We start from the raw sequence: 57,671 nt of genomic DNA on the forward strand, positions 1-57,671 counted from the left end.
GAAGCTATTTCTTTCCGGATTTCTACGGAATTACTGGCGTATGAGCTTAGAAATGCCCTGGAACATCTTGGTGAAATCTCCGGAGAGGTGACCAATGATGAGGTGCTTGGGAATATTTTTTCTAAGTTTTGTATTGGCAAATAATCGATAAAAACAAAGCAAACCAAAATAAATTAAACGACTAAAATTCAACCATTTACAAGGTTTTTATTTTGTGATAATTTAGCAGAATTTGGTTTGTTTTGGTCTCTTTTGTCCCCCATTTGTCCCCCAAAACCGAGCTCAAAACATTTTTTTTAACAAGGAGAAATAACTTCGCTTAAGGTATCTTAATGCATCTTATTGCATCTAAATGAACCTTATTGTACCTTAAGTTTGGTTAATCTTCATAAATGAAAATATTATGAGTTCAAATCTTAAAATTCGGCGGATTTGCGAGCATTGCGGGCATGAATTTATCGCCAAAACTACAGTAACCCGATATTGTGGCGACAATTGCGCGAAAAAAGCGTATAAATTACGGGGGAGAAAACTACAGATGACTGATTCCAATTCTGAATCCCTAAGTTTTATTCCCTCACGCGTTAAAACTTCAGACAACTATTTCGAACTGAAAACCTTTGATTACCTAACTGTCAAAGAGTCTGCTAAAATGCTTAAGTGTGACCCACGGACGATCTATAACATGATTTCCGTCGGTAAACTCAAAGCAATCAATCTGGCAGAAAGAAAAATCAGAATCTTGAAAAAATCTATCGATGATCTATTCGATGACCCTGTAAATATTGAGGAGGTACGAAACCGAAATTCACTGATCACTAAATGTCCACCTCTTAAAGATTGTTATAGCATTGGTGAATTGCTAAATGATTTTAAGCTTTCAAATTATACCATCAAAAACTTAATAGAAACCTTCAATATCCCGAAATACTCGAAAGGTAAGTTTGTTTTTATACCTAAGAAAGCCATAGACCCTATTTTAATGAATTTAATTGAACAGTCGCAAGAATTTTAAATCCTAGTAACGCCTGTTACATTTTCCGCGCACTGGGAAAATTTAAGACAAAATAGGCAGACTATTTCCATAATCTCCTATTTCTCTATTGAAGTCAATTAATTATATTAAATATCTCATTATGTCTACTGTCACATTAAGAATGAAAAAGATCAGCAAGGGACACCGATTCTCTCTTTTTCTTGATATATATCCCCCAATTTATGATAAAGCAACACGTAAGTATAAACGAAAGTTTTACCTTGAGCTCTATCTTACGGTTGATCCCAAAACTGTACTTGAAAAGAAAATAAACAAAGAAACCCTTATCCTGGCCGAACATATCCGGGCAAAGAGGCTGCTCGATCTTCAGAATCTGCGTTATAGCTATATTTCAGAAGATAGAATGAAGGAAAACTTTATTGATTTTTTTCAGGAAGAGGCGAACAAGCGGGCTGGTAATTACAACTGGAAGATGTCACTCGCTTACTTTAGAACCTTTATAGGTGATACGCTACCTTTTATTGACCTCAACGAGACCTTATGTGAAGAATTCGCTGATTACCTACTCTCAGGTCCAGGCATTGGTCGCGCTAAGCGCTCCATTAAAAAAAATACAGCGTCAGCCTATTTTCATAGATTCAAAAGGGTACTTAAGGAAGCATTTAAAAAAAAGCTGATCTGTACGGACCTTTGTGCTATCGTAGAAAATATATCTCCGAATATTCCACACCGTGAATTTCTTCTATTGAATGAGTTACAAGACATGGCAAATGCGCACTGCAATTCCGAACTCATAAAAAGGGCCGGACTTTTTTCAGCAATGACAGGATTTAGATATTCCGATGTAGAAGCTTTAAAATGGAGCCAGATCAGGGGAATACCCGGTGACTACTACATTTTATATAATCAGCAAAAAACCGAAAGTGCAGAATACTACCCTATCTCAGACCAAACCGTTACCTTGTTAGGACAACGTAAAGATCTCGATGAGAACGTTTTTGCAGGATTAAAATATGATCACGTAACCAAAGAACTACCCAAGTGGTTAAAAATTGCAGGAATAAACCGCCGATTTACATTTCATGGTTTCCGCCATACTTTTGCCACTTTACAAATTGCGGCAGGTACAGGAATTTACACTGTTTCGAAGCTTCTAGGACATAAAAACATAACTACAACCGAGATCTATGCAAGGATTGTTGATTCGCTCAAAAAAGAAGCATCTGGGAAAATTAAACTCGATACTTACAACATAGGTCTAACCATGGACACCGTTGGAAATTGGGACAATTCCGGAAAAAATCAGAATTTCGCTTCCGAAATTTCCGAAATCAACATTGTCATGAGCTAATTTCACAAAAAAATGGCAAAATATACGTTCGAAATGTTGCCCTTACTCCTTGAAAAGATAGAGGTAAGGCTTGAGAGGATTGAAAGTTTGATCCAAACAGCAAGGTCGAAGGATCTTAATGATGATTATCTTTCCGCAAAGCAAGCAGCGGATATGTTAAATTTTACGCTTGCAACACTCTACACAAAAGTTTGTAAAGGAGAAATCCCTTCTTATAAAAAAGGCAATCGCTTATATTTTTCATTTGTTGAACTAATAGAATGGATTGAGAAGGGTAAAAAATGTACCGTCGATCAAATCGAACAAAAAGCATATATAATAGCGAGGAATTTAGAAAAAAGTAGAAGATAGTGGAACGAAATTTAGTCTTCTGTAAAAGTTTTAATGTTTTTGACAAAAAAAATCATGTATCCTATTCATATAGGGCTTCTTTTTTATCGGAAAGTGAGGGATTACCATCTATCCTCATATTAATCTATAAAACAATTAGTTACCAATTTAAAATAGAAGATGCCATATATGGACCACACAATCATGTATCTTGTTAATTCTCTAAAAATCTTAATTATAATAAACTAATCGAACTCGAAGGGTAAAATCTAATCTCTTTCGACTATCACTACATTTTAGCATAGTTAACCCAAAACTTAATTTTACAATTTCCACATTCTGCTAAAAACTGACTTTTATTAAACTTTCAAATAATCTTTTTTATAATGGGTAGAAACGTACTAAGAATTGCATTTTCCGGCATTTAATGATAAGTTAAAGTATTTCATAAAGTTCCGCATATCCGGTGAGCGATTAGTTAGGAAATAAATTTGAATTGAAACGTGAAATTCTTTAGAGAGAACTACTCAACACAATTTTCTTTATGAATAAAAAAACAACAGATGACAGATTCATTTTAACCATTATCATTATTTTTAGAAGTTCAGAATAACTTTTTCCAGAACCCTTTCATAAAGTCTTTTGTTATCAGTCAAAATTTCTCCTTCTCCAACTACTCCGTCCGAAAGGATCGTACCGCCTGCAGCTGTGATCGCCAAGTCTACCATATACTTCTTTTCATCACCGTTTACAGTTTTAACAGTATTTCCCAAAAACGAAACTTTTATCACCTTTGCTTTTATGACTCCGTATTCTTCATGAGGAAAATTATTGAGTCTTATCAGTACATCCTGGCTTTGTTTAATTTTACCCAATCCGAAATCTGAGATAAGCATCTGACCATTAACTTTATTGGATGCAGGAACAATCGCAAAGATGGGATCCTGATGATTTATATATTGATTATTTTTCAGGAAGCTTAAAAATTGCACCTTTCCACCAACAGGAGCAATAATCAAAAAAGCTCTTTTCCAAGCCCTGATTTTATTAACAAGGTCATTATAGCTATTGTATAAGTCGGAGATAAGTTTTTCCTCTTTTTCCGTTTTCAGGATCCGTGCTTCTGTGCTTTTATTTTTTGTACTCAGAATTTCCTGGTCGAGCTTATGAATCTCCTGTTTAGTCGTATTATTATATTGTAGCGCGCTGAGATAGTTTTGCTCTGTATCTTCAAATTGCTGCTGACTAATTATCTGGGAATCTCTAAGCAGGGAATCTCTTGTAAGCTTATTGTACCCCAATTTGTCATTCTTATTGATCAGTTTAACCCTGTCCTTCTGTAAGTGCAGCTGTTTTTCCTGTTTACTTGCAAGATTGTCTAAAAGCTTTTGCTGTTTGTCATAAAGGTCGTTCTTGGAAAAAAGGACATATTGCTGTAAGGCATTAAGGAAAGTAAAATAGTTGTTGTTGATCTCTCCAACATGAACAATTTTAGGAAGTGAGTGGTAAAATGAGGCAAAATCTGTATCCGCATTAAAATTTAGCATTGTTTTTTCCAGCGCTAACATTTCCTGAAAAGATGCTTCATTTTCTATATAAGCTACAATATCTCCTTTTTTAACATCATCATGATCTTTTTTCAAAATAACTACCGGTCCTTGATGATTGGCCACAAGAGATATGGATGGATTATCTGCCACGATCGTGACAGATCCTTTATAAGAATCTGGATATTTTATCGCAAATAAGGTGATGATAAATACTAATAGAAGTAAACTGATCAGAACAAAAATCCGTATACTGATATTACTCGGTATTCGTGAAACTAGAAAAGTAATTTCTTCCGAATTAGGCTGTGGCTGTCTCTGTATGTAATTTCTCGGCTCCATTTAAAACGTTTATTTGACTTTCAAAAAGCTTATAATAATGTCCCTTTTGATTCATAAGGGTCATGTGATTTCCTCTTTCTATAATCCTACCGTCTTTCATTACGATAATCTGATCTGCGTTCATAATGGTACTTAAACGATGAGCAACAATTACAACCGTTTTATTAACGAATACTCCGGAAAGGGAATGAACAATATTTTTTTCATTGATTGAATCAAGTGCATTGGTCGCCTCGTCCAGAAAGATATATTTCGGATTTCGGTATAAAGCTCTTGCTATAAGGATCCTCTGCTTTTGTCCACCACTTATTCCCCTTCCGTTTTCACCAATTTTAGTTTTGTATCCCAAAGGCATGTTCTCAATCTCTTGCGTCATGTTGGCAATAGCAACGACATCTTTTAGCAGTTTGTAATCAATATTATTTGTGTTGAGGACAATATTATTTAATACCGTATCATTAAATATCTTACCGTTCTGGAAAACACTTCCACACTGATCTCTCCAGTTAGAAATACTTATATTCTTATAATTCATCTCTCCCACTGTGATATCACCGGCAGAAGGTTCATACAATCGCAGTAAAAGCTTTAGTATTGTAGATTTGCCACTACCGCTATCCCCCACAAAAGCAGTAGTCTTTCCTTCGGGGACAACGAAGTTCAGATTCTGTAATACGTACGGCTGGCGGGAAGAGTACTGAAAGTATACGTTTGAAAACTTTAAGGTTCCCGAGGAAGGCAGTGTAAAGCTGTTATTTTCACAATTATCTTCTTCGGGCAAACTTTTGATCTCGCGAATTCGGCTAAAGCTCAATTTCGCCATCTGAAAACCCAGAAAAAACTGAACCAGTTGCTGAATCGGGCCATTCAACATTCCCAGTATCATTTGAATGGATAAAAGCTCTCCAAGGGTCATTTTAGCATTAATCACAAGCACTGCACAATAGAAGGTAATTGATACATTCTTAAGATTATCAATAACCTGTGCTCCCACATTCTGCCTGTTTGTAATGGATTGCATCTGCAGATTCTGTTTAAAGATTTTGGCCTGTATTTCGTCCCATTTCAGTTTTCTGGAAACTTCATAGTTATTGATCTTAATTTCCTGAATATTATTAATTGTTTCAATCCAGAATCCCTGGTCCTTACCCATTAAAGCAAAATAATTCATATCAACCTGTTTCCGGGCTTTAAAAAAAAGAAATATATAGGTAAGATAAATTGCAGTACCTGCTATAAAAATGAGGAAAACGGGAATGCTGTAAATCACAAGAACAAAAATGAAAGCAGAAAATGATAAAAGGGAAAAAATAATATTTAGAGAATTTCCCATGATAAAACTTCTTATTCTTTCATGGTCATGGGCCCGCTGCAGGATGTCTCCAGGATGTTTGTTCTCAAAAAAACTGAAAGGTAGCTTTAAAAGCTTCGATAGATAATCTGATATAATATTAACACTTACTCTGTTTGAAACCTGCAGGATGATCCAGTCCCGTATAATTGTTGAAAAAAAAGAACAGATAATAAGCGCCAGATTAGCGATCAGGATCATCTTAATAAACTGTAAATCCCTTTTGTTCACTCCGATGTCAATTACAGACCTGGAGATAAACGGCAGAAATAAATTCAATCCCGTAATTATAGTCATCACTACAAGTAATAAAAACAGTATTTTTTTGTAGTTTGAAAAATACCTGAGGAAATCGAACAGCGTATTCTTCTGCTCAATGACTTCTTCAATATGGACAGTTTTAAAGTTATGGGCAGGTTCAATCAAAAGGGCAATCCCCTTTTCGTTGTCTTTTTTCCATTTCCTTTGAAATTCATCCAGCCTGTACACAACCTTCCCCCTTGCCGGATCCGATATATAAATCTTATCTCCCTTAATTCGATAGATAACAACAAAATGACTTTCACCCCAGTGAAGAATCGCGGGTAGATGAACCTGTGATTTCAATTCCTGAAAAGTACAACGTACTGCGTGGGACTTGATTGCGATTTTTTCGCAGGCATATATCAGGTCAGCCAGAGAGACTCCCTCCTTTGTTATGCTGCATAAATCCCTCAGAAATTGTAACGAATAATATCTTCCGTAATGTTTGGCTATTATCCTCAGACATGTTGGACCACAATCCATTTTATCATACTGCCTTTCGTGCGGAAAGCTTTTGATCATTAGTTTTTTTTGCAAAATAATAACCTCTAAGAATATAAAAAAAACCGTAACTCAACAATTAATAGAATGTTCACAATCCATTCACACCCGTGCAATTTTTATGTTCTAGTTTTGACATCAGTTAAATGAAACGATTGATGAGAACGAAGAAATACATTATAATTGTGGCAGCTGGTGAGGGTAACAGAATGGGCGCTGAAAACGCAAAACAGTTCCTTCCCCTTGATGGTAAGCCAATTCTAATCCATACCATCGATACTTTCTTAAACCACCCCACTCTTATTTTTGACATAATCCTGGTTCTTAATAACTCTCATTTGGACATGTGGGACAAATTATGCCAGCAATACTATTATCTCAAGCCCATTAAGATTGTCACCGGAGGTAGGGAAAGGTTTCACTCCGTGAAGAATGCAATTGACACCATTACCGATCATGAATGCTATATCGGAATTCACGATGGTGTCAGACCATTCGTAAGCGAAACGGTAATTGAGCGCGCTTTCTCAGAAGTAATTGAACATGATGCTGTTGTTCCCGTTGTGGCTATGATTCCTACTATAAGAATGACAGATGGTGAAAATAACCGGAGCATGAACCGCAGCGATTTTAAAGTTGTTCAAACACCCCAGGTCTTCAACTCTGAAATTGTAAAAAGAGCTTATCAGACACCCTATCAACCAACTTTTTTTGATGATGCCACAGTGGTTGAGTTTAACGGATATACCATAAAACTTATTGAGGGCAATGAGGAAAACATAAAAATAACACTTCCCATCGATTACCTTACTGCAAAAGCCTTACAAAAAACAAAACTAATACATGATATTTCAAATTAAAGAAGGAGCCGTGTACTCCACTTCCGGCAATGATACAGTTGAAATCAGTTCCAATATAACGGAATCACCTTATGATCAAAATTTCCACAAAGATAAATATGGGTTTGAAATGTCTCCGACAGACATTAAGAATTACGCCGCCCACATTTTTATTTGGGACTATATTTTAAAAAATGACATAACAACACCCTGCATTATTCTGGAGAATGATGTTAAACTTAAGCATACATACGAAGAACTCTGTACAGACATCGATTCCCTTGAAAATGAGTGGGATCTAATCATTCCATACAATAAATTGCAAGAGGATACCATCACCAGAAACGAGATATTCCCAAGCAGACTGGGCTATTATTGGGGCAGTTATATCTACGTCATCAATGGAAAAAAAATCACATCGATGGACTGCTTAAAAAGTATTAAACAGCCAATCGATGAAGAAATACTGGAGTGTTCCTTTAACAACTCTTTAAAAACACTTGTGATTGACACCGGCTGGTTTGAATATGATGAGGTGAACTGCCCTATCTATAAAAGCAGAGGATCGTTTTTTATTGAGAAAATAAAGAAGATTAATCTATGGGAAGAAAGACATAAAGAACAGGCAGTAGAAATACTCAAATACCTGGGTGAAAAAGCAAAGGAACTTGATTTGAGCCTTTTTGCTCATGCAGGAACGCTTCTGGGGATCATAAGACATAATGATATTATGCCATGGGATGATGATATAGACTTATGCATGGATGAGAATGAAATTGAGCTTCTACTGCGTGCAGTGGAAAATGACAATATGATCAAATTTACAAAGCGTATCTGGCATAAAACAGGATCTGAGTATTACAAATTTTTCTATAAAGATGGCGAATACAAGGAAGGTTATGATTACACATTTCCATTTGTGGACATCTGGCTGCTTTTTCACAAAGAAGAAAATTTATATATTACTTCAGACGGGTATGAGGTACCAACTACCGATTACTTTCCGGGAAAGGCTTATGAACTTTATAAAGCTCCTATTCTTGTTCCCCATAATCATGAATCAATTCTACAAAAAATGTATAAAAATTGGGACAAATACATTAAAGTTTTCTCATGGTCTCACCGCAAAAAAGAAAACTGCATTGATAGTATTATTGCCCCTATCCAGACTGACGGCAATGGCCGGCTTATTAACCAAAACTAATAACCTTTTTAAAATTTAAATACATGAGAAACTCGAAGGTACTCGAGCTCAACAGTACATTGGAACTGTTGACAGAAAATGAATTGTATGCATTCAAGGGAGGTCTTGAAGGCGGACAGAGCGAACATGAAATTCCGGAAGTTATTATTACTGTTCCCGGAGGAGATGATGGCGGCGGTAATGATCCCGGCGGGAACGATGATGGCAACCCTCCAACCTGGGATGATGATGATCCTCCTTATGGGGGTGATGGTGATGACCCGTTTCCTCCCGATGGAGGCGGTGATCCAGATGGTAGTAACCCAAGTGAGGCTGATGGAATTCTAGAAACTCCTACAGCCAGAGAAGTCCTGTGGCTACTTTTAAACACATCAGGAGCAGATCGTGATAAAATGCGACATAACGCAGCCTTAGCAGCTCAATATGGAAAAGGACAGGTTGACAACGTCTATGATGCTTTAAGACATGCCATGTGGTCAGCAATGGATGCCGCAGATATAGGGCTGGATAAGGCTAAAGAATTTCACACTCTTCATGAAACCGTAAATCCAGGAAACGATAATACAATGGACCTGCATAATAATGATTGGGGGTTCAATTGGTTTTCCCAGCACGGAAATCCTGATAACAACATGCAGCAGTTCATCAATGACTTTAATGCAGCAGTAGCAAGCGGACAAATACAAACCCATCCATAAAATGAGAATAAAAAGGCTAAATTTTTTGATTCTAATACTATTAGCATCTCTTACATTTTCCTGCCATGCACAGACCAACACGGAATGCTTAACAAAGCTTGAACAAAAACTTTCTCCTAAAATTAATACAAATAACAAAGTAGGTGAAATAATAAACGTTCGAGATGAAGTAAACTGTTTCGACTGGGATACATTAGTCGTACAAATGGCAATAAACCCTAAAGAAATGACTGAGCAAGCGCTTAGCATTAAAATTCCACAAAACTACGACTACAGTTGGGAGAGTGATAATACAGCAATGCTGTTATTTTTAAAAGGCAACACTGTTGTCCACTATATTCTTCAGAAGCCTACTGTTGATAAGCAGACTTTTGACGCTGCCCAATCGATCAAAGCATATGATTTTCTGAAGCTGGTGAACAACTCCGGAGATAATGCATACGCAAAAATTCCAAAGGAGAAAGCTGTTTTTGAAACCTATCAAATTTATTATCATGATGCAAAAGGTCAAAAGACGAGCAATCCAAAATTTGGTCTTGGAATAAGGGTGAAAAGTTAGAACCACAACAAATTACTCGCATTCTTTTTGTTTTATTAGGCTGTCTCCAGACAGCCTTTTTTAATGATTCATTCCGCCTGAAACATTAATCTATTAGTGTTGATCTTTCGTTAATTCTGGTGAAAGGATAAGCCTTTTTTTAACAACTCAAATTGGAGGAGATTCTCATACATTGATTTCCCTTCTACATAAAAGACTTCTTGATTTCCAAACGTTTATAAATTGCAGTGAGAGTGTATCATAATATTTGAACAAAAACCAACCTTAGTTACTCGAATCTGTATTTTTTAAAATGATTAACTTTTTGATGTTATTAATGCTCCCAAGTTCTATGCAACATTAAATGGAACCAGCTCCCATCAACATACAGAACCGGATTTTATTCTGTATCTAAATAATTTATATCTTCATAAGTGAGACATTCTTTTAAAATCTCTACAACAAAATGCACCTGTAAAAACCATCGAAGCAACATTGTGAAAAACAAGACAGTAAGCGAATACCCAAATGAAGAACTCATCAGTTATGAGAAGAAAATTAAAATTAATACTATCATGCTGGGTGTTGCAATCCTCTTATTATTCCTGAGTAATATATTCTTAACATTCAAACGGGGATTTAGTGTTATGAGTGCCATTCCTATCGATTTGGTTCAATCCTCATTCTGATTATCAATAACTGGAACCAGTTAAAAAAAGAGAAGGCAAATAGAAATTTATAAAGATAAAAGTTCAGGTTCAGTGCATTTATCCCCGAAGCCTGATGGCTAGTGGTCAATGAAGTGCCCAGATTGGCCATTCATCATTAAGACTTCTAAAATGCTAGTACTAACAGCTTGAACCAGCTCATCCTGATCGTCAACCGGAACAAAATGATGATTTTTAACATGTCCAAGCTGCCCATCTCTCCCTCCAAAACCAACTATATATACTAAGGGACAATCCAGATTAAAAATTTTAGAATTGATCGCTGGCTCAACTAGTAATGAAACATCGAAAATCGCATCCCTGTAATTATCTGTATCAACATTATCAAGACTGATATCATCACTGCACGTAAAAGATGTAATGATACCTTTTACGGTAATAATTTCATCTCCTATCTCATAATGAAATTCAAAAGTTTTATTAATTTCTTTCATAACAACTTTTTAATAAAACCGATTTATATAAGTCGGGCTAAAGCACAATTTTTAAAAAAACATAAGGAAAGAAAATTGCACAAAGAACTTACTTTTTGTTCTCCTTTTCCAAGCGCGGTTTCGTGAAACCTTGATGCGCGCCTTCCAATATTCCATGCCCGTACTTATTTATCTGAATACTTAGAGATGACCTTTTTCAGATCTATTCCTTTCCCTAGGACAGATTTAAATATATCTCCTTCACTCGACAATCTTTCCAATGCATTGAAAATATGGAAATCACTCATTTTAAGGCCTTTTTTAATTTCATCCCAATGCAGTGGCATCGAAACCGTTGCTCCAGGTTTTGGACGGACGGAATAAGCCGATGCAATAGTTGCGTGTGGCCTGTTCTGCAAGAAATCAAGATACATTTTGCCTTTACGGTCCTTGATGGTCCTTTCTAAGCTCGTAAACTCCGGAATCTCTTTATGTACCAATGTGACTATAACGCGGGCAAATTCCTTCGACTGTTCATAAGTATATTTATTTCCCAAAGGAATATAGATATGAAGTCCTGTCGATCCGCTTGTTTTGCAATAAGATTCTATTCCCATGTCATCTAAGATCTGCTTAGTGATCTGCGCAGCTTCAATGACCTGGTCAAAAGAGTTTTTGTCAGGATCAAGGTCGATAATGCAGTATGTTGGATGGTCAGGCTTCTTAACCGTACTGTTCCATGGATTCATTTCAATACAGCCAAGGTTTGCCATATATAGCAAAGTAGCCTCATCTTTTCCGACAAGATAATGTTTGTCTTCCTGATCGATCTCACTTTTATACAGGTAGGTCTCTGCCCAATCTGGTGCGCTATCGGTCACATTTTTATAATAAAAGCTCTTTCCTTCGATACCATTGGGAAAGCGGTTCATACTTTGAGGGCGGTCTTTTAGATAAGGCAGAATAAAGGGCGCTACCTGGTAATAGTAATTGATCAGATCGCGTTTAGTAATTTTTTCTTTCGGCCAAAAGATCTTATCCAGATTGGTAAATTTCAGTTCACGTTTATTGACGGTCTTCACCTGCGTTTTATCTTTTGGATTCAATAAAGTTTTACGTTTCATCTTTCCTTGTGGTTTAACGATATTGTCAGTTTTCTCATCAATAATCTGCTCCGTTTCAACTTCTTTTTCCAGTACTATTTTCTTTGGATTTTTGTCCTCCCGCATGCCTTCAAAAGATGGATGTCGCATTACGCCGTCACTTGTTATTTCCGTAAAGTTAACTTCACAGATAAGTGTAGGTTTAAGCCAGGTAACCGACGCATGAGGCGGGTTAGGACGAAACCGTGATGGCTTGTTGACATCCGGCTCTTCCGAAAAAGGTGCCTTATCGGTAATCAGAGGTCTAAACTGATCCATCATTTCCTCCTGCATTTTTGCATTAAAGCCTGTGCCCACTTTTCCTGTATAGATTAGTTTCTTGCCTTCATAAACACCGACAAGGATACTACTGAAAGATTTGCTGGAATCGTCGTTCAGGGTGAAACCTCCAATCACCACTTCCTGTCTCTTATTAGCCTTGATCTTAAGCCAGTCTTTTGTCCTGACATGGGTATGGTAAAGACTATCCTTCTTCTTGGCCATGATACCTTCCAGCCCCATCTTCTTTGCAGCTTCCAGAAATTCGATTCCTGAGGCATAGAATGGTGTGCTTATTTTGATGAGATCATTCTCAGGTAGGATTTCTTTCAGTACAGCTTTGCGCTCACACAAGGTCAGATCCGTTAGGTCTTTTCCGTCATACCAGATAATATCAAAAACATAGTATAGTAATATCCCGTCTGACTCACTTCGCCAGTTTTGCAATGCTCCGAAGTCGGCCTGACCATTCTCACCGACAACCACGATCTCACCGTCTATAACGGCATTTAGCTTAAGCTCTTTGAGCACATCATAAACGGGATAAAATTTCTCGTTAAAGCTTTTGTCATTGCGCGACTTTATCTCAACTTTTCCACCTTTTACAAAGGAAACTGCACGGTAGCCGTCCCATTTGACTTCATACAGCCATTCTTTATCATCAAACGGCTTGTCCACTAGTGTGGCCAGCATCGGCTCAACATGATCATAAAAGGCTTTTTTAGGTGCACTCTTTAAAACCTTTGATACATCAATATCAACATTTTCCTGCTTTCCAGGGTTTAGCTGCTCCTCAATGAGCTTTGCAGCGTGTTTTTCACCCGCAGGCTTATCTTTGATTGTGCTTTCCTTTTTCACAATCTTTTTCCCATATACTTTATCCGGAGATTTTTCCATCTGGGCTATGGTCTTTTTGGAAAGAACAGATTTGTCTTTTAAAGTAATATCTTTCGTAGTTGCATATTTATCATCAAGCTTCATCAGCAGCCAGCCATTCTCTCCTCTACCATATGCTTTTACCAAGGCGAACTCTCCCTTGAGTTTTTCACCGTTAAGTTTAATTTTCAGCTTGCCCGAATATAACTGGTGCAATAGATTTTTTTCCTGTTTCTTCAGATCACCTTCCACAGGCTCCGCCGGCTCATAGGTTCCTTCGTCCCAGACAATCACAGTTCCACCTCCGTACTGTCCCTTTGGAATAATCCCTTCAAAGTCCCTATAATCATAAGGATGGTCTTCAACCATCATAGCCAGTCTCTTGACATCCGGATCAAGGGAAGGCCCCTTGGGAACCGCCCAGCTTTTAAGCACACCTTCCATTTCCAAGCGAAAATCGTAATGAAGATGGGAAGCATCATGCTTTTGAACAACAAACCTTAATTCCTTGCCAGAAGGTTTACCACCGAATGGTTCGGGTGTTTTTTCCGCTGATCGTTTTTCACGATATTTTTCTAAAGCCATAATACGTCTTTTAATTGATTGGATTTTAGCGCATACGAATTCCACCGTAATCAAAAAGTACGGCTAATTAACTGTCAATGTAAGTACGGCTATTTATTGTGGCGCTTCTTGAGGTACTCCTCCAATGTTTTACGATCGTTGGAACCTGTAGCTTTAATGGCACCGACCACAGCTTGGGAGGTTACCCCCATCTTAGTCTTGAAATATTGGATTTCATAATTTTCTGATCCACTGACCTGGTTGCGGTCCTGCTTTCCTTTCCTTGATTTATTATCTGCCATGATTTAATATTTAAGTGATTTATCTTTGGTAACTTAAAAACTGCAAATATTACGCCGTTGACACACAGTTTGTTAACGAGAACATTATTGAATACAAGGTGATTGGTCAAACCATGTTAGTTTCAATTTATCTAATAATAGATCTGACGCTCCTTTAGATGGATGATTTTCTGTGCCTCCATTTTCTTTATCGTTCTGATAACAGTTTCTACCCGTAATCCCGTGAGATTCGCAATTTGCTGTCTTGTCAGCGGCATATGGTAACCATATCGCTCTTCCTCCATGGCACATTCTTTATAGTAGTCCAATAAAGAAGTAATCTTTACAATCGGATCCGTAGAAGAATTGTTAAACAGCATGGTATATTTGTAATAAAGCCGGTCCGAAAGGTGTTCCAGGAGCTGGGAAGAAATTTCCCTATTACTATTGACCAGTTCCAAAAAACTACTTTTAGCCAGTTTTATAACTGTACAGTCGGTCTTTGCCACGGCATTCATTGGATAATTCTTGTCTCCAAACAAGAGTGATTCGCCGATACTGTCCCCTTCGGAAAGTATATTTAGAGTAAACTCTCGGCCATCATCATGGTAGTTGTTCAATTCTACTGTCCCGCTACAGATCTGAATAAAGAAATGCGGTATGTCTCCATTCTGAAAAATAATCTCTTTAGCAGGATAGTGTTCATAAAATGCTCCATGCTGGAGCAATACATTTTCATCAGTGATCATACTAACAATATTTATTGGGTTAATAAACATCTTAGAATAAAATCGGTCTGTTGCCAATGCAAAAATTAAACCATTTAAGCTTGTTTTATTGGGTTATTACATGTTCATCTTCCCGCTTCGTAAAAAATCAACAATTAACTAGCTAACAGGTTATTACCTTCTATTATAAGCAATTTACACGCTTGGCGCTAAAATCATATCCAAATGGATGAGATTGATCAGCGGCCTTCCTGCTCCTTTTCAATCCACATAAAAGTAACAGTTGGTTAGCGGTATCAACTGTTGAATGGATTCACTCGGAAATCATGGACGAACTGTTGGTAACTGAACCTGCTATAAACTTTGTTAATGCGATTAACAGATTCGCAGCAAGAGCACTGTAGATTGATTTTTTATTGCCGGTCATTAGTAACTATAAAAAAATGACCCTACTCTGATCTACGGCAGTTAAAAAAATGCAAATATGACGCCGTTGCTTACATGCCTAATTCATCATGATCAGGTAAGCTGTCCATTATTTCACATTATTTATTTACTAATAGAACGATCATATACCCTTCATCAATCAGCTATTAAAACTGTCCCTGATTAACTGATGAACATCGGAAAGCTTATAATATAATTTACCGCTTATCGTATAATATGGCAGTTTTTTGTCTGACCGGTAACGCTGTAATGACCGTGAACTAATCTTAAGCATCTGAAGTACGTCCTGGTTATCCAGTAACTGCTCACCATCAATAGAAGACAGTTCATTTTGTTTTTTATTTATTTTTTCATGAAGGATATCAAAACGAGTCATAATTCTCTCCATCCAAGCCATAAATTCTATTCTGTCAATATTCATGATATTTGTTTTTTATGAGTAGAACAAAGTTTAGGCTTTACATATAAATTCCTTCGGTAGACATTCGTAAGTACCGAAAGATTTTATGCTAAAAAATAATAGAAGTTAAATTCAGCGGTCTGAATCCAAAAATGCCTGATTCAGATTATCATTTAAAAGCTGAAGAAATTTAGTCCGGTTTATTTTACGGTTCTTGATTTCATGCAGGGTTTTATAAAAATTCCCCAAACTGACATTCAGCGATCTTTCAGTAAAGCGTATGACCTCACTAAATTCAATATTTCCACCGTTAAAGCAGCGTGTTTGATGAAGGGCATATAAAAGTTCAACCAATCCAGACTTTGAAGAAGACCAATCCAATGGAGACTGATCATTTATCTTTTCAAAAACATATCCTTCGGCTTCGCTTATAGATTTCAAAAGATATTTCTCCAGTCGGTCGTTAGCCAGAATCTGGGCGACCAAGTGGTCATGGGAAGTAGCGAACTTTTCATCATAGTTATACAATCCCGATTCAAGCTTTGTTTTAAGGTCAAATTGACTGCGGACAAAATATTTGTGATCCAAAAATGCAGCTTTTCTCCTGTAATACTCATAAAAGTCAATATGCTCCTGATAAAAATTTTTCAGGACTTCCAATTCGCAATGATAGTACTCTTTAACACTTAATTGTCCCGCATTTGGTTTTGCCGCCTCAATGGATAACAGTCTTGAATAATAGATAAATCGTGAAATAAAAAGAGGCTTGAGTTGCTTAAAGAAATAGATTTCATCCCCTGCTGCCGAAAACTCGAGGATAACTACCATTGATTTAATATCTCTAATCGCAATATCAATTTCCATTAGCGATTTTTCGCAGCATCCTATCCTATCTTCACTATTTTCAAACTCAATCCTGTCCAATTTTTTATCCAGCAGGGCTAGTAATTTCTCACACTTTTTAAAAAACAACTGAGGTTCCATATTTTTTTACATAAAAAGATACAAAAATAAAATCGGTCACCTCTCAACCCATATATTATCAACTTATTATTCAACCCCCTGTTCGATTTTCCTGGTAAATTCAACGGGGCTCATCTTAGTCATTTCCAGAAACAATTTTGAAAAATTTGATCTATTGGAGAATCCGCATTCTCTGGAAATATCATCAATAGCATATTTTCGCCAAATAGGATCATTGGTCAGCATTTCTTTAGCATACATAATTCTCAGCCGGTTAATGTAGGTATTAAAATTGCAGCCTTTATGCTCATTAATAATCGCAGAGAGATACGCAGTATTGGTTTTGAGCTTCTTAGCCAATTGACTTTGTGTTAATCCTTTTTCAAGATAAAAGTTCTTTTCTTCCATAAGCTGCAGCTTATTTAAAATATCCGCAACCAGGTGTTCCGGCAATTTGAAAGATTTAACGGAATTGGTTTCATGAGGCTCTTCATCAGAGATTTCCATCACAGCCTGAGTCCTCACCAACTCTCCTTTTTTATTTTTCCATATTCTTTGATAACCAACTCCAGCAATCACTAAAAGCCCAATCAGACAGAATGCTGCTACGGCGTATCCGTAACGTGAGGTATTTTCTAATTTTTTCTTCGACTCAATCAATGCTTTTGTATCATATTCCTTATGAATCTTAGTAGACAAATACTTAAAATCTGCTGATAATATTTTATCAAATTTCAATAGCTGATTCGTATAATAAAGTTCTTTTTTAGGGTCTGCATTATTTCTGTAATAATCAATAAGCAGTTCATACGTTTCTCTGGTCGCAGGCAATACAAAACTGTTTTGCTGAAAGATCGAATCTACTTTTTTAAGATAACCGATACCCTGCTGATCCCGGTTATTCCTGAGCAGAATTTTTCCTTTTAAATAATAAATAACCGAAGCATTCGTAAAATCATTCACTTTTTCAATACCGGCTAGTGCCGTATTAAAATCTGCCAAGGCTTCCTGATCATTTTTTTCCAGGTATTCCAGTATAGCTTTCAGTTTATAGAAGTAGCTTCTTTCAAGATCAAAATCCTTATCATTAGCAGACTGCTGAAGACCTTCCGATACCAATGGTTCAGCATCCTTATATCTGGACAGGAGTATCAAACATATACTCATCTGATTCAAACTGTTCAGGTATCCTCTTTTCCGGTTATGGCGAAGATTGGGCTGTGTTTCCGGAGCGTCAGGTTTATTATAGTACTGGCGGCATTTTGAAAAGATTTTATAGGCTTCTTCATAATATCCCAGGTAACTTTTAACGACTCCTATATGATACAGATTCTTATGGTACAGGTATGAGTCTTTAGAGTTTTCCAGATAAGTCCAGGCTCTCAGGTATTCATCCAAAGCTTTTTGGTATTTCCGCAGTGTAAAATAATAGATACTTCCTTTAGTTAAGTAGGCATTACCGATTACATCAGAATCCTTTGCTAAGATAGCGGCCCCTATTACACTGTCCGCATACATAAGTTTTTTTTCTTTGCTGAAATAGACTGCATCCCGGTAAGCCTGTGAAAGTTCTTTATAATCTTTTACTTTTTTCGCTTCCCTGATATAAGCATCAACAAATTCCATGGCATGGCTGTCATTTTCATCAAAATTATCATACCGTGCTCTATAGTCTGAAAATTTCTGACCACTCATTAAAACACCAATACACATGAAAAGAAATATTGCTTTTTTCAAAACGGAAAAAGTTTTATTAATAAATTTTTAAGATCTGATGAATATTATTCAAAAGTACGTAAAATGAAACAGGAATAAAACTATTTCAACACACAGGGAATTCTCACATCAACAAAAACCCAAAACAAACTTATGATTATCAGATTGTTAAACCCAAAACAAAGGCTGAATTAATTTACAAAACGACCATATATTTTTTATAAATCAGCCCAAAACACCTTTTTTTTCAGCAAATACTTGTCCTACATTCGTTCTCAGAATTCTAGAAAAAACCGGCCGGGATTATTAATTTTTAAATCCCAAATCATGAAGAACGCAATTTATATTTCTATGGGAATTATATTCTCATTACTGGTATTTTCCTGTCATCCGAACGATGTTGCTTCTACTGAAGACATGGAAGAAATGAATGGAAACATTCAAAACTACAATACTTTTTCAGCCAAGGCAGACAGTACTACTTATAAAGATACTGATCCGCCTAAAGACCGTGATCACTGGAGACCTGTGGAAAACTATAATGAGAGGAAATGAGCGTCGAAGTTAAACTACCTGTCACCGCAGCATCCGGAAAGCTATGTCCAGTCAGCGGAGTTTGGAAAAACAAAGGAACTTTTACCACAACAATACCTATTTCGGAGAAAACAACGATGCCGGAATACTGCGGAGTAAAGGTTATATGGATCTTATTATATCAATGCTGAACTCATTACCATGAAAAAATTAATTCCTTTAGTACCGACAGCGGTTACCTATTTTTTTGTATTGTTATTTATCTACGCTTCGGTTAATAAGATTCTGGATTTTGAAAATTTCCAGGTCCAGATTGCCCAGTCTCCGCTTCTTACCGCATACGCCGGTCCCATATCCTATCTGGTTATTGTCGTTGAATTATTGATTGTCACGCTGCTGCTGATTAGAAGTACACGGTCTCTAGGCTTGCTTTTCTCCTTAGGAATAATGATGAGTTTTACTGTTTACATTTATCTCATCTTACACTATAGTGAATCAATCCCTTGTTCCTGCGGAGGCATTCTGGAAAAGATGGACTGGAAAGAACATCTCCTATTTAATATAGCATGCGTAGTATTGGCCGTCATTGCTCTCCTCTGTATCTATTGTAAAAGAAGATACCGAAGGAAGGTTTATTTACAAATAGCTTTAATGATTTTTATAAGTTCACTGCTTGTTATCCTGCTATACATAAGTTCTGAAAATACAGTTAGAAAAGAAAATAATTTTACCCGCCGTTTTCTCGCTCATCCTATTATCCAGGATAAGGTCCTGGATCTGGATAATGAGCACTATTATTTTGCAGGAAACAGCCGGGGAAAAGTATTTCTGGGGAACGCTTCTTTTCCCCTACTGCTCACTACTATTGAAAGAGCTTTTAAAACACCGGAATCACAGAGAATACATCCTGACCGTACTGATTTCAATTACACCAATTTACAGTTCAAAGTATCAGGACCTTATTATTACCTGTATGACGGCAGCGTTCCTATTATCTACAGAGGAAAAATAAAAGACTCTTCAGCACATACCATCAGCTATAATGAGGTATACTTTAATCAGCTGGCGGTGATAGATTCTTCTCATTTTGCGCTAAGAATCCGGAGCAGTGAAACAGGAGAATATGAGTTGGGACTGCTGGCTCTGAATAAACATCCTAAATTCAGCTTATCTGAGAAGCTACTGCAAAAACAGATTGACGGAATATTCGATGCAGACGGCCAGCTGGCCGCTGATCAAAAAAGCGGAAATATTATCTATATGTACTCTTATAGAAATCAATTTCTGATCATGAATAATGGTATGCAGTTAAAAGACAAGATGAAAACCATTGATACCATTTCAAAAGCACAGGTTGAGCCTGTTAAGCTTTCAGACGGCACGATGAAGCTAAAGTCCCGCCCCTTAAAGGTTAACTCAGCAATTACCACAAACGGCCCCTTTCTGTTTAACCAATCCCACTTAATGGGAAAACATGAACCCAAAGAACGCTGGAAAAATGCAACGGTAATCGACATTTACCGTACAGACCGGCAGGAATATGCAGGGAGCTTTTATATAGACCATATTGATCACAAACCTGTATCCCAGATTATGGTAACCGATCAATACCTGTATGCTCTTACCGGAAAAAAGCTAGTCCGTTATCGATACAGAACAAGCAATGTAAAATATTTTACGACAGGGGAAGCTGAAAACCTGAACAAAGAGTAAGCAATCATTTACCAAAAACTTCAATTATTATGAAAAAGTTTCTAATTCCTGCCGCCCTGGTAATTATGGGCACAGGAGGTGCATTAGCATCAAACATCGAAAGTTCATCCAAAGTAGTTACTATTGGATACAGAGTCGGCAATTTCGGAGAGCCTACCTGTGTAGCGGTTAAAAACTGTGAAACGGTCAACACCGGGGTACTTTGTACCTACACCGATGCCACTGGCCCTCACAATCTAAAAAGAATGAGCGGTTCCCAGTGTTTCGGAGATTTGTTTGAAATTCTACCGTAAACCAACTTCCCATTAACAGAGAGAAGGATGCCACAAGGTATCCTTCTTTTTATATATCCCCAACTCCTGTACATCCAATAAAAATTCCCAACAAAAAGTACCACATTTGGTACTAATGGCAAAAAAATTGTAATTATTTGAATAAATATATATCGTATGAACAATACAGTAAAAATAGCATTGGCCTTAGCGGCAGGGAGCTCTTTGCTTTATATGGGCCTGCGAAAAAGAATCAAACAGAAAAAAGTATATCTCGCCCCTGACGGAAATACTTATAAGGAAAATCAGATTTACCGTACCTATGACAACAAACTCTATAAGAACGGTAAAGAATTCCATTATAATCTTCCGGATCAACATGATGAGCTAACCTCCAATATGAAAAGCATCAAAGTAAATAAGAACAGTCCATTGAATTACAGTATCAGTCAGAAAAACACTGCTTATCATCATAAAGGAGTAAGGCATCACTAGAATTAATCATAAAAATATTACACCACTAACCACAAAAAATAATATTATGAGAAATTTACTCTGGCTTATTGCAGTAATCTGCATTGTTGTATGGCTTTTAGGAATGCTTGGAATTATTCCTGGTATGAATACGGGCAGTTTAGTACATACCCTTTTAGTAATTGCCATCATTGTTGTTCTGATCAATATTTTTACCGGCAGAAAACCGCTTAATTAGAGAAACAATATACTGTAAAAGGATGCTTAAAGCATCCTTTTACAGTATAATATTATATTGGATCGTTAGAAACCTAATTAATAAAAGTTTACGAAGCATATATTTTCATATATCACCATCTATGCCTTCTATTCTTATCAGTTCAAATCAATAAGCCATTCATTGAAATATCCTTTTTGTTATATTTCAGTCTGTCGTTATTCTATTCAATAGTATATTAATCTTGGATTTTAAGATTTTTTTAAGTACCACATCTCACCAAATAGGCTGTTTAAGGCATGGCACTTGCAAAGTTAATACTACCATTCAAAAAATATACAGTATGAACAACCAAAAAACATTGTCAGTATTAAACGATTTACTGAACATTACAAACGACAGAATTCAAGGATTTTCTAAAGTTGAAGACAAAGTATGGGAGCAGTATCCTCTGCTAAGGGCAGACTATGACACCATGGTATCGCAGTCACATACTATGAAAAATCAGCTTACCAATCTAATAACGGAGAGAGGAGGTACACCTGATCAGTCAGGTTCTGCGGCAGGCGCAATTCACAGAGCCTGGATTGATGTAAAAAATTCTTTTTCGGCTGACAAAGCCGATACAACTATAGGAAATGTGGTATATGGTGAAAGTGCTGCTATTGACGCTTATCAGGATGCCTTAGACAGCGGTGATTTATGTCCGGAAAGTTCCAGAGTCGTACTTGATCAGCTTCACCAGTTAAAAGCTTCTCATGATAAATTTGAGAATCTTGAAGATTTAAAAAATTAAGAAAATATCCGCTTCTTAATGATGAGCAGAATTCTATTGCCAGGACAATAAGCCGGTAGATTTCTTTTAACCTAAAAATTAAATTATGTCAAAAAAAATTGCAATATTGGCCACACACGGCTTCGAAGAGAGCGAACTAAGCTCACCTAAAGATTATCTGGAACAGCAGGGATGGACTACACACATTGTAAGTCCTGAAACGGGAGGTATCAAATCCTGGGCAGAAAAAAACTGGGGCAAAGAATATCCTGTAGATCAAAACCTGGAAAATGCAGATGCTTCAGACTACGATGCTCTTGTATTACCGGGTGGAGTTATCAATCCCGATCAGCTAAGAACCAATGAAAAAGCTATTGCCTTTGTAAAAGATTTTTTTTCCCAGCATAAACCCGTAGGGGCAATTTGCCACGGACCTCAGATTCTCATTAATGCCGGCGTTGTCGAAGGTAGAGATTTAACCTCAGTCTACTCTATCAGCCAGGATTTAAAAAATGCAGGAGCCCGTTGGGAAGATCAGGAAGTCGTTGTTGATTCCGGGCTTGTTACGAGCAGAACTCCCAAAGACCTTCCCGCGTTCAACGCAAAACTGGTAGAGGAAATCAATGAAGGCAAACATTAGAATTATCAGGGATTTCAGCAATCTGGAATTGATATAGAATACTATGTTTACAACGAGTTATAAAAATATTTCAGATTTTTGAAATTTTACGCCCATATAAAATGGAAAAAGGATGCTAATCAGCATCCTTTTTGATTTGTTTGTCAATCCATGAAATACCCCTCTTTCCTTTCAGAAAATAATCCCACCAATCCTGTATTCTCAGTTCCAGATCTTTCTCTGCCTTTGAACCTGTGGTAAAAACATGGGCTTCTCCCGAATAAAATAATGCCACGACATCTTTTTTATTCTTTTTCAGCCCAATATAAAATTCCATGGTCTGGTCCCACACAATCCTTTTATCTTCCATTCCGGTCCATAAAAGCATGGGAGCATTGACTTTATGTACATATTCAATCGGATTATTATCCACATACAGTCTTTTATCCTCCGCGAAAGAAGCATGCATATTGTACTGCCCCTCTTCAAACTGCCAGTAAAAAGGAGTGGATGAAGTCTCATTATAAGAAAAATACATTCTGGTTAAATCACCGGCTCCTGCGCCTGAGATATAGGTCTTAAAACGATGGGAATGTCCTGCTATAAAATTCGTTCGGTAGCCTCCAAAAGAATGCCCTATCAATCCTACACTCGTAAGATCAACGCCTGCATGAGTCTTTAATGCATCCAGTGAGCTTTCCACACAGTCCAATGCCGACTGCCCTACTCCTGAAGGTCCGTTCGTAATATCCGGCAGATACACAAAATACCCTTCCTGCAAAAGTTTCCTAATCGAAAACCCCACCGGAAAATTATTCAAAGGGGATAAATACTGATTCGGATTCCTGCTCTGCACTTCATAGATATGAACGACCATTGGATATTTTTTCCCTTCAGTATACCCGATAGGATAATACAAAAGTCCTTTCATAGCTACTCCATCTCTACTGTTAAAACTAATCACATCCCTCCTTATCGACGCTGATATTTTATCATGTGCATTACTCTGAAATACAATATTCCCTTTTTCTTTTCCTATCTCCTTACTGACAATTCTAGGCGGAAAATGAAGACTTTCCTCTACATACACTGCCTTTTTTAAAGATTCATCCGTTTTATACCATGTTATATTCGAAGCTGAAGAAGCCATGAGTGTTTCAAACCTTCCTTTCTCCCATTTCAAAAAGGTTTTCTCAATCGTTCCTTTCCGGGTTACTGCCAGCAGTAACGGCGCATCTACATTCAGTATACTTTTCCTAAAATTATAACCCGACTCAGGATACAAATCGGTTTCATCTTTCGTTACCACCTTTACTTCATTTTCATGATCGATGTTAAGTGCAGTAAACTGTCCCTTATTTATTTCATACTTCCAAAGATCGCTGCTGTTTTCAAAAAATATCGTTCTGCTATCCGGGCTGAAATATGCTCTTGTCAAATCCTTCTTTTCCAGCATTATTTTCCTAAACGTCTCCGTATCTACCAGCACCCATAGTCCGTCCTTATTTTTAAATACAAAATGACTTCCACGGTCTGACACTGAAAGTTCCGCCTGCATGATACCCAGATCCTCATAGGTCTCTTTTTTACGATCATACAGAAAACCGTGAATCAGAGGAAAAAGGGTTGAATAATTCTGCAATTCCTCCCTGTTAAACATCAAAAAATAATCAGGATTATTCAGGCTTATTACTGTTGAAAAACGATCAGAAGGAACTCTCATCAACTTATTCCCATCTTTTTTCCATATCCAGTATCTATTGACAAATGAACCTTCCTGCTTGGCTTCCAGATTACCATCATTTCCATACCAGATATCAACCGTACCCTTTTCTGCCGGAACATGGATCATTCCTGTAATCATGATGGAATTTCCGTTTTGTATTTCGGTAAAACGCAGGTATTCTTCCTTTCTGACCTTATCGATATCAGGAAGCACCAGTTCCCCTCTCTTTGTATCCAGCAGCACAACCTTCTGAAGTGAACTGTTTGAGTCTCCTTCATCTGTTGCTTCCTCCTTAAGAATCAGAAAACTTCCTGAAGGTGTTTCTTCCATACTCCGGATCATGCCAGGCGCAGCATACACGCTCTCTACTTTATTACCGGAATACTTCATCAGCTGAGTCTCCCTGCCTGATTTTTTCACGATATACAATACAGATCCTGAATTGCTCACCCTGAAATACTGCACCCGCTCAACTTTCTCCAGCAGGGCGGATTTCGCATCATAGATATACAAAACACTGTCACTGGTCTGCAAAAAGTACTTATCGCCTTTCTCCATCACTCCACTCTGCAATACATTTACTGATTCACTACCCTCCCGGCCTGTCTTCAGTTCTTTCTGCATCCCGGTCCTCAGATTCCAAAGCAGCGCTTTTCCCTGCCCCAATGCCAGCAGCTGGTCACCTCTTACAAACGAGTACTGGTATTTTTTGTTCAGTGTGCCTATCAGGGATTTTACCCCTGATCTCCCGGTAGCCAGTACTACTGCCGAATCATAATTATTCCTGTAGACTTTTGTGGCTACTATCCACTTCCCTTCATCAGAGACTTTGTTAACGGCAATATTGTAAAATTTTGAACTTTCATCTTTCACTGAATCCTGCCTGACCTGACCATAACAGACCATCCCCATAAGAATGAGTAAAAGGATTATCAGTTTATTGATGTTAATAGCCATTATTCTGAGGTTTTAAATTAGGATTAAGCAATAAATCTTTCTGGGGAACCGGCCATAGACTATGATAGGGTTTCCAGTTTGGTTTTACCGCCTGCAGATCGCCAAGCCTGTTATTACGTTTTAGATCCAGGAAACGGTGTCCCATTTCGGTAAAGAACTCCCTCCTGTTTTCCAAAAGGATTTCACTCAGCAACACTTCTTTTGAAACCAATGCTAAAGCACTTAGTCCTGCTCTCTGCCTCACGGGATTGATATACTGCAAGGCTTCCCCAACTTTATTCTGTTGAGCCAGTGCTTCAGCGAGCAGTAAATACACTTCTTCCAGGCGGAACACTATAGAATCCTCCGTATCATTAATGGTAATATTTTTATACTTATTCACGCGGTACCAGGTATTTCCTCCTACGGTTACAGGAACCATCCACTCCTGCTTTCTAAGGTCACCCGCTTCAAATGAATTCATCAGACTTTCAGACAGCGCATAACCTGTGGGCACGGCCCCTGAAAAATAATACAGCATGGCTTCTTTCACAGGATCGCCGGAATTCGCAGGTTTCAACTGCCATATTATATGTTTTGAATCCTTCTGAAACACTTTTGACAGGTCATTCTGAAAACTATACAACGGGCTTCCCAGAATTGCTTTCAGCACAGTTTCAGCCTGAGCCCACTTCTGCTCCAGCATATACACTCTGGCCAGCATCAGTTCAGCTCCCTTACGGTTAGGATATACCCTTTCGGCATCCCTGTACTGATCCGGCAGCAACTCTCCACAGCGTACAAGATCGGCTTCCAGTCTTGACAGCACCTCTATAGATTCTACCCTTGACAGATACTGATTTACCGTATAATCCGTACTTACCGGGTAAGGAACCGCTCCAAAGAGCTGCTGAAGATAAAACAGCAGGATGTTTCTCACCAGAAGGGCTTCCCCTTCTATCCTGTTCTTTTCATTGCCCGGCAATGCAGATGCTCTGACACCTTCTATAATGGCATTGGCAGCGTAGATATGCTGATAGGCCGTAGACCATACCGAATACACCGTAGAATTGGTATCGGTCTGCTGGTTGTGATACAATGCCAGTACCCCATTGGTATCCGTCAAGGCATACGAATCCAGATCATCGGTATACACTCCAAGGAAAGCCCCCAGTGACTCCCCTGAGAGCGGTGAGTTATCCCTTAATCCTGCATACAACCCAGCCAGTGCCGCATTAGCGGTCTGAACATCCGCAAAGACTTTATCTTTCCCGATCTGATTGGAAGGCGTTTCCACTTCCAGCATCTTCTCACAGGAGAAAAGAAGCACACAAAACAGCAGGACCAGTCCCCTGTTCCTACAAAATCTCATCAACTTACAACATTGATTTATATTGATTTTAGAATTTTTCATTATTATTTTTTTAGCATTTATATTTTACAGTGTAATCAAAACCCCCATTGAATAGGTTTTTAAAGGAGGCAGATAGCCAATATTCCTGAACTCAGGATCAGGCCCGAAATACTTCGTAAAAGTCAGCAGGTTCTGCCCCTGAAAATAGATCTTCACACTTTTAAATCTTCCTTTTACCGGAACCTGATACCCCAGCTCCAGATTTTTAAGGCGGATGAATGAAGCATCAGATACCGCTGCCGTACTGTTCATAAAAAAGACATGAAGCTGATTCTTGATCCCGTTACTCCCTGAAGAATACGGCATATAGGTTCCGCCGGGATTCTCAGCGGACCATACATCCATTACTTCCTGAGGCTGGTTATTCATTGTTCCCGGTATGGGCATGATATTGTTATAATTCCAGTTTCTCTGTTTCACAAACTGAAAAAGAAATGACAGGTTCCAGTTCTTAAAGCGAAGGGTATTATTCCATCCCCCAAAATACCGTACTCCGATATTTTCCACAGCCTGCCTGTCATCGGGAGCTGAGATCTTCCCATCCCCGTTAAAATCTTTGAACCGGTACAGTCCTGTAGCCGGATCAATCCCCTCATATTGATAGACCTTTACCGATGTAATGGGCTGTCCTATGACATAGGTATTGGCATAGGTAGAACCTGCCAGCCCCGGAAAAGAAACCAGCTTGTTTTTAGGAAAACTGATATTGATCCCGGATTCCCACTGAAAATCACCTCCTGAAAATGGCTTAGCAGAAAGTTCCATTTCCCAGCCTGAATTCTCCACTACGGCATCCAGATTGGCCAGTACACTTGGAAACCCTGTTATGGAAGGAAGCTGATATCCCACTAGCTGGCTCGAAGAACGGTTCCTGTACCAAGCCGCAGTCAGGTTAATCCTATTCTTTAAAAACCCCAGCTCCAAAGCGGCTTCCAGTTTGGTGGTCTTCTCCCAGCTGTAATTAGGATTATACAGCCTTGAAGGATTCAGCCCTGCGGTATTGTTATACAGGTATTCAGAGAGGTCATACGTATCCAGATACCCATAATCTCCTATATTATCACTTCCGGTAGTTCCGTAGCTGCTACGAAGTTTCCCAAAGCTCAGCCATTTCATTTTTTTCAGGAAAGATTCCTGCGAGAATATCCATGCTGCTCCCACGGCCCCGAAATTCGCAAACTTGTTGTTCGGACCAAAGCGGCTGCTTCCATCCCGCCTTCCCGTTACATTCAGGATATACCTTCCGGTATACTGATAATTCACCCTTCCAAAGAATGCGGCATAGCGGTACTCTGTTCTGATCTGATCGGTAATGATCCTGGTCCTGGCTGCTCCTACATTCTCTATAAAAGCATTGCTCTCAAATCCAATCCCGACCATAGAGCCCTGCGTTCCTATTTCCCGCTGAAAGGTCGTCCCTACCAGTACATCCAATGCATGTCTCCCCTTCTTCATCTGCCAGTTCAGTTGAGGTTCGAGAATAAACGAAAAACGGTCCTGATTACTCTTGTACGACTGTGAACTCGCACTGGACTGCCCCTGATAGGAAGCAGGATTATACATGGTATTAGGCTTTAAGGACCTTTCATCAAAAGACTGATAATTCAATCCCCCACTGAACTTCAGAAACCAATGTTCGAGCAGTTCATACTGCATATTCATATTGGTTAAAAACTGCTTGTTCTCATAGGAATAAGAACTGTTATAGAGCCCTGCCGGATTGTTAAAGGTATTGTTCTCCCAGTTGAGGCTTCCGTCCTGCAGATACAAAGCCGGAGCATTAGGCACCATCAGGAAAGCCTGTCTGGTGATATCCTCACTCAGTACATTATTCTTCTGAAGCGAGAACCTGCTGGAAACACTGAGCTGAAAACGCTTATCTTCAGAACTGTGGCTGATATTGGCAGAAAGATTATCCGCCTTATACTTAAAGTCTTTTGAAAACACGGTAGACTGCTCATTATGTCCATAGCCCACCAAAAAGGAAGTTCTCTCATTCCCTCCGTTTAATGAAACATTCGCGGTAAAAGCATCTGCGGTATTTCCAATCAGCAACTTCCTCCAATCCGTATATCTCCCCTGATCCCACACTCCATTGATATCATACGCATTAGCCGGATAGGCAGAAATCCCGTCATTCTGATAAGCCTGCTTTCGCATCCTTAGATAATCCCCAGTCTTTATCATGGTAAGGTTATTGATCACAGAACTTACGGCGTACGAAGTCCCCGCATTTAATCCCAGATTCCCTGCTCCTCCTCCTGCACCAGCTTTCCCGCTCTTCCCTTTCTTCGTAGTGATCAGCACTACACCATTAGCTCCCCTTGATCCATAGATCGAGGTGGCATCTGCATCTTTCAGAATCTCAATACTTTCAATATCCGCAGGATTAATGCTATTCAAGGGATTAATACTGCTGGCTGGCAGTACCGCTCCTGAAAACTGGGAAGCCATTTCTCCTCCTACCGGAACCCCATCCACTACATACAGCGGATTGTTCCCCAAAGCCCGAAGACTGTTCTTTCCTCTTATCTGTATATCATACCCTCCTCCCGGCATTCCCGAGTTCTGCACAATATTCACTCCCGCTACCCTTCCCTGAGCCGCTGAGAGTACATTGGTGACGGGCTGATTTCCGATATCTTTAGCTGATACCTTTGCAATACTCCCCGTCCTCTCTTTATCACGAACTTTATAATATCCTGCATTAAGCACAATCTCCCCAATCCCCGTTACAGCAGGTCCAATGGTATCAGAAGCCTTATTAAGTTCATCCGATCTCTCCCCAAGAACAACATTCAGCACCCCTGGTTCCCCATCACCCCTCTCTCCAACATATCCAACCTCCGTTCTCTTCAACGCATATCCCTCATACCTGAATACCAGCACCGGACTCTTTCCCGACACCTTAATCTGATACCTCCCGGAATTTCCTGTTAAAACGATCTGATCTTTTCCTTCCTGAAATACTGAAACCCCGCGTAAAGCACCGGATTTCCCTGTGACGGTACCTGAAATCTCACGTACCTGTCCTATTGCTGAGCAAGACACCAGCAATGCTAACCCAAAAGCCATCTGAACATGACCCAGGCTGCAAAAGTTTTTTTTCATACTTTTGAATAAGTTTAATTTAATTAAGCACCCAGCTCTTTCCTACCAAGCGGTCAACTTATAGGGAAAGGGCTTTTTCTTTTATCTTTCTGTGGCTATTGTACCTTACATTTCTGTTATTTCTTAGCCTGTCATTTTTCTATTACCTATTACATTCTATCCCCTTACTCATTCCCTCCAACACTTACCCATCTTCATGAAGATGGAACCGGGACAAAGTCCAGCCGAGGACACAGCAAAGTCTCCTGTCCCAGTCCATCAAAAAAATCAATTAATATGAATATGAATAAAATTTGTGTTCCCGTAAAAGCCCTAAAGCCGCAATAGGTTGTACATTCCCATTGTAAAGTATCAGTATACCTCTATTTTGTAAAGCGAGCTTAGAATAAAAAAGATAATTGTAGAAAAGCAGAACTGCATTGAAAAAAAACGGCATGGGACTCTACATTATCCGATCTGAGGTACTGGTATACCCTACGTACAGATAAGAGAGCCCACGCCTAGGTCGTGAGCTTCCTGCTTATCATCTTGTACGTTAAAAATTACCAGTTTTCAGATCAAGATTCTAAGCAATAGCTTCTAATATTTCGTTGAAGTATTGCAAAGTTACATTTATTGTAACCTATTTTACAAATATAAAGAAAAAAAGAATATCATTCGTTATAGCGAACAGTAAATTTCAATTAAATCTCTTGTTTTGAGTAATGAATATTGTGGATATGCAAAACAAAGATGTTTTAAACAGAAAAAATGCTTTAGTAAATAAACATTTATGTAATTTTATTGAAAGTAAATTTCTTCGTGAATACTATGATCAAGAGGGAAATATTGTTTCACAAAATAAGTATGCTAAACTATGCGGAATTACATCTTCTACAATTTCAAAGTTGAAACTATCTGCAGGTTATGATGTTCCAATGTCGACAATTTATAATATACTTCGACATGAAAGATATTCATTAGAAAAATTCTTTAAAGAATTTGAAAATGCGAAAGGCATCAATATACCAGATTAAATGCAATCATCATTAGGTATCATTAATTAATCTCACTCAGTATAAAGCTACCCGCACGAATGTGATGAATCGAACAATATTGCGGATGTAAAAAAATTAGTTGATTTTGCCAGAACAGGACTGTCATCTTTTTCACAGAACCTTACAATTCATCACATACTAGTAAAATCCTTTTATGATTATTGGAGCTTTCCTCCTAAAATTGAATAAGAACTAAGACTTTTTTAGGTTATAAAACTATTATCAAATCAATAAATTACTAAGGTTTCGTAAAAATTAGTCTTCAATTTGGTTATCAATCAAATACATTTATATATATTTAAGATTAGTAAATAATTCTAAAACTCTACTCTATGTATCTATTGATTATTTCGATTGTCTTTTTACTATTAGGTTTTACTTTGCGTTATTGGATAAATCGAAGAAAATTTAATCGACGTGGTGTTGGTGGAATTGAAGAGTTTTCTAGTTATGAAAAAGCTACAATGTTGAGATATTTTGAACGATTTGGAAAATGGATTGCTTATATTTTAATAGCCATAGGTCTACTTTATTTATGGAGGTTTTATAGATATACATCATAAAATAAAGATCCGAAGTTTAGAAGGTAAAGTTAATTCAATTACATTTCCATCTAATTACTTTATAATATAATGAGATTTTTTTGTATTGCTAGTTTCAGGATCTTGCTTTGTAATAATTCCACTGGTCTTGAGTTGTTTTTAAAATCTATATTACTTCATTTATAAAAGTACTTTTGATATTTATCTCTATTTATACACTAAATACTTCTGCCGCGATTTTCAAGGAGTGACAAGAATATCTTCTAACGTATGAAGAACCGACTGTTCGGCGAGTTCGAGTATCATCAATAGGAAAAAGACATTCATTAATTACAAAAAACAAAAGATTAATTTACATACAGGTGAATGACTTGTTGTTCTATTAGTAGATTACAATAATTTATCATTTTTTGAGATTTTAGTAGAAATTATAATCGTTCGAGCTTGGCGAAAGTGGGGATTTTCATCATAGATGTTGATGTGCGGAACCAAACTTTGATTAACCATAAAAACTGTATGCGGACAATGAACCACCACTTTTGTCAAATGCCTGTAGCGGTAGGTTTTCTTGCAAAGCTAAAAAGGTTCTGTTCCATTAATATAGTGATGTCTGTCAGGAAATACTCTCAAAGCAAAGTCTGTTATTTCATTGAAAAATGTCTCAACAATTTTGATACTTTCGAGGCAGGCTTGGTGCGAAATAATTATTCTCTCGTTGTCATCAATTTCAAATGATTTGTTTCTACAAATAAAATTCTCGATTGTCTTTCTTTTTCCAAAGTCTGAAACAAGTCCGCTGTTATGAACTAATGAATTTCTAATCTCATAAAGTCCAACAATGTCTTGCCAAAGTATTCCTTGAAAGTTGAAGTCAGACTGCAATAGTTTGGAAGTAAATGTCTTGAATTTTTCAAGCAAGTCACCTTTAAAATTATTGTAACCAATTGATAATTTTTTATGTTTCCTAAAGTCTTCACAGTATGTATCGATTTCGGCTTCCAATAAAATAACTATCGATATAATAATTGATTTTCTTAAAATTTCTCCTTGTGTGTGCTCGAAATGATAACTTAAATTCTCTAGTGTCTCGCTGTCCAAGCCGTGTATTCTGTCAGATTGAAGGTTTATGTAAGTGATTTTAATAAAATTGTGAACTTCTTTAAGATATATTTTCAGTTCGTCAAGTTGCATATCAATTCCAACAGCATTGCCGAAAAAATTATTATTTGCCTTTTCTCCTTCAGTCCATTCATCCATTTTTAGTGTATTCATTTAATTTGAGATATGTTTTTTATTCTGTGTTGACTTTTAAATAAATGCATTTCGCCAATTCAAACTATATGATAGTCGCAAGCCATTCTATTAATATAAATTTTTACTTTGATAAATGTTAAGACAAAAATACATACCTATTACGCAATCTATTTGCGTAAATATTATTTTTAATTCCCATTTTTTTACTGTCAAGAATCTTAGCGTAGCGGTAAAAGGTTACAATAAGAACACATTTTGATATTTTTTTTCTCCATTGAATCGTTTTTTGAGATTTAATTTTTTTGGTGATCTTTTAGTGCAAATAATTCATTTAAATCCCCTTTAAAATCAGATTCTCTAAGTAATTCAAAACCAATAATATTTTTCATTAAAACTCTAAGCACGGTCCCGTTATTTCTATCAGCAATCACTAAAATTCCAGTTTTAATGGTATTAAAATTAATTTCAGAATTCAAAGGGTATAAATCAAAAATGAATCCTCCATCCATCCACAATTTGATCTTTAAATCTTTTTTGACAGAATAAATATCTTCGTCAGAACCTTCAAAGACCGGGTGTGGTTCCAAAAAAATTTTTAAATCCTTAAGCAGCTCATTTTTCTTCATATTATAAATTTAATGTTTGATCGTTTTTTGAGATTATTTACACACTAAACATCTTCCGCAATCAAGAATATTTTTTATAGTCATAAGCACTTAAAAGTTTTCTAAAATCTGGTCTAGTTGAATCATTTATATTTTCTCTAAGAAACACTTCCACATCACTACTAATAACAGTATCATTTAATAAATTCCAAACTATACAATTTATTTTATGCGTAGATGCAACAGACTCATCTTCAAAAATATTATTTATTGAGTTATGTGTTTTTTTTGCAGAATCAGTAATTTTTGTCAAGTGGGACTGTAAATTCTTTTCTTGCTGAGTCTTCAATTCTTTTATAGACTCCAAATTTGGATTTATTTTTTCAAAACCAAAAACTGGAAAATATTGGCTAGATTGAATATTGTAATGATCTATACACTCTAATATTTGTGAATTTGCTTCATCAATTATTTCAAAGTATTTTGATAGTAATTCCTTTGCAGTATGAAAGTGATATTTAATTGTTTTATCTGATCCAATTGCAAGAACCTTATCACTACTTTTTAAGTCATCCAAATCTTCTGTAATACTTACTTTAATATCTCCTCCTGCATAAATCTCTTTAACAATATTTTGAACTTTTCTAATATCTAAAGCACTTACAGGTAAATTTAAACTAGAAATAGTCTCATAAATACGGCTATAATTATCTGTTCTTACTTTATTAATTTGGATAGTTAAATTATTTTCTAAAACAATATCATGCTCTACAACATCAACTTGTTCGATATTTTCTCCATACTCAATCAATAGGAAATTTCTTTTTATCTGAGTAGCTGCTTCTGAATTTGGCTGTACATATGAAAATATAGTTCTAAGAATTTTTTTTATGTTTTCATCACCTACTCCATAACCTAAAAATATTATTGGATTATGTATAAATAATGAAAGTAATTGTGCTCGGATTAATTCATATCTTTTCTCAAAAAACTCATAGTCAGACTCCGTAATTATAATTTTTTCTGGACTTTCAAAACATCCGTGAATTTTATATACCGAACCATAAGGATTGCTAAGTAGTATGTTATTGCCAATAAGTTTATCAAACTCGAAGACATACTCAATTAAACCATCATAATTTGTAGTTATTATGGAGCCAATATTTTTTCTAATTTTTTTGAAAATTCGTAGTTCTGCTTCTTTATCACCCTTTAATTCTAGATTTGACAATAATTTCGAAATGTAAATTTTGAATCGACTTAAGCTGATTCCTTCATCCATTTTCTGGTAAAAAATATCATTTATTTCCTTGAACTTACCATTGCGATCTACCATTAAGCTTTCATTAAATTCTTTCTCAATAACAGTCGCAATTTTTGTATAATCAAATGACCCATCATTCTCAAATTGAGACTTAATATCTAAATAGTATTCTTTATTGCCTTTAAAATCTATGCATATTTGTTGTAATAGTCCATCCCAGGTAAATGAATTTTTCAGATATCTAAGGCTTATACCAGTTCCAATAAATAGCACTGGATGATTTCTATAGTGGTTTATAAATTCTTCTATAATCATGGTTATTTTTTTATCGTTTTTTGAGGTTAATTAGTTATTTTTCAAAGTCATCTAATAACCCAGAATCTTTTGTTATAAATATACTTACTATTTCATCAGAATTAAACCCATCGGAATTATCTCCTTCGTCTAATAAATTTGCATCAAAAGTTAAGTTAAGTTTTTTAGGCTCTCCTTTTGTTTTTTCATACGATGATAAATCGATTTTTTCTAATTTTTTAGCAGTACCTATCGGCTGTGTTGCAGATCTAATTAATGGAGGACAGAGTGGAGTAGACAGTTCTTCTCCAACTAATAAAATATTATCATCTTCATAGTAAGGTAAATAATACTGAATGTATGAATTTTGAAAATATAATTTAATCCAATGAGTAGGTAATTTACTTTCAAAATCTCTTTTTTTAAAAATAAAAATTTTTGGTACTAGAACATTAAAATCTAATACTCCAATATGAATTTGTTTTGCATGATGTGCAAAATTAGTGGCATACTCATCCTGCATAATAAATTTAAGACAATGACTATACTTTGAAACTTCTTCATCCGGAATTATTGTCAATGCAATTTTTAATAAACACTTGAAAATACTAATCGGTGTATATGGATTATTTATAACGGTAAATTCAATATTTCCTTTCTCTTTCTTTTGGATTGCTCCATCTTTAATTGCTTTTATTTCAATACCATTATAACCATTAAAAGTATTTCGCTTAGCTTTTATAGCCCTATCACCAGATAAAAAATTGGGTGGAGTTTGAAGTCCTAAAGCATTGATAGTTCTATTCAATCCTAAAAAATTAGCCATATCACTTTCAAAAGTCGAGAAGAAATTGTTACAAGTGTCACATTCATGATCAGATATGCCTAAATTTCTTCCAAATAATTCTGAAATTATATGTGTCCTAGTTTTGAAACTTGTTTCAGTTGAGTTCTTACCACAGAACCGACAAATTCTATCAGACATAGGTTTTCTTTTTAGGTTTTTATTATTAGTAGGTGGTCTATAATAAATTTTAAGTTCATATTCTTTATCAAATGCAGCTAAGTGCTCAATGTTTTCTGAATAAGTATAAAACTCTATCTTTTTCATGTGATTTTTTTTGTGTAGGTTTCTTTATTTCTTTCTCTGTCAAATAAAGAAGTAAGTTATATTTTCATCGATTTTTAGGACGAAATAAGTTTAAGAATTCGTTAAGGATGCTCAATTCTATATTATACGTTTTCAAAGTTAATTGACGAATCATATAAAAAATATTATATAGCCAAAGCATAAAAGATTAACAAAAACTTTTAATTTTAGTAATAATTTGATTTTACTCTGTTTCTCATTAATAAATAAAAAACTATTCTATATCTTTTATTTTATCAAAATTAATTTCAAATTCAGTCTTTTTAGTTCTATCATCCAACTCTACATTAGTATAATCAAATTGTCTTGCAATCGTATTAAGAATAAACCTTCTTTGTTCATCATCCTGCACTACTTTAGAATGATAAAAATGACTTTTTATCCCTAAAATAGTCTGAGTAATAAAATACAATGAAACCTTATTATCAGGAAAAGTATTTAAATTACCATTTATTTCATAAGCAGTGTTTATTAAAATCATTTCGTGAATCTCGTATCCACTTTTGCTCATATGGAGTGATTGACTATCTTCTGTAAATAACTCTTCTTTTTTTGGAAGATATTTACCAAGTGCTTTTTTCATTTCATCTGAATATAGATGGATATGAACAACGGAAAATTTCTCAATAAATTCAGAATCATCTATTATTAAATTTGGAGATTCGTTTAGAATTAATATTAAAGCAACTGCTAGTTTTTGAGGAACTATTTCATCAGAAAAGGTATGTATTTCCAAATTAATTTTTTCTGCTATCGACACAATGAAAATTATTTCATCGCTTACCTCTCTAACTGAAAATACTGATAGCTTACTTGATAGATGTTCAAAAATTATCTCTAAATCATCTTGGTTTAATAGATTTCTTGATTGTTCAATCCCAATTCCTAATATACTGTAGGAGAATTGTGATTTACCAATATTATCAATTATTAAAGCGATTATTTTTTTAAATATTCTTTTACCCTCTTGTAGTTCAAGTCCTTCACAATAATTTATAAAAGACAGGAAGGAGCTGATTGCATTTTCTTTACCTCCTTCAGTTGTAAAATATCTTTCATATAAATTTTCAAAGTTAGATTCAACGGATTCAGCACTTGAATTATCTAATAGCAAACTAAACGTATCATCTACATTGATTCTAGTAGCTGTATTTTGAATAAGTTGATTTATCAGTTTATTTGCATCTATTTGATGTCCTTCGTCATTATAAATGCTAATTGCTTTTGAAATGTTATGCTGATACGATTCTGAAAATTGGTCAATTTTTGAATAATAGGAAGCACTTTCAATTAGTGATTCAGCACCTTTCAAAGGCTCACCCATCACTAAAAAAGTATCTGCTTTCTCCCTAAGAGCGTTCGCTACACCATAATAAAAATTCAAATCTTTACTTATAGCGATTGATTTATTTGCATATTCGATACTATCCTCATAATTACCAGTATCTCGTTCTATAGCTGATAAAATCCAATAAATTCTACCTTCATCTTTTCGTAAGTTATATTCTCTACACTTGATTAAAGCTTCTTCGTAGATTTTTTTAGCCTCTTCAATACCTCCTTCATCTCTTATAATATTGCCGTAATTGATTAAATTTAAAATTACCTTATCTTTCATCTCATACTTCTGACAAAGCTGTATGGCTTTATTGCCAAACTCTTTAGCTTTTTCATAATTACCTTTCTGTCTATAAATACTTGTTAGCGCATTTAGTACTATTACTTCAATTGAAAATTCAGATGATTCTTCGATTAATCCTAAAAGTTGGAGTCCGTATTTTTCAGCTTCATCTATGTATTCATTAATTTGCCCTAAACAAGTAACTAAATTTACTAGACTACTTAACATTCCTGTTTTATCACCCAATTCTTCAAATATCTCAAAAGCTTCTTTACAAGTTTTTGCTCCCTTTTCAAACTCTGATAAATCAACATATATTTTTGATAGATTGACAAGTAATGGTGCTTTGAATTCCGTTGCATCTTCTGAAATTTCACCAAGAACCTTATCTGCTATCTGCTTTGCTTCTTCAACTTTTCCATATTCAATAAGATTCATAGCCTTAAACATAAGAGCTCCTGAGTAGAATTTCTTATGTCTTGCTTTTTTTAAATGCTCTAATGATTTATCAATACAAATCGTAGATTGCTCCCGATTTCCTAACAGATTATGTACATGACATAAATGATAATTTAGATAGCCTTTATCAATATCATTACTTACAAATTTCAATTTGGTTTGTAGTACTTTTAAAGCAAAACTTAACTCGCCCCAACTAATTAAGCTTGGAAAAACATCATATAAATATTTTTCAATTTTTTCTGGAACAATATCAATAAGAAGATAAGTAGCTTGAACTATTTCTTCTTTGGATAAGTAATAATTTCCAAGTTTTTCTTTGTAGTGATTAATAATTCCTTTGCAATCAAGCGTATCAAAAACAAATTCGTCAAATGATGGATGAAATAACTCTAGATATCCATTTCGGTTATTTATCAGTGATGATATACTATCTATATCATTTGATAACTCAATGATTGAAGCTGAATTTAAAATCTCACTAAGATCTGAAATATTAATATTAAAATATGGAACAGAAATAAGTGCTAAAATTTCTTGCTGAACGGGAGTTAAGCCATTCCAAATAGAGTTTTGATATTCAACTAAACTTTCCGGTAATGGAGATATTTTAAACTGAGAGAAATAGAAAAGATACAAAGGGTTACCCTTGGATGCTATCAAAATATCATTGATCTCTAATTTTGATAGAGATATTCCATATGATGATAGAAACTCTATAACCTCTTTATCGGTAAAAGGAGGACACTGATAAGAACTTATACCGGTTGATTCAAACAAACTTTTGTTCCTTGAAACAAAGAGAAAGTTAGTATCAAATTTTGAGATTATGATTAACTTAGAAACAGTTTCTTTATCCTGCTCACAGTCATCAATAATGAAAAATTGTTTAGATTTTTGCAAACAAACCTGTAACCACTCAAATGCTTCTTCAACATTTTTGAGTTCAATCAGTTCATCATTATTTGACAACCTTATTTTGTTGACTAAATACGAAATGATAGATACAGAAGACTTCCCTTTTACTGAGATATAAACTGGAGAATCAACTTTCTTTGCTATTTGATAAATAGAAGTTGTTTTACCAATTCCAGGATCCCCGTATAGTAAAACCTGTCTTTTCTCTTTTAATAAAGCTTCTATTTTTTCTATTTCAGAATCTCTGGAAATCAGTTTTTTATTTTCAAATTCTTTCGAAAGAATATCGAAATAAGCAAAGGAATTAAGCTCCTTTAATTTATCTTGTTTTTCTTTCTTTAATAAAGCAACAACCTCGGGAGAGTTGTGAAGTTCCATATTTCCCGCAATGTTGTATATTTTTTCTGCGTTCTGTTCTTCTATATTCATCTATGATTTAATCCTTTTTGGGTTTATAATCTCCCTGGATATTGAAAATGCTTTTTCCGGCATTTTGAACTCCTATATTAAATCCTTTTTCATTTTTAAATTCCATCTTCGAAACATTGGTGATCTGTTCCTGATTTTCTTCAATCCATTTTTTCACTTCGCTGTAAAGTTCTCCATTATAAGGGCTTTCTGAAATTTCCTCGTAACTATCTTCCACATCTCTAAATGGTTTGGATGTATTTTTAGATTCAGTATTGCATATTATTTCTATGTATTTATCTGCATCTTCTTCTTTTTGAAAAAATTTACTAATCCTATTTTTTAATGTCGAAAAATCGAGCACTTTTTTTAAACCATCATATGTTGCACTTGCAATCACTTTAGAGGCTATTCCTGCTTTCTCTGCTAATAAAAAAGCACAAAGGGATGAAAATATAGTTGCCATTTCTGTTTCAATTATTTTTTTAAGTAGTTTTCTAATTCTCTTTGGTCATTTTTAACTTGATTAACAATGAGTTCTTCTGTATAGAAGTCATCCGAAGGATAATAACTATCAAATGATTCATATGTTCCAAGTAAATATTCTTGTATTCTGTTTGGATATCCTTCTTTTGTAAAATCAGGAGACAAATTGTCCATTTGCTTTAATCTTTCAAAAATTGTCAAATTACAAATGGCTTGTTTTATAATCTCAAAATCATAAGTTTCACTTAGTTTTTTTTGTATATCACCTAACCATAAATTGTTTAATTTGTTATAGGTAAGTGGTAATAATGATTTCATTTCTGAAACCCTTCTTTCTGTTATTTTTTCTATAGATTCTTTTGGTGGTTTGGGAAGTTTACTAGGGTCAAATGATGATTTTCCTTTTACAGCTTTATAAGTCATTGCAGTTGAGTTATTGGAAATATCATCTTGTTTACAAAAATGAAAATCTTTTTTGATAAAATATTTTTTACTTTGTTTGATAATCTTATTCGCATTCCCAATAACATAGCCAATAGCTATACCGTCAGCTTTAGAATAGTTAGCTTTAAAATTTAAATAATTCTGACCTAATGTATCAATTTTCTTAAAGTGGGTCTGAACCATAAAAATGGGAGTTACTCTATTTCTTAGATTTTTTGGAATCATTCTGTTGTGGAATCTATCAATTTCTGGAGAAATTGCTATTGTATATCCACCTTCATTATTCTCAATGAATTCCATACTAACGGCATCCCCTTCATCATTTGATTTTGAAATCCACCCTAACAAATTATCCATAAACTTCTCGGCTGGTTCTTCATTTTGAAACATAAATGCCATTTGTACAGGAATCATTTCTTCTTCATTTTCTCCTTGTCTAAAAATGTAGACAACACCTCTACAATCAGCCTTTTTAAATAAATCTGAAAACTCCATATCGCCTAATAATATAAAAAATGGTTTTACGCCATAATCGAAACCAATTTTTGTAAAGTTATTCTTGCTCATGATTTTTAATTTTTAGTTTTAAAATACCCTTCTTAGGATACTTAGTTGAGATTGAATAATGATCGATAGAGGAATAAAATGTAATTATTATCTTCATAATGGTTGTTTAAAAGTTATTATTCTTGTGAATTATGATTATTTGTTTTTTAGTTTAAATTTTTTTTATCATAAAAACTTTCAGAAATGCAAATCATAAATGTAATAATAAGAAATATTTCATGTTTACGGCAATCCGTATTTATACTGAATTAATTATAATGTTATTTTTTAATTCTCATATTCTTAATTTCTTCATCAGCATAACTATAAAATGTTGCTCTAGTCAAGCCAAGTGGCTTGTAAATCTCCTCCGGAGCCTTAGTTGGATCTTTATACACAGATCACATAATTATTAATTTAGAAATTGTTTCTTTTGAATATCCCCTTGGTCTTCCACCAGCTCTACCTCTTGCTCTTGCAGATTGTAAACCTGCGTTGGTTCTTTCTCTTATTAATTCTCTTTCATATTCAGCTAAGGAAGCCATGAGATTTAGAAATAGTCGCTCATTAATAGTTGAAGTATCTACACCATCTAAAAGACCTTTTATTATAATTCCCTTGTCACTTAAACTTAGAACAAGATCAATAATATTTTTTAAACTTCTACGTAAGTTCATCACCTTCTCTAAACTGCTCTATCATTTTATCAAGTTCCAGACGATTCTTTGTTGTACCTGAAATTTTTTCCTGATAGATTCTTTCACATCCTCCTTTTTTTTAAGCTTCCATTTGTAAATCTAAATTTTGGTCTTTAATTGAAATCCGAGCATATCCTATTTTTATAATTTGTTACATTAAACTCATCTCATGTGAATTTATGAAACCTTGTTTAGTGATACGACATTTTGAGAAAATATATTTAAAAAAATAAAGTGACCAAATCCGATCACTCTAAAAATCTCATAAAACTACTATTTTAAATACATGCTTTTGTCCCTGAAAGCAAAGCCTTCCCACAGAAGGCTTTCATATCCCCCTCCCTCTCTTCCTACTCTTCTCCCCTTTCCACACATTCTTAAACGAAAACTCAAACTTCCCTATTCCTTTATCAAACCTCAAATACCCCTGATACCCCTTCCCATTTCTATCTACGAGCCCATCCACATATGCCACCTCTCCTTTATTCAGTTTCTCCACCTGCCATTTCTTAAGCTTCTTCCCTCTGAACACCTTCGGAACCTGCCTGAAATCTTCTACACCCATCCTCCTTACATTCTTATCCAGCAAAAACTCCACATATCTTTTATCCGCATTATACTGAACTGCTGCATTAAACAATGTCCCTCTCGCTGAAAGCATATTTTCAATAAACAGCGGTTTCCCTTCCCTAAGTATCTTTCTCTGCTCCTGATCCAAGGTCACTCCTTTGATCACAAGCGGAACCCTTACCCGGTCTGCCCTCACCTGAACCAGCTCATTGGTCAGCCTGTCCCTGCTGATAAGAGAAGGCACGGTCTCTCCTGTAATCCCATGAACCAGATCCACCATCCTTCCCATATTCCCAATTTCTATCAGATTCCTCTTATCCTCTTCTGAAAATAGATGCCCAAAGAAAGGCTTGGAAAAATCAGGCATTCTTCTGACCGGATGAAACCTGAGTTCCACTTCTCCAAAATCATTAGCCTGAAGAGAAAGCCTAGCTTCAATCGTACCTGATACCTTCCCCAGTTCAATATGTACCGGAACAAGCATCGGGGTTTTATATCCTTTCAGCATCGGCTCCAAAGCCCCCAACTCTTCCAGTCTGTCCTCATTCCACCCCAGCTTATCCATCATCTTCCAGTCCACCTGTTCAGCCTTATATAAATACCTATTTCCAGCGTCCTTTCCCTTACCTACTGTTTTCCCCTCTCCCGCCTTTCTATGAGCTTCCACCACATCAATAGAGATCTCATACTGTTTTAATTCCTGTTTCACATCATCCGGAGCCTCATCTATATACTTCTGTAATTTTAAAGCCATCTGCTTTGCTTCATATTCTGTTACCTTAAAAAACGAAAACTCCGAAGGCTCTTTAAGCTGGTGATAAAACGTGGAATAAAACTCAGTAAAGGAATTCTCACTACGCTCAATACTGAGCATTTCATTATCGTCCAAGTCCTCAGGACTAACCCTATTTACTTCCCCATTCTCTCCCAATCCCTGAACAATCCCAACAGTACCCGTTTCATTATGGAGCACCAGTAAGGTATCACCTGTTTTCCTAACAGTAACCCATTCATAGTTTTTATTGTTATCCATGACCTAAATTATTGTGTACCAAGTAAGATATAAAGTCGGACAGGTATGTTACTATAATGGCAGGGAAAGGTCATAGTTGGCATTAAGATCGGCAGGGAAAATCAAAAGATTACTTGAAAGAATAAAAAAATCCCGCAAAAGCGGGATTTTCTAATATCAATTCAAAAACTTTCCAAGAAAGAAAGGAATTTTACAAATATGAAAAGTTCATTTTTATCCCATTATTTTATATCAGGTGGAATATCTAATCTCTCAACATACTGGATAGAAGGAATATCCAAATGATTTATTTTATTGGCTTTATTAATATTTTCCAATAATAGTTTATTTATCCAAGCCAGAAGCAAAGAATATTCTAGATTATTTTGAGCATTGTTTTCACTGGTAAAAACTTCATTTCTCCTTCCATCATCTTCCAAAACAATTACATTATTCAACTTAGAATCTGGAAGCACTTTCTTACTTTTGTCTTTATCTGAAGAAATTTTGTAAAGAAGTTGCCTGAATATTCTAGTTGCTTCATTATCAATTTTAAATTCATAACTGCCCCTTAGATCATAGGGATAGTAAATATTTGATTTTATATTTCCTGATTTACTTATCTGCACATCATATTCAAACAGATGACTATTATTAAAATTAGTTTCACCAAGAACATTAGATACATATATATTATCATAATTCTTTTCCTCTAAAGCAAATTTATATGGTCTAAATTCTTTTAATTTATCTGGAAATATTATATTATTCTTGTTCCCTTCAGTTCTCGATATAAGTTCCATACTTGATGGTGTACTATATGTTATTGTTGAAGGAGTTTCCATGAGAAATGAATATTGATCTTCATTCTTCAAAAATAATACTTCCAAATCACCTTTTTTCTCCTTGCATTGTACTACAGTAATCAATAAAGCTAAATTAATACCTAAAGCCGTCAATGCTTTTATCAATGGTTTCTTTTGTAACATTTTGTTTTACAGATTTATAATATTGTTGTAAAATTGGCGATATGTATTGAGTTCTTGCAGTATGATTTTGTTTTTCCTGATAGTGATCATAATATCTAATACTCTGATATTTTTCATTTCCTGGTTTTTTTAAAAAATTAATAAGTCTATTATCATACCCACTACTTTGATTAAATTTCCTATCATCAGCAAAGTCCTTTGCTTCGGGAAATGCATGTATAAAAGTTTCATGAGCGAATGTTTCAATCTGATTAGCCATTCTGTCCGGAGTATTGTTATTCTCTACACTTACGGTAAAATTGGTTCTCCCATTTTTGTTTTCGACAGTTGTTTCACCCGATGCTCCTTGTGAAGCTGAGGTTTTTGATATATTATTATCAAATGTCAGATCCATTCCCTTCTTATGGAATTCTCCACTTTCCTTATACTTTATCCCTGCAATCACTTGATCTTTTTCTGCAAATTTTGATATCACAGCCTGACCTTCCTTAGATTTCGCAAAAAATTCAAATGCTTTTATCTGTTGCTGATTTCCTTTCTTATAAATTTCTGATGGATCAACATGGGCTGGACTCCTGCCATCAGGATCTGTAAACAATACCGGGTTATTAAAAGCATAATTGTAAGGACTATATCTGGTCATTTTCTCTGCCAATGGATCAATTACACCCCATCTGCCCAAATCACTCATATACATTCTCGCTCCGAAATCATGCCAGCCTGTTTCCTGCATTTCTTTTCCTCCAAACTTATAGTTATAATAACTCCCAAAGTTTGAGTAATTTGATCCTCCGATATGGTTTAACCCAAACGGATAATAATTATTGACATCCATTGTCTGAACCACCCCGGCATTATTCTTTCCAAAACTTACCCTTACATTTCCTAAATGATCCTTATATTGATAAATATAACGGTTTTCTGCGAAACTGTAAAACCCTTCTGGGGTACTTACAAAATCCAGTTTCCATGCCGCAAGAGGAGGAAGAACAGGTTTAAATGTTGAATAAGCCTGCGCTTCATAGGCTGATTCCGTCTTGCATGTAATACAGATTCCTCCATCATCTTCATATGAATATTGAAACCCATCCAGATAATCCGTCATTCGTATTGTTGGAAGCCCCATATGAGCCTGCTGACTGTATGTTTTACGAAGCTTCACTCCATCAGCACGGTATAAATGATTTATACTTGTTGTGCTTATATTTCCAACAGGATAGCAGATATGTTCAGTGCTGTTCTTGCCAAGATTCAGTCATTGATTATTGAAAGGGATATCGAGATGCTCGCTGATCCCGACTTTATTCCTGACACCTCCAATACGGTCTATATCATCTATATGATCATTGGAATCATCGGCTATTTTACAGTTCCTACGGTTACAGGATGGGTAATTCAGGCGGGAGGTGCCGGCAACTTTATGAGGAACGTTACGCAGATGGCACAGAAATCAGGAAATGTTGCAGGGGCTGCGGCAGGTTCAGCAGCGGGCAACATATCCGGCAGACTTCTTAAATAATAAAAATCATAAAAAACAATGGAATTTAAAACCTTAAGAAATATAGAAAACAGTTTCAGGCAGATCAGGCTGTTCTCTTTTGTATTTGCCCTGCTATGCTTGGGAGTTGTTGTTATAGCTGTTTACAAATCATACAGCTTTGCAGAGCAGCAGAGACAAAAGATTTATGTATTGGACAATGGTAAATCATTGATGGTCGCACTTTCTCAGGACATGTCCATCAACAGACCGGTAGAAGCAAGGGAACATGTACGACGCTTCCATGAACTGTTCTTTACAGTAGCTCCCGATAAAGATGCGATTGAGAGCAATGTGAAAAGAGCATTCAATTTGGCAGACCAGTCGGCGTTCAACTATTATAAAGACCTTTCAGAAAAAGGATACTACAACCGAATCATCAGCGGAAATATACAACAGAGAATTGAAGTTGACAGTATAGCTGCGGATTTCAGCAGCTATCCCTATGCAGTCAAGACATATGGCAGGCAGTTTATTATTCGTTCAAGCAACCTGACGATAAGAAACCTGATCACCCGCTGTTCATTGGTTAATTCTGTCCGATCTGACAGCAATCCCCAGGGATTTACAATTGAAAAGTTCAATGTCGTTGAGAATAAAGATTTAGAAACAGTTAACCGATAAAAGGAAGGAGCATGAAAAAATTAACAATAAGAATTGATCAGTGGGTAAAAAGTACGGAGGCTCAATGGAAAACATTTCCCATAAAAAAACAACGTTTTCTGACCGCATTATTTTTTACAGGATATTCACTGATGACCTTACTGATGATCATCATTCAGATAGCATCGAAAAAAGGAAGCGACAGCAAAGATATGCCCCCCATAAGGCATATCATTACCAAGCCTGCCGATATAACAATCAAAAGTAAAGAAGGTTACCACTCAGTCTATAATTCCTCACAAAATAATCAAGATGAAAGACCAAAATAGTTCCAATATCAGAGTAACGGAAGGCGATAAAAATGATGAACCAAAAAACCGTAAGCTGACCATTGACCAGTTGAAGAAACCTGTTATTTGCTTTTTAATGACCATTGTATGTGCAGGGTGTTTATATTTGATTTTTAACCCCAAAGAAGAGAAAGACCATAGCGCAAAGATAGGGTTCAATTCAGTTATTCCCCAAGCCTCTGATGGCCAGCTGCAGTCCGATAAGCAGAAAGCGTATGAACAACAATTACTGGAGCAGAAAAATGAAGAAAAGAAAAATGCGCTCACAACCTTATCGGATTACTGGACTGATTCTTCTCAAGGTACCTCAGTTCCAAATGCAATACTTTTACAAAATGAATCTGGCGCTGCACAAGTATCCAATCAGAATCCAACCAGCAGTTACCGGAATGCCCAGCAGGCATTAAGTTCATTTTACAGCAGGGATGATCAGGAAGTGAATACGCTTAAAAGGGAAATCCATAGACTAAAGACAGAAGCTTCACAACGCGAAGCAGTACCCGCCGGCACCAGCGTTAATGATCAGCTGGAACTGATGGAAAGATCTTATCAGCTGGCCGCTAAATATCTTCCGGCATCCAAGCAGGAGGTGTCTGAAAATAAAAGTGAGATAAAAGAAATATCAGCTTCTGCTGAAGCCAGAATCACCGTTGCAACACCTGTCACGCATTCTGTGGTTTCAAGTTTGTACCGGGATTATCCTGACAGCATCATTTTCCGCAGTTTAAATGATAAAAGATTTACCGGAATTCAAGATGAGCAGTTTCAGGAATCTATACCCGGAAACAGCATCCGGGCTGCTATCCATGAAACAAAAATTGTCACCTCTGAAAGCATGGTCGCAATAAGGCTATTGGAGTCTATCATGCTTGGAAAAGTAAAACTCCCTGTCGGAACCGTGTTGAAAGCTAAGGCTAACTTTCAGGGCGGAAGATTACACCTGAACGTCTCTACGATAGCGTATGGGGGAATCATTGAACCTGTTGATATTAATATCCATGATAATGATGGACAATTGGGTCTGTACATATCCTATTCCTCCGAACAAAACGCTCTCACTGATATTGCTGCCAATATGGGTCAGAACTCAGGAACAAATATCATGATGACCCGGTCTGCAGGACAGCAGATGGCTGCTGATCTGACTAAAGGACTCATTCAGGGAGTATCAGGATATTTTCAGAAAAAAGTCAGACAGCAAAAAGTCACAGTTAAAACGGGACACCTTGTGTTTTTAGTTTCAAAAAATAATTAACAAATACACATATAATAATGAGAATAACATTTAATATTAAGCTATTAGCAATTGTTTTAACTTCTTTCCTATCCACTGTTACAGCTCAGGATACCATTGGGTTTAGAGCACTCTATAAGGCAAGGATTGATCCGCAGAAAATGCAAGTCACATATGATAAAACAACACACCTCTTATTTCCTTCTCCTATACGATATGTTGATTTAGGCAGTGATTATATTACGGCTGGCAAAACTAATGATTTGGAAAACGTTTTAAGAATTAAAGCAGCCCTAAAGGGTTTTGAACCCGAAACCAATTTTTCAGTGATCACCAAAGATGGCACATTCTATAGTTTTGATGTATTGTACAGCCCTTATCCTGATGCTCTCAGCTATGATCTTTCAAAATTACGAACGGACACTTACAAAGGAAATACTTCTGAAATCCTTTTTGAAGAACTGAAAGGCGATTCCTCCTCTGTTACAGATCATATCATGAAAACACTTTGTGAAAGTTCAAAACGCAGTATCAGGCACATCCATTCGAAAAGTGATGGCATAGAATTCATAGTAAAGTCATTGAACCTGTATAATGGAAAGTTCTATTTTGTTCTGCAAATTAAGAACAGCCGAAATATTAATTATCAGGTTGATTATATCAATTTTAAAATCACTGATAAAAAAAACCTGAAGCGTACCGCTGTTCAGGACAAAATACTATATCCGCTTCGGGCATATTTTTCTACACTGAATATCAGAACAAGGTCTACAGTTGAAAACGTTTATCTTTTTGACCAATTTACGTTATTTAAAGATCAGGTATTGTTTATTGAAATATTTGAAAAAAATGGCGGCCGACATCAGCGGATCAAACTAAAGAATAAAGACTTAATCAAAGCAAAGCCTATCGAAAAACATTTCTAATACCAAAATAAAATTTTACTGCGAAAAGACACTTTGACTGTAGGGAGATCTGTCTTTTCGCCTGAAATTTAGAAAGCAAAAACGGCAAGTTTTAATTGCCGTTTTTTTATTGTTCGCAAAATTTCAAAATTACTTACAGTAATCCTTCATCAGCAAATGATAGATATTCCGTAGAAGTTAAAATACAATGGTCAAGCAGTTGTATGTTTAAAAACTCAGATGCATCCTTTATTTTACCCGTCATTTTTACATCTTCGGATGATGGTTTTAAATTTCCTGATGGATGGTTATGTGCAACAATAAGAGATGATGCATTACATAAAAGTGCGGCCTGCATAATAATTCTAATGTCTACCAAGGTTGAAGAAATTCCTGATTCCGAAATTCTTTTTATTCCCAGAACCTTATGGGCGTTATTCAAATACAGTGCATAAAATGATTCTCTGTAATCAATTTCACCACTATCAAAATGTGCCCTGAATACTTCAACAGCATCATTTGAATTAGTTATTAATTTTTCAGCATTCCCCTCCCTTGAATAGGTTAATTTAATTTCATTGACAATATTAAAGTTCATTTGTTTTACTCCGTGTACGGCGGAGCCTTTCATTTCCCGTACCTGCTTAATTAAATTTAATTCTCCTTTCCTACTAAAGCCCTCGCCTTGCTGATATTTTTCAAAAGAAAAACCGGAAAAAAGAAAGCAGAAAATTGTTACGGGCAAGGTAGAAGTCAAAAGGAAACGGAATAAATGGAGGGTACCATTTGGGAGGAAACCGTTTATGCCGTAGTCTTTTTGGCAGGACTAGGAAGGCTGGCCGTACAACTTGGCTGCCTTTTTACCGGTTTATTATGCAAAATAATGATGATCATTTTTTTCAACATCCGACACCATATCTTAACTCTTACACAATACATAGATATCTTTGAATTGTTATCATCTGGCTGCACTATCTATTCAATATATTATTGTGTTTTAGTTATAAGTTCAATAATGCATCTTTAAGATCCGTACTATTATGATCTTACTCATATCATGACTAAAGTTAAATTTCGAAATTTGATTTTCAACCCATACACCAATACAATACCTTATGAAAAAATTATTTTTATCAATAGCAGCAGCAGGTTTCATTATTTCGGCATGTAAAAAGAAGGATACAGCAAATAATATCTCTGTTACCGACTCGGCCTACACTCAAAAAAATTACTCAGATACTGCAGCTTCAACAGCCAGGGATACTCAGAGTATTAAAACAAGCAATGACAGTATTAATACAAAGACTCACGTTGGAGGAAGAAAAACCAGTAATAATAATACCGGTAATGGTACGGGCAATATCAATGCTGCAGTATCAGACAGTGCACATAATCTGAAGGGAAGATCCCGAAATGTAAACAAATAGTAATTGTATTCCAATTACTATTTGCTTTTTATACGGGTTGTACTGAATCACACAAAAAGAATTATATTTTTAACCGCTCGGGTTTATTTTTTAGCCTTCTAAATGGTGTGTATATTTGAGTTCAGAAAAAATACAATTATTTAATTGTTATTGTCATATTAGGCACCACGATATCTCCTATTAATCCCGTATAACGTTGTGCAAATATTTCAACATAATCATTGGTTGATAATTCGGTAGTACCGTTAATTGGCACTACCACAATATCATTTAAAGCAGTTCCTCGTCCATATACTTTATACTGGCTGATCGCGGTTCCATTTTTTGCGATGTAGATGATATAAGTTCCGGCTGCAGGGACCTGGAATGACACAGAGCCTGTTACCTGAAAAATTCTTTTCTTTTTCCCAACATACTTTAATCTGTTGGGAACCCCATCCGTAGTAAATCTGAAAAGATTTGAGGAAGTAGAAACAGATGAAGCGGTACCGATTTTTACAATATTACTGGGATTAGAACTGTTAAAACTCACCCCTATTCCTGTACCTACTGTATAATCTACTGAAAAATCTCCGACTGCATTAGTATCTGCTTCAGTAGGAAGTCCTGCTGCTCTTACCGTCCAGCTATTATTAAAGTTATATCCGGAATATGTTCCGGTAGTATAAGGTTTGACATATCCTGCTGTATTGGTTCCTGTAAATACTACAGATTCAATAACAGCATCTCCTGTAATGGTAAGTCCGCTTGTTGAAACATCAAAACCGATAGCTGAACCGTTGACCTGGCTGAATCCCCCCTGCTTTTCTACAGATGTAAAGGTGCCTGTGAGCTTTTCATAGGTACCGGAATTGTTAGCCGCCCATCCCATATTGCTGAGCAGAAGCTGTCCAATATTACTATAGGTAATACCATTGGTGTTTCCAACAAACTGAATAATACTGAAAAATACCAGTCCAAGACCCGAAACAGCTCCTACACTACTTGAGTTTGCTACAACGCTATCTCTGAAGATAAGATTTTGGGTAGCTGTACCTGATATATTAAAAACATTTCCGGATGCAGCGTTAAGAGTGACACTTCTAATGCTTCCACCTGTTGATCCTTCAAAAATATTTCCAGTAGGTCTGGCAATAATATCATTATTGGTATCAAGCCCATGGATATAAGCATTATTAAGCTCTATCGGTTTGTCAAAAATTACCTGTCCGTTAATTTCATATAATGTATCAGCATTCAAAAGGTACTTTACCCCTCCTCCTGCACTTAGCTCCGCTGCGAGCACCGTGGCTAAAACATCAGTAGACTTTATGAGTTTAAAATTTAATCTTTCGGAGGCATTACTTCCTACAGGATACCACGCTGCAGTATTGGCAGCATAATAATAAAGCAATTTGAGAGTAGTATCGTACACGATTAGTCCATCTGCAGGCGAAACAATAGCAATCCTCTGAGATGTGGTCAGACGGGGAGGCAGAAGTCCGCGGGTTGTAGAACTAAGATCTAAAATAGAGCTAGGGTGAGGAGTTGTTGTATTGATCCCGACCTGCCCTCTAACTGAAAATACAGTAAGGAAAACGATTAACAGAATAAAAAGTTTTCCTGTAAAAGAAATTGTTTGCGTTTTCATATTAAAAGATTTTGGTGTTTTGGTATTGTAAAGCGGATGTTCAAGGATACGGTTCACCGGGATAACACTAATTTTGTGTTTTCCAAGTGGTATTCCTACGTAAGAATCAGTAAATCGCTGAGAGTCTACAGTACTGTATACTTTTCGTAAAACGGCGTAATCCTTGTTCTGACAATAATTAAAGATACCAGATCATTGGAAATCAAACAGGATATGGTCATTGTTTTATACCATTTGTAGATCATAACTGTAATCCATTTACCTCTATCAATCAGTCTGTACATTTTTTTCTTAAAGTACATCATAACAATGTCCTTCCTCTTGCCTTTTAGTGAAAATAAGTCTATCATAATCTTTGGTAATTTTTAGTTTAACAAGTTTTTATGTTGTCCTTATTTCATGGATAGTTTTATTATTCCAAATGTCGTGAAATAATTAAAATTTTATTATGACCCAGATCATAAAAATCCCTATTTAGTGACTTTTTATTAACTTAAAATAATGTTATAACTGTATTCAAAATAATAATCTTTCGCGAAATGAGCCGTTTTATTCAATTGAAATTGTGATCTAGACAGTGTCAGCTTCAGTCTTTCTTCCTCAAATCTATATTTTCAGGTGTTTTCTAATAATATTTTCATCCAGTAGTAGTACTTCACGATTTTTATTAATAATCTAGGTTCTTCATCACTTAGAATAATTCCAGAACTACTCAAAAGATTTTCATGTATCTGTAATTGATCTTTCAACGCTGAACTTAACACTGCTAGAGCAAATTACGTTAAGTAAATAGATTGGTTTGTTTTCAACTATTTGTAACTTTTGTTATTGTTATTAATAACTAGAAAAAAGTAACGCTCATATGTCCATTGACCTTTATAAAAATTAACTGACAAATTATTCAGGTATTGTATCCAAATTTTATCAATGGTTCATATTTTTGTAATTTTAACAATTTAGCTAATGGTATGGATAAGTAAAGCAATGAAACAGCAAATCATTAAATGGTAAAACAAATAGTAAGATAAAATCCCTCACTATCTTAGTTATTTGATGTCTCAGTCGTTTTGACATTGCGGTTGATCTTTATGTCATTCTAAGTTTGAGATAATTGTCCAATTCATTTTTTGTCATCACAGGTTTGATCTGATGGAAATTTGAACTTATCCGATAATCCCCTTTAAATTGATCATCTAAAAAGAAAAATTGTCCTTTTATTTGAATTGATATCTTTAATTACAAATAGACATCACATCCCTTTACGGCCACCATCTGATTGGCTTAAGACTGATAAAGAAATAGGTTAATGACAATGTTTCTTTATTATCTTTCTTTACCTTGCAAATTTTCAATTCAACATCTTCCTGATCTACTTTGGAATATAAGCTTTTTTTAAAGTACTAGGAATCAACTCACACTTATTTTTTTTTGCTATTTTCACTACATATCCGAACGAATCATATCCAATTGTATAATCCTTCCTCGGCAATAGGCTATTCAATGAGTACTCTGGATGTTCCCAGTATTGCTGTCATTACAGGCGCTGAAAATATCCGGTTTGATTTTGTTGTAGGAAAATCAATAGGTAGTAGTAAAGGTTTGGAAGCCTCAGACGATTTGTGCATTGAAATTGAAGGCATTTTACTATCCGGCGAAAAGTCGAAACTCTGAACACTAATGTCTGGGCCAAGAGGAAACTCATATCTTACTGCTATTGGCGTATATTTAACAACGGAATTTTGCTCAGCACCTAATTCACCAGCAGAGTTCTTAACACTGGATGTAACATACTCTAGTAAGCGGTACATGCCAATTTTTTGATCTTTTCTTACTTCATTTGCTCCTTGCAATGCAATTAGCAGATGGTAAGACAATAAACGATGACCTAACTTTCCATTTTCCCATGCAGGTTCGAAAGCCTTTGAGGCAGTTAGTATAACCCTGCCACTACCTGAAAATTATTTTATTAGTTCTTCTCCCGATCTAAATTCTCTTGAAGCAAAATTCACCTCTAATGCTTTTGCTCCCATTCCTCCTAAAAAATAGTAGTCAATAATACATATTAATTATCTTGCCGGAATATTTTTAAACCATTCTGCTAAAGTATCCAGTGCGATTGTCATTGAACCTATATCATTAATATTTGTATCATAGATTACTTATTCATGGGTAATTGTACGAAAATCCTTACCTCATTTCTTCATCCTCGATTTCGTACCTCTTGCTTTCCATGGGTTAGTACGTGAGTTTTAACGTCTAACCAAATGTTACTATTACGACATCAGAAGAATACTTTATGACTGATTATAAAATAGAGCTAAGATGTAATATTTGAAAAATGGGAATAAATAAAGCTTATTACGGAATTTATCTTTTACTGGTTGATAATAATAAAAATTAAAACACTGTTAATAAAGCAGTTAATAGTTAATTTATAAAAATTATAATTTCACTTATTGCATGTTTTTTTCCGAATATCTAACTACAATAATTGGTGTTTGATTATTGGAACATGCAAATTTGCGCAAATTTAGTAATAACACATACTTAAAAACACTTATGAAAAAATTTAGTTTATTATCGATCTTCCTAGTTTCAATGGTTTCCGCTCAAGTAGGAATTAAAACTAGCCTTCCCACTGAAACATTTGACGTAAATGGTATTGAGCGAGTAAGAGAGTTGCCCAAACATAACACAGCCAATGCGATTTTTACAAAACCAGATGGAACAAAATCGGAAAATAAAGATCAACCATTTATTGCAACTAAAATAGTGGTGGCTGATGCTAATGGCGTACTCGGGTATACAGACTGGAATTCCAATCATACTCCTGACGTTAAAAGAAGAGTAACGATAGGATATTGGGCTGGTTTGTGGGACGGAAACCTGTATGCGTTGGGAGGAACTGGCTTTCCTGCATTTAATTCCCAATTAAAGAGTATGATAAACTACGGTCCCGCAGGTATCTATAATAAGGTTGGAGGTATTGATTTTCAGCAATATCAAACGGAAGAGCTGGCTAATTTTACCGGTGCTCAGCTAAAAATGGTTGTAGATGTTTTCTGTATTGGTGTACAGGTAGGAGTAGACTTGGATCCTTTATTGGTAACAAAAATAAAAGACTTTGCAGATCTTGGTGGAGTTGTTATAGTTCTTTTCGATTCTGGTAGGAATACACCTGCGTTTCAGATATTTGGAGGTAACGGAAATGTAGGTACAGGAGGATTGACATCTTATTCCATTGCAGGAAAAGTTGGTTCCAGTGGTGTATTTGGAACGGTTGCCGGAGGAACTGCTATTAATGGAGCCCAAACAACAGGTAGAGTTCTAAATTCTCAATTAGCGTCTGGGTCCGAAATTGTGGCTAGAGAAGGGGGAGCAAACTCAAGTCAGGTTGGTATTTGGACTACAGGGCCAAATGGAAGAGTTATTTTCTTTTGGGATGAGGGAGTATTTAGAAATACCAGCATTTCCAGTACCATTATTAATACTGATCAGGAAAAATACCTTCATAACATTATGGCCTATGCATTTGATAAATTGAACTTGTGATTCATTGATTGATTTGATGTAATTGACAGATAAAATTAAAAGCACAAACGTTTGCAAAGTGCTGGGAATTCTGCTTCCTAGCACTCTTCGTAGGAGACCCTCAAGTTCCTTTCTACAAATAATTTTATTATAGTACAAATATGAATTGTCGATCAGTTAAATAAATTCCATTGATATTCAAGCTAATTAGATGATTCTGAGATGTCATTTTAAAAGCACTGCAGACCCCTTTACAGTTAAATAGTGAGATATTGAAGATCCATCAACAATGTTATGATTTCAAGGGAATTCATCTGCCTCTGGGAACAGGTTCTGCTCTCGGAACAATCTTTAACAGTTACGACAATACTACCCTCTTTCCTTTTCATGTACGATAAATTAAATCTTATTAATTCTAATAATATGTAATTTATTTAATCATAAATTAGCATTTACTTTTTAATCTATATGAACTTTATGAAGAAATTTATTTTCATTATCATTTGTCTATTTTTCAATATAATACATGGTCAGTTAATTAATAATCCGAAAATAGATAATGAGATAAAAAAAGCAAAAGAGTTATCTTCAGATCAACCAGCCAAAGCCTTGCAGCTTTCCAAAGAAATTTATCGTGTTTCTAAAAATGCAGGATACAAAAAAGGAATATTGGAAAGTAGTAACTTTTTGATGGCCAAATACTTTGATTTAGGAAATTTTAAAAAAGTTGTAGAGTTAAGTAAAGACGCAGAGACGTTGGCGATTGAGATGAAGGATCATGAAATATTATCAAACACATACAGGCTTAGAGCCTGCTCCTATACAGAGCTTGGCTTTAATGATGAGAGTCTGAAAGAATTTCGAAAAGCTCTGAATATTGTTTCCAAAATAAAGTCTGATAATTATAAATATTATCAGGAATCTCTTATATATATTGGTTTAGCCAGTTATTCAGCCCATATTAATGCACCTATAGATTCTGTAATTCATTATCAGAAAAAAAGTCTTGAAACCATTAAGAAAGTAAATGACAGCAGTGATTTTAGTAATAAAAAGAATCATTCTCTTATTTTGGCGTATATTAATTTAGGAAAGACAAGTATTGCAATGCATAAAGCAAAGGATGCTGAAATCTTTTTTTCAAAAGCATTAGAACTATGTCAAAATAAAACCTATAAATCTAACAAAAACCTTGAGATTGCCACCCTAAATGAATTTGCATGGCTTTACTATGATCAGAAAAAATATGAGGAGTCTAAGCGTTACGCTGAACAGGCAGAAAAATTAGAAAAGCAGGTCAATAGCCCGTATATCCGTAGAGATATTTATGAAGTCTACTTTAAATCTTGTGTGGAGCTGGGTGAAAAGGAAATTTCAAAAAAATATATAAATCTCTATACCAAGCTGAATGATAGTTTGGTAAATGCAGAAAAGAAAACTATAAATACACCGGTAAAACAAATTGTAGAGGAACAAAGTGAAATTCATTACAGCAACATTAAGAAGATATTAATAACAACATCCATTCTTATCCTTATGCTCTCGGCTGCCGGGTGGTTTTTCTGGAAGAGAAAACAGAAAGACCTGCATAATAAGTATGAATCGATCATTACAGGTCTAAAATCATCAAATGTAACTACTCCAAATTCAAATATCGCTATAGACCGAAACATTAATATTACCGATGAGACCATCAAAACCCTGTTATTGAAATTAGAAAAATTTGAAAAGTCTCAGAAATTCCTTAAAAAAGAACTTAGTCTTACCTCTCTGGCTACTGATCTGAATACCAACACCAGATATCTTTCGGAAATCATAAAGCAATATA

50 protein-coding genes and 2 pseudogenes (2 of these 52 running past the window's edge) are annotated in these 57,671 nt (G+C 35.7%); 25 read left to right on the forward strand and 27 right to left on the reverse strand.

Annotation, left to right across the window (positions count from 1 at the left end; genetic code table 11):
• From mnmE to J2786_RS17625, 4 genes are all read left to right on the forward strand, one after another.
• Positions 1 to 144 carry the 3' portion of a tRNA uridine-5-carboxymethylaminomethyl(34) synthesis GTPase MnmE gene (gene mnmE, locus J2786_RS17610; protein ID WP_047433799.1) on the forward strand. Its footprint begins 1,242 nt before the window's first position, so 144 of the gene's 1,386 nt are visible here — the last part of the coding sequence; its start codon lies off the left edge, out of view; it ends in the stop codon at positions 142 to 144.
• A gap of 259 nt (positions 145 to 403) precedes the next feature.
• Positions 404 to 1,015, forward strand: coding sequence for a helix-turn-helix domain-containing protein (locus J2786_RS17615; protein WP_310026085.1), 612 nt, complete (start codon positions 404 to 406; stop codon positions 1,013 to 1,015).
• 121 nt (positions 1,016 to 1,136) lie between these two features.
• Complete coding sequence (locus J2786_RS17620) at positions 1,137 to 2,348, forward strand: site-specific integrase (protein ID WP_310026089.1); 1,212 nt, start codon at positions 1,137 to 1,139, stop codon at positions 2,346 to 2,348.
• A 12-nt stretch (positions 2,349 to 2,360) separates the two neighbouring features.
• Positions 2,361 to 2,699: a helix-turn-helix domain-containing protein gene (locus J2786_RS17625; protein ID WP_310026092.1), complete on the forward strand. Its 339-nt coding sequence runs from the start codon at positions 2,361 to 2,363 to the stop codon at positions 2,697 to 2,699.
• A 575-nt stretch (positions 2,700 to 3,274) separates the two neighbouring features.
• On the opposite strand, the gene J2786_RS17630 is transcribed toward J2786_RS17625, so the two are convergent.
• Together J2786_RS17630 and J2786_RS17635 are read right to left on the reverse strand one after the other, a co-directional pair.
• A complete protein-coding gene (locus J2786_RS17630) occupies positions 3,275 to 4,567 on the reverse strand; it encodes an HlyD family secretion protein (RefSeq protein ID WP_310026094.1) in 1,293 nt (430 codons plus the stop codon).
• Positions 4,527 to 6,743: a peptidase domain-containing ABC transporter gene (locus J2786_RS17635; protein ID WP_310026096.1), complete on the reverse strand. Its 2,217-nt coding sequence runs from the start codon at positions 6,741 to 6,743 to the stop codon at positions 4,527 to 4,529. Before J2786_RS17635 ends, J2786_RS17630 begins: the two co-directional genes overlap by 41 nt.
• 137 nt (positions 6,744 to 6,880) lie before the next feature.
• Between J2786_RS17635 and J2786_RS17640 the strand changes: the two genes are divergently transcribed.
• Genes J2786_RS17640 through J2786_RS17655 form a run of 4 tightly spaced genes read left to right on the forward strand, consistent with a single transcriptional unit; the run spans position 6,881 to position 10,022 of the window.
• The gene (locus tag J2786_RS17640; protein WP_310026098.1) at positions 6,881 to 7,582 is read left to right on the forward strand and encodes a 2-C-methyl-D-erythritol 4-phosphate cytidylyltransferase; all 702 of its coding nucleotides are present in this window, start codon (positions 6,881 to 6,883) and stop codon (positions 7,580 to 7,582) included.
• Positions 7,566 to 8,765, forward strand: coding sequence for a LicD family protein (locus J2786_RS17645; protein WP_310026100.1), 1,200 nt, complete (start codon positions 7,566 to 7,568; stop codon positions 8,763 to 8,765). The genes J2786_RS17640 and J2786_RS17645 overlap by 17 nt, the downstream gene beginning before the upstream one ends.
• Positions 8,766 to 8,788: 23 nt before the next feature.
• Positions 8,789 to 9,463: a DUF6973 domain-containing protein gene (locus J2786_RS17650; RefSeq protein ID WP_120231216.1), complete on the forward strand. Its 675-nt coding sequence runs from the start codon at positions 8,789 to 8,791 to the stop codon at positions 9,461 to 9,463.
• A 25-nt stretch (positions 9,464 to 9,488) separates the two neighbouring features.
• Positions 9,489 to 10,022, forward strand: coding sequence for a hypothetical protein (locus tag J2786_RS17655; protein ID WP_147367555.1), 534 nt, complete (start codon positions 9,489 to 9,491; stop codon positions 10,020 to 10,022).
• Positions 10,023 to 10,788: 766 nt separating this feature from the next.
• On the opposite strand, the gene J2786_RS17660 is transcribed toward J2786_RS17655, so the two are convergent.
• The 8 genes from J2786_RS17660 to J2786_RS17690 all read right to left on the reverse strand — a co-directional run bounded on the left by J2786_RS17660 (position 10,789) and on the right by J2786_RS17690 (position 18,559).
• Positions 10,789 to 11,163 (reverse strand): hypothetical protein, encoded by a 375-nt coding sequence (locus tag J2786_RS17660; RefSeq protein ID WP_310026103.1) that lies wholly within the window; start codon positions 11,161 to 11,163, stop codon positions 10,789 to 10,791.
• A 164-nt stretch (positions 11,164 to 11,327) separates the two neighbouring features.
• Positions 11,328 to 14,024, reverse strand: a complete 2,697-nt coding sequence (gene ligD / locus J2786_RS17665; RefSeq protein WP_310026105.1) for a DNA ligase D — start codon at positions 14,022 to 14,024, stop codon at positions 11,328 to 11,330.
• 89 nt (positions 14,025 to 14,113) lie between these two features.
• Complete coding sequence (locus J2786_RS17670) at positions 14,114 to 14,305, reverse strand: DUF3606 domain-containing protein (protein ID WP_310026108.1); 192 nt, start codon at positions 14,303 to 14,305, stop codon at positions 14,114 to 14,116.
• Between the two features lie 131 nt (positions 14,306 to 14,436).
• On the reverse strand, positions 14,437 to 15,033 hold the full coding sequence (locus J2786_RS17675) for a Crp/Fnr family transcriptional regulator (RefSeq protein WP_310026111.1): 597 nt from the start codon (positions 15,031 to 15,033) through the stop codon (positions 14,437 to 14,439).
• 163 nt (positions 15,034 to 15,196) lie between these two features.
• A complete protein-coding gene (locus tag J2786_RS23110) occupies positions 15,197 to 15,325 on the reverse strand; it encodes a cation efflux transmembrane domain-containing protein (protein ID WP_510183761.1) in 129 nt (42 codons plus the stop codon).
• A gap of 273 nt (positions 15,326 to 15,598) precedes the next feature.
• The gene (locus J2786_RS17680) at positions 15,599 to 15,880 is read right to left on the reverse strand and encodes a helix-turn-helix domain-containing protein (RefSeq protein WP_310026113.1); all 282 of its coding nucleotides are present in this window, start codon (positions 15,878 to 15,880) and stop codon (positions 15,599 to 15,601) included.
• A gap of 111 nt (positions 15,881 to 15,991) precedes the next feature.
• Positions 15,992 to 16,843 carry an RteC domain-containing protein gene (locus tag J2786_RS17685; protein ID WP_310026115.1) on the reverse strand — a complete coding sequence of 284 codons (852 nt, stop codon included), beginning with the start codon at positions 16,841 to 16,843 and terminating at the stop codon, positions 15,992 to 15,994.
• 66 nt (positions 16,844 to 16,909) lie between these two features.
• On the reverse strand, positions 16,910 to 18,559 hold the full coding sequence (locus J2786_RS17690) for a helix-turn-helix domain-containing protein (RefSeq protein ID WP_310026118.1): 1,650 nt from the start codon (positions 18,557 to 18,559) through the stop codon (positions 16,910 to 16,912).
• Between the two features lie 306 nt (positions 18,560 to 18,865).
• Here J2786_RS17690 and J2786_RS17695 point away from each other — a divergent pair, with 306 nt between their 5' ends.
• The 8 genes from J2786_RS17695 to J2786_RS17730 all read left to right on the forward strand — a co-directional run bounded on the left by J2786_RS17695 (position 18,866) and on the right by J2786_RS17730 (position 23,163).
• On the forward strand, positions 18,866 to 19,093 hold the full coding sequence (locus J2786_RS17695; protein ID WP_310026120.1) for a hypothetical protein: 228 nt from the start codon (positions 18,866 to 18,868) through the stop codon (positions 19,091 to 19,093).
• Entirely contained in the window at positions 19,090 to 19,263 is a 174-nt protein-coding gene (locus J2786_RS17700) for a hypothetical protein (protein WP_310026122.1), read from the forward strand. The genes J2786_RS17695 and J2786_RS17700 overlap by 4 nt, the downstream gene beginning before the upstream one ends.
• A 10-nt stretch (positions 19,264 to 19,273) precedes the next feature.
• Positions 19,274 to 20,785 carry a DoxX family protein gene (locus tag J2786_RS17705; RefSeq protein ID WP_310026124.1) on the forward strand — a complete coding sequence of 504 codons (1,512 nt, stop codon included), beginning with the start codon at positions 19,274 to 19,276 and terminating at the stop codon, positions 20,783 to 20,785.
• Positions 20,786 to 20,814: 29 nt separating this feature from the next.
• Entirely contained in the window at positions 20,815 to 21,078 is a 264-nt protein-coding gene (locus J2786_RS17710) for a hypothetical protein (RefSeq protein WP_310026126.1), read from the forward strand.
• Between the two features lie 156 nt (positions 21,079 to 21,234).
• On the forward strand, positions 21,235 to 21,552 hold the full coding sequence (locus J2786_RS17715; RefSeq protein ID WP_310026128.1) for a hypothetical protein: 318 nt from the start codon (positions 21,235 to 21,237) through the stop codon (positions 21,550 to 21,552).
• A gap of 46 nt (positions 21,553 to 21,598) precedes the next feature.
• Positions 21,599 to 21,769, forward strand: a complete 171-nt coding sequence (locus J2786_RS17720) for a lmo0937 family membrane protein (protein ID WP_255814705.1) — start codon at positions 21,599 to 21,601, stop codon at positions 21,767 to 21,769.
• A 322-nt stretch (positions 21,770 to 22,091) separates the two neighbouring features.
• Positions 22,092 to 22,544 (forward strand): PA2169 family four-helix-bundle protein, encoded by a 453-nt coding sequence (locus tag J2786_RS17725; RefSeq protein ID WP_310026133.1) that lies wholly within the window; start codon positions 22,092 to 22,094, stop codon positions 22,542 to 22,544.
• A gap of 85 nt (positions 22,545 to 22,629) precedes the next feature.
• On the forward strand, positions 22,630 to 23,163 hold the full coding sequence (locus tag J2786_RS17730; protein WP_255814703.1) for a type 1 glutamine amidotransferase domain-containing protein: 534 nt from the start codon (positions 22,630 to 22,632) through the stop codon (positions 23,161 to 23,163).
• A 115-nt stretch (positions 23,164 to 23,278) separates the two neighbouring features.
• On the opposite strand, the gene J2786_RS17735 is transcribed toward J2786_RS17730, so the two are convergent.
• The 3 genes from J2786_RS17735 to J2786_RS17745 are packed head-to-tail and all read right to left on the reverse strand — an operon-like array spanning position 23,279 to position 30,329.
• Positions 23,279 to 25,825 (reverse strand): alpha/beta hydrolase family protein, encoded by a 2,547-nt coding sequence (locus J2786_RS17735; protein WP_310026138.1) that lies wholly within the window; start codon positions 25,823 to 25,825, stop codon positions 23,279 to 23,281.
• On the reverse strand, positions 25,815 to 27,218 hold the full coding sequence (locus J2786_RS17740; protein WP_310026141.1) for a RagB/SusD family nutrient uptake outer membrane protein: 1,404 nt from the start codon (positions 27,216 to 27,218) through the stop codon (positions 25,815 to 25,817). The genes J2786_RS17735 and J2786_RS17740 overlap by 11 nt, the downstream gene beginning before the upstream one ends.
• Before the next feature lie 24 nt (positions 27,219 to 27,242).
• Entirely contained in the window at positions 27,243 to 30,329 is a 3,087-nt protein-coding gene (locus tag J2786_RS17745) for a SusC/RagA family TonB-linked outer membrane protein (protein WP_310026145.1), read from the reverse strand.
• 719 nt (positions 30,330 to 31,048) lie between these two features.
• Between J2786_RS17745 and J2786_RS17750 the strand changes: the two genes are divergently transcribed.
• Positions 31,049 to 31,345, forward strand: coding sequence for a hypothetical protein (locus tag J2786_RS17750; protein ID WP_310026147.1), 297 nt, complete (start codon positions 31,049 to 31,051; stop codon positions 31,343 to 31,345).
• Between the two features lie 1,139 nt (positions 31,346 to 32,484).
• Here J2786_RS17750 and J2786_RS17755 read toward each other — a convergent pair.
• From J2786_RS17755 to J2786_RS17805, 11 genes and pseudogenes are all read right to left on the reverse strand, one after another.
• Entirely contained in the window at positions 32,485 to 33,180 is a 696-nt protein-coding gene (locus tag J2786_RS17755; protein ID WP_310026150.1) for a hypothetical protein, read from the reverse strand.
• Between the two features lie 275 nt (positions 33,181 to 33,455).
• Positions 33,456 to 33,788, reverse strand: a complete 333-nt coding sequence (locus J2786_RS17760; RefSeq protein ID WP_310026152.1) for a hypothetical protein — start codon at positions 33,786 to 33,788, stop codon at positions 33,456 to 33,458.
• 61 nt (positions 33,789 to 33,849) lie between these two features.
• Complete coding sequence (locus J2786_RS17765) at positions 33,850 to 35,346, reverse strand: SIR2 family protein (protein WP_310026155.1); 1,497 nt, start codon at positions 35,344 to 35,346, stop codon at positions 33,850 to 33,852.
• Positions 35,347 to 35,380: 34 nt separating this feature from the next.
• Positions 35,381 to 36,436: an HNH endonuclease gene (locus J2786_RS17770; protein ID WP_310026157.1), complete on the reverse strand. Its 1,056-nt coding sequence runs from the start codon at positions 36,434 to 36,436 to the stop codon at positions 35,381 to 35,383.
• A gap of 253 nt (positions 36,437 to 36,689) precedes the next feature.
• The gene (locus J2786_RS17775) at positions 36,690 to 39,902 is read right to left on the reverse strand and encodes a tetratricopeptide repeat protein (RefSeq protein WP_310026158.1); all 3,213 of its coding nucleotides are present in this window, start codon (positions 39,900 to 39,902) and stop codon (positions 36,690 to 36,692) included.
• Positions 39,903 to 39,909: 7 nt separating this feature from the next.
• Entirely contained in the window at positions 39,910 to 40,347 is a 438-nt protein-coding gene (locus J2786_RS17780; protein WP_310026162.1) for a hypothetical protein, read from the reverse strand.
• A gap of 11 nt (positions 40,348 to 40,358) precedes the next feature.
• The gene (locus J2786_RS17785) at positions 40,359 to 41,378 is read right to left on the reverse strand and encodes a hypothetical protein (protein ID WP_310026164.1); all 1,020 of its coding nucleotides are present in this window, start codon (positions 41,376 to 41,378) and stop codon (positions 40,359 to 40,361) included.
• 380 nt (positions 41,379 to 41,758) lie between these two features.
• Positions 41,759 to 42,113, reverse strand: a pseudogene (locus J2786_RS17790) (recombinase family protein).
• Positions 42,114 to 42,383: 270 nt separating this feature from the next.
• Positions 42,384 to 43,658, reverse strand: a complete 1,275-nt coding sequence (locus J2786_RS17795) for a DUF3945 domain-containing protein (protein ID WP_310026169.1) — start codon at positions 43,656 to 43,658, stop codon at positions 42,384 to 42,386.
• Between the two features lie 221 nt (positions 43,659 to 43,879).
• The gene (locus J2786_RS17800) at positions 43,880 to 44,626 is read right to left on the reverse strand and encodes a hypothetical protein (protein ID WP_310026171.1); all 747 of its coding nucleotides are present in this window, start codon (positions 44,624 to 44,626) and stop codon (positions 43,880 to 43,882) included.
• Positions 44,577 to 45,788 carry an RHS repeat domain-containing protein gene (locus J2786_RS17805; RefSeq protein WP_310026172.1) on the reverse strand — a complete coding sequence of 404 codons (1,212 nt, stop codon included), beginning with the start codon at positions 45,786 to 45,788 and terminating at the stop codon, positions 44,577 to 44,579. Before J2786_RS17805 ends, J2786_RS17800 begins: the two co-directional genes overlap by 50 nt.
• 54 nt (positions 45,789 to 45,842) lie before the next feature.
• On the opposite strand from J2786_RS17805, the pseudogene J2786_RS17810 reads away from it, so the two are divergent.
• From J2786_RS17810 to traN, 5 genes and pseudogenes are all read left to right on the forward strand, one after another.
• Positions 45,843 to 46,145: pseudogene (locus tag J2786_RS17810) on the forward strand (TraJ family protein); the annotation flags it as partial.
• An 18-nt stretch (positions 46,146 to 46,163) separates the two neighbouring features.
• On the forward strand, positions 46,164 to 46,787 hold the full coding sequence (gene traK / locus J2786_RS17815) for a conjugative transposon protein TraK (protein WP_310026174.1): 624 nt from the start codon (positions 46,164 to 46,166) through the stop codon (positions 46,785 to 46,787).
• A gap of 11 nt (positions 46,788 to 46,798) precedes the next feature.
• Positions 46,799 to 47,095 (forward strand): hypothetical protein, encoded by a 297-nt coding sequence (locus J2786_RS17820; RefSeq protein ID WP_310026176.1) that lies wholly within the window; start codon positions 46,799 to 46,801, stop codon positions 47,093 to 47,095.
• Positions 47,079 to 48,371, forward strand: a complete 1,293-nt coding sequence (gene traM, locus J2786_RS17825; protein WP_310026177.1) for a conjugative transposon protein TraM — start codon at positions 47,079 to 47,081, stop codon at positions 48,369 to 48,371. The genes J2786_RS17820 and traM overlap by 17 nt, the downstream gene beginning before the upstream one ends.
• A 17-nt stretch (positions 48,372 to 48,388) precedes the next feature.
• The gene (gene traN / locus J2786_RS17830) at positions 48,389 to 49,276 is read left to right on the forward strand and encodes a conjugative transposon protein TraN (protein WP_310026180.1); all 888 of its coding nucleotides are present in this window, start codon (positions 48,389 to 48,391) and stop codon (positions 49,274 to 49,276) included.
• A gap of 133 nt (positions 49,277 to 49,409) precedes the next feature.
• Here the strand turns inward: traN and J2786_RS17835 are convergent, their stop codons facing one another.
• A complete protein-coding gene (locus J2786_RS17835; RefSeq protein ID WP_310026182.1) occupies positions 49,410 to 49,853 on the reverse strand; it encodes a JAB domain-containing protein in 444 nt (147 codons plus the stop codon).
• Positions 49,854 to 50,370: 517 nt separating this feature from the next.
• Between J2786_RS17835 and J2786_RS17840 the strand changes: the two genes are divergently transcribed.
• A complete protein-coding gene (locus J2786_RS17840) occupies positions 50,371 to 50,682 on the forward strand; it encodes a hypothetical protein (protein ID WP_310026184.1) in 312 nt (103 codons plus the stop codon).
• 136 nt (positions 50,683 to 50,818) lie between these two features.
• Here J2786_RS17840 and J2786_RS17845 read toward each other — a convergent pair whose 3' ends face one another.
• Together J2786_RS17845 and J2786_RS17850 are read right to left on the reverse strand one after the other, a co-directional pair.
• On the reverse strand, positions 50,819 to 52,312 hold the full coding sequence (locus J2786_RS17845) for a phage tail-like protein (RefSeq protein WP_310026187.1): 1,494 nt from the start codon (positions 52,310 to 52,312) through the stop codon (positions 50,819 to 50,821).
• Positions 52,313 to 53,805: 1,493 nt separating this feature from the next.
• A complete protein-coding gene (locus tag J2786_RS17850) occupies positions 53,806 to 54,120 on the reverse strand; it encodes a hypothetical protein (RefSeq protein ID WP_310026189.1) in 315 nt (104 codons plus the stop codon).
• A 751-nt stretch (positions 54,121 to 54,871) separates the two neighbouring features.
• On the opposite strand from J2786_RS17850, the gene J2786_RS17855 reads away from it, so the two are divergent.
• Together J2786_RS17855 and J2786_RS17860 are read left to right on the forward strand one after the other, a co-directional pair.
• Positions 54,872 to 55,864 (forward strand): hypothetical protein, encoded by a 993-nt coding sequence (locus J2786_RS17855; protein WP_310026192.1) that lies wholly within the window; start codon positions 54,872 to 54,874, stop codon positions 55,862 to 55,864.
• A 456-nt stretch (positions 55,865 to 56,320) separates the two neighbouring features.
• On the forward strand, positions 56,321 to 57,671 hold the 5' portion of the coding sequence (locus J2786_RS17860) for a tetratricopeptide repeat protein (RefSeq protein WP_310026194.1). Its footprint extends 215 nt past the window's final position; 1,351 of the gene's 1,566 nt are visible here — the first part of the coding sequence; its start codon is at positions 56,321 to 56,323; the stop codon falls past the right edge of the window.

Origin of the sequence: Chryseobacterium vietnamense, from assembly GCF_031454475.1 — a bacterium.
In the GTDB taxonomy this organism is placed as follows: domain Bacteria; phylum Bacteroidota; class Bacteroidia; order Flavobacteriales; family Weeksellaceae; genus Chryseobacterium; species Chryseobacterium vietnamense.

Excerpts from the sequence above, each read along its gene's own strand:
- J2786_RS17615 (WP_310026085.1), top strand. The coding sequence starts at position 404 with ATGAGTTCAAATCTTAAAATTCGGCGGATTTGCGAGCATTGCGGGCAT.
- J2786_RS17620 (WP_310026089.1), top strand. The coding sequence starts at position 1,137 with ATGTCTACTGTCACATTAAGAATGAAAAAGATCAGCAAGGGACACCGA.
- J2786_RS17625 (WP_310026092.1), top strand. The coding sequence starts at position 2,361 with ATGGCAAAATATACGTTCGAAATGTTGCCCTTACTCCTTGAAAAGATA.
- J2786_RS17630 (WP_310026094.1), bottom strand. The coding sequence starts at position 4,567 with ATGGAGCCGAGAAATTACATACAGAGACAGCCACAGCCTAATTCGGAA.
- J2786_RS17635 (WP_310026096.1), bottom strand. The coding sequence starts at position 6,743 with ATGATCAAAAGCTTTCCGCACGAAAGGCAGTATGATAAAATGGATTGT.
- J2786_RS17640 (WP_310026098.1), top strand. The coding sequence starts at position 6,881 with ATGAGAACGAAGAAATACATTATAATTGTGGCAGCTGGTGAGGGTAAC.
- J2786_RS17645 (WP_310026100.1), top strand. The coding sequence starts at position 7,566 with ATGATATTTCAAATTAAAGAAGGAGCCGTGTACTCCACTTCCGGCAAT.
- J2786_RS17650 (WP_120231216.1), top strand. The coding sequence starts at position 8,789 with ATGAGAAACTCGAAGGTACTCGAGCTCAACAGTACATTGGAACTGTTG.
- J2786_RS17660 (WP_310026103.1), bottom strand. The coding sequence starts at position 11,163 with ATGAAAGAAATTAATAAAACTTTTGAATTTCATTATGAGATAGGAGAT.
- ligD (WP_310026105.1), bottom strand. The coding sequence starts at position 14,024 with ATGGCTTTAGAAAAATATCGTGAAAAACGATCAGCGGAAAAAACACCC.
- J2786_RS17670 (WP_310026108.1), bottom strand. The coding sequence starts at position 14,305 with ATGGCAGATAATAAATCAAGGAAAGGAAAGCAGGACCGCAACCAGGTC.
- J2786_RS17675 (WP_310026111.1), bottom strand. The coding sequence starts at position 15,033 with ATGATCACTGATGAAAATGTATTGCTCCAGCATGGAGCATTTTATGAA.
- J2786_RS17680 (WP_310026113.1), bottom strand. The coding sequence starts at position 15,880 with ATGAATATTGACAGAATAGAATTTATGGCTTGGATGGAGAGAATTATG.
- J2786_RS17685 (WP_310026115.1), bottom strand. The coding sequence starts at position 16,843 with ATGGAACCTCAGTTGTTTTTTAAAAAGTGTGAGAAATTACTAGCCCTG.
- J2786_RS17695 (WP_310026120.1), top strand. The coding sequence starts at position 18,866 with ATGAAGAACGCAATTTATATTTCTATGGGAATTATATTCTCATTACTG.
- J2786_RS17700 (WP_310026122.1), top strand. The coding sequence starts at position 19,090 with ATGAGCGTCGAAGTTAAACTACCTGTCACCGCAGCATCCGGAAAGCTA.
- J2786_RS17705 (WP_310026124.1), top strand. The coding sequence starts at position 19,274 with ATGAAAAAATTAATTCCTTTAGTACCGACAGCGGTTACCTATTTTTTT.
- J2786_RS17710 (WP_310026126.1), top strand. The coding sequence starts at position 20,815 with ATGAAAAAGTTTCTAATTCCTGCCGCCCTGGTAATTATGGGCACAGGA.
- J2786_RS17715 (WP_310026128.1), top strand. The coding sequence starts at position 21,235 with ATGAACAATACAGTAAAAATAGCATTGGCCTTAGCGGCAGGGAGCTCT.
- J2786_RS17720 (WP_255814705.1), top strand. The coding sequence starts at position 21,599 with ATGAGAAATTTACTCTGGCTTATTGCAGTAATCTGCATTGTTGTATGG.
- J2786_RS17725 (WP_310026133.1), top strand. The coding sequence starts at position 22,092 with ATGAACAACCAAAAAACATTGTCAGTATTAAACGATTTACTGAACATT.
- J2786_RS17730 (WP_255814703.1), top strand. The coding sequence starts at position 22,630 with ATGTCAAAAAAAATTGCAATATTGGCCACACACGGCTTCGAAGAGAGC.
- J2786_RS17735 (WP_310026138.1), bottom strand. The coding sequence starts at position 25,825 with ATGGCTATTAACATCAATAAACTGATAATCCTTTTACTCATTCTTATG.
- J2786_RS17740 (WP_310026141.1), bottom strand. The coding sequence starts at position 27,218 with ATGAAAAATTCTAAAATCAATATAAATCAATGTTGTAAGTTGATGAGA.
- J2786_RS17745 (WP_310026145.1), bottom strand. The coding sequence starts at position 30,329 with ATGAAAAAAAACTTTTGCAGCCTGGGTCATGTTCAGATGGCTTTTGGG.
- J2786_RS17750 (WP_310026147.1), top strand. The coding sequence starts at position 31,049 with ATGCAAAACAAAGATGTTTTAAACAGAAAAAATGCTTTAGTAAATAAA.
- J2786_RS17755 (WP_310026150.1), bottom strand. The coding sequence starts at position 33,180 with ATGAATACACTAAAAATGGATGAATGGACTGAAGGAGAAAAGGCAAAT.
- J2786_RS17760 (WP_310026152.1), bottom strand. The coding sequence starts at position 33,788 with ATGAAGAAAAATGAGCTGCTTAAGGATTTAAAAATTTTTTTGGAACCA.
- J2786_RS17765 (WP_310026155.1), bottom strand. The coding sequence starts at position 35,346 with ATGATTATAGAAGAATTTATAAACCACTATAGAAATCATCCAGTGCTA.
- J2786_RS17770 (WP_310026157.1), bottom strand. The coding sequence starts at position 36,436 with ATGAAAAAGATAGAGTTTTATACTTATTCAGAAAACATTGAGCACTTA.
- J2786_RS17775 (WP_310026158.1), bottom strand. The coding sequence starts at position 39,902 with ATGAATATAGAAGAACAGAACGCAGAAAAAATATACAACATTGCGGGA.
- J2786_RS17780 (WP_310026162.1), bottom strand. The coding sequence starts at position 40,347 with ATGGCAACTATATTTTCATCCCTTTGTGCTTTTTTATTAGCAGAGAAA.
- J2786_RS17785 (WP_310026164.1), bottom strand. The coding sequence starts at position 41,378 with ATGAGCAAGAATAACTTTACAAAAATTGGTTTCGATTATGGCGTAAAA.
- J2786_RS17795 (WP_310026169.1), bottom strand. The coding sequence starts at position 43,658 with ATGGATAACAATAAAAACTATGAATGGGTTACTGTTAGGAAAACAGGT.
- J2786_RS17800 (WP_310026171.1), bottom strand. The coding sequence starts at position 44,626 with ATGTTACAAAAGAAACCATTGATAAAAGCATTGACGGCTTTAGGTATT.
- traK (WP_310026174.1), top strand. The coding sequence starts at position 46,164 with ATGGAATTTAAAACCTTAAGAAATATAGAAAACAGTTTCAGGCAGATC.
- J2786_RS17820 (WP_310026176.1), top strand. The coding sequence starts at position 46,799 with ATGAAAAAATTAACAATAAGAATTGATCAGTGGGTAAAAAGTACGGAG.
- traM (WP_310026177.1), top strand. The coding sequence starts at position 47,079 with ATGAAAGACCAAAATAGTTCCAATATCAGAGTAACGGAAGGCGATAAA.
- traN (WP_310026180.1), top strand. The coding sequence starts at position 48,389 with ATGAGAATAACATTTAATATTAAGCTATTAGCAATTGTTTTAACTTCT.
- J2786_RS17835 (WP_310026182.1), bottom strand. The coding sequence starts at position 49,853 with ATGAACTTTAATATTGTCAATGAAATTAAATTAACCTATTCAAGGGAG.
- J2786_RS17840 (WP_310026184.1), top strand. The coding sequence starts at position 50,371 with ATGAAAAAATTATTTTTATCAATAGCAGCAGCAGGTTTCATTATTTCG.
- J2786_RS17845 (WP_310026187.1), bottom strand. The coding sequence starts at position 52,312 with ATGAAAACGCAAACAATTTCTTTTACAGGAAAACTTTTTATTCTGTTA.
- J2786_RS17850 (WP_310026189.1), bottom strand. The coding sequence starts at position 54,120 with ATGTACCGCTTACTAGAGTATGTTACATCCAGTGTTAAGAACTCTGCT.
- J2786_RS17855 (WP_310026192.1), top strand. The coding sequence starts at position 54,872 with ATGAAAAAATTTAGTTTATTATCGATCTTCCTAGTTTCAATGGTTTCC.